This window comes from Kitasatospora sp. NPDC127060, from assembly GCF_042724935.1.
GTDB lineage: Bacteria > Actinomycetota > Actinomycetes > Streptomycetales > Streptomycetaceae > Kitasatospora.
The window spans coordinates 17,898-74,434 of the sequence record NZ_JBHXEG010000005.1 but is presented as its reverse complement, the minus strand read 5'-3'; the positions used below and the strand labels follow the sequence as shown (position 1 = coordinate 74,434).

Genomic DNA, 56,537 nt, shown 5'->3' with positions numbered 1-56,537 from the left:
GCGGACGGTGAAGGACTCCCGGGACCCGTACGCGGGGCGCTGGCGCGACGAAGTCCGCCGGTTGCGGCGCGGCACCTCCGACGAACCCGCCGCCCAGCTGTCCGACGCCACCGCCGCCGGGCTGGTCGTCGCCCTCGCCTTCCCCGAACGCATCGCCCGGGCGAGGGTGGAGCGGCCCGCCCCAGGGGAGCGCAGCCCGTACCTGATGTCCTCCGGCACGGCCGCCGAACTGACGCCGGACACCCGGCTCGGCGCCCTGCCCTGGCTCGCCGTCGCGGTCGCCGACCGCCCGGCGGGGTCGCACTCGGCGCGGATCCTTGCCGCTGCCGCGCTGGATGAGTCCACCGCCCGGCTCGCGGGAGCACCCCTTCTCGCCGCCCGCGAGGAAGTCCACTGGGACACCCGCCGCGACGAGGTCACCGCCCGCCGGGTGGAGTCCCTCGGCGCCATCGAACTCGCCGAGAAGCCCCTCAACCGCCCCGACCCGGCACTGGTCCGGGGCGCGCTGCTGGAGGGCCTCGCCCGCGAAGGCGTCAGTACGTTGCTGACGTTCCCCTCGGGCCTGCGCGAACGGCTCGCGTTCCTCCACGGCGCGATCGGCGAGCCTTGGCCCGACGTCAGCGACGAAGCGTTGCTGGAGCGCGCCGAGGAGTGGCTGGAGCCCGAGTTGTCCCGCGCCCGCCGCCGCGCCGACCTGGCGAGGATCGACACCACGTCGGCGCTGCAACGCCTGCTGCCGTGGGCCACCGGCGAGGCGGGCAGACTGGACGAACTCGCCCCCGAACGCATCACCGTGCCGTCCGGCTCGAAGATACGAGTCGACTACGCGAGTGAACGCCCGGTGCTGGCGGTGAAGTTGCAGGAACTCTTCGGCTGGACGGCGGCCCCCGCGCTGGCCGGCGGCCGCGTCCCGCTCACCATCCACCTACTGTCGCCCGCAGGCCGCCCCGCCGCCGTCACCGGCGACCTGGAGAGCTTCTGGCGCGACGGCTACCGAGCCGTGCGTGCCGAGTTGAGAGGTCGCTACCCGCGCCACCCCTGGCCCGAGGACCCGACGACGGCAGAGCCGACCCGTCGCCTCAACTCCCGGAAATAGCTACTCCGGAAAGTCACCGGCCTGGACGGACGAGAGGAAGGACGTCCAGGCCGAGGCCGGGAAGACGAGCACCGGGCCGTGCGGGTCCTTGGAGTCACGCACGGGGACGAGGCCGGGGAATCCGGGGCCACCTCGATGCAGCTGCCGCCGTTGTCGCCGCTGTAGCTGCTCTTTCGCCACACGGCCTTGGCGAGCTCGTTGCTCATCATCCCTGAACCCCTCCAGCACCTCGGCGATCAGCCGAAGCGAGTCACTCTCTGACAGGCACTCACCACGGAGCTGCTCGAAACGGTGGTGATGCCTGGCCGCCCTGACAGGATCCTCGATGAGATCCCCACGATCGAGGGCCTCCGAGTAGACCAAGTTCTGCCCATCCGGCAGCTTCAGCAACACCACAGTCGTGTTGATGGTGAACCGCCGATTCGAGAACCGCGCCACCTGAATGACGGTGTTCGGGAGCTGCGCCACCCTCAACAGGTGTTCCATCTGGACTCTCATCACGTCAGGCCCGCCGATGACCGTACGGATGGCGCTCTCATCGAGTACGACGATCAGCAGTGGCCCATCGGGTGCCAGAAAGCGGCTCTGTCGACCGAGTCGGGTTTCGAGCAACCCTTCGATCTCCTCCGGATTGCCGGCCGCATCGCCACTGGAGAAGAGTGCTCGCGCGTATTGCCGACACTGCGACAGACCTGCCACCACGCCCCGGCGGCATCGGCAAGTTCGTCTGGGCCCTCGTCACCGCCGGCGAACTCCTCCTCACCACCCCCACCCCCGACCCCGCCTCAAACCCGCCCTCACCCACTGCCGCACCCGGGCAGCCGCCCTCACTCCCCGCCCCTGAGCAACAGGTTTCGGGGGGGCGAAACTCGCGTGACCCCGCCCGAGGGCACCGGCGACACTGACGCCATGACCGGTTCCGCAGTACCTCGACTACTCCGGCCGCGCGCCCTGAGACCCGGCGATCTCGTCGTCATCGCATCGCTGTCCGGTCCACTGCCGGCCGCTTACGCGCCAAACGTGGAACTGACAGTGACGGCGCTTCAGCGGATGGGCTTCCGCGTGCGGCGGGCCCCGCTGCTCGAAGCAGGACGCCGCCACTGGTGGAGCGCGGCCACGCCCGCGGAGATCGCCGGGGAGCTCAATGCTCTTCTGCGTGATCCCGAGGTGCGCGCGATCGTCGCGAGTGACGGCGGCCAGACGGCGATCGGCTACCTCGACCTGATCGACATCGAGGCGATCAGGGCCGACCCCAAGCCGATCCTCGGCTACAGCGACATCTCACTGCTGCATCTGGTGCTCTACGCGCGCACGGGCCTGGTCGGGTTCCACGCCGACATGGCCGTCCCCGGTTTCGGCGGACACTGGCAGGCCGCGCCCGTGGCCCGCCGGACCGAACTCGAACAGCTCTACTCCGCGTTGCTGACCGGCACCGAGGCGATCGGTGCGCTGCCCACCACCCCGTCCTGGGTGTGCTGGCGCCCCGGTCGTGCCGAGGGCCCGCTGATCGGCGGGGTGATCAATCGCATCGTGCTGGCGCAGGCGACGCCCTTCGGGCTGCCGCTCGAACGGTTCGACGGTGCGGTGCTGTTCTGGGAGGAGATGGGCGGCCAGGCGTCGCACGTGTGGAGCTATCTGCAGGTGCTGCGGCACTGCGGCATCCTCGACCGGATCTCCGGCATGGTCGTGGGCGTGCCCCGCGAGATCGGCGGACTGGACCCCGGAGCGTCCCCCACCCTCCCCGAGATCGTCCTCGACGTCCTCGGGGACCGTGACATCCCGGTCCTGGGCAACGTCGAGTTCGGCCACGCCGGCCCGAACCTGCCGATGCCGGTCGGCATCCGCGTCGCCCTCGACGCGCAGCAGCGGACACTGTCGCTGCTCGAACCGGCGGCAGGGCCGCCCCGTGTCACCGCAGCTCCGCGCACACCGCCTCAACTCCGTTGATGCGGATGCCCGTTCGGTCGGCCTTCCGGGGTCGGGCAGCGGCAGCCCGACCGTCACCACCGCGAGGATCACAACCACTCGGCGCACAGGAAGTCGACCTCACCGACTTGCTGTGCGGCACCAGCCCGGCTACCGCTTCTGGTGGGACTGCTTGGTCTTGACGGCGCCGGCTAGCGGATGCCCGGCTGTGACTGCGATCCCCTCCTATGACCGCGGTGCGCTGTGCCAGCGCCACGTGGTGAGACGAGGGTGCCCCGGCAGTTCGGCGCGGCCGGTGGCCCACAACAGGGTGAGCCAGGGGTCCGCGCCGCCGGGAGCCCCGGGAAACAGACGGGCGAGCACCCGCGAGCAGAGAGCGGAGGGCGGGGTCCAGGCAAGCCCGAAGCCCTCCGCCACATCGTGCATGTGTACCAGCGTCTCTACCACCCCCATCGCCGCAAAGCCTTCAGGATCCGACACCCCGGCGGCGTGGTGGGCTCGGACCCGGGGCGGCGTCGTACGCACCATGGCGACCAGCAGCGCGCCGCACGCCTCCAGCACCTGCACCAGGCCGGCCGGACCCGCATCACGCTCCGCGAAGAGGAAGTACGCGGGTCCGTCCGGCCTCTTCCGGTGCAACGCGAATGGCACATGGGTGTCCAGCGGCGGGCTCTGCGGTCCCAGCTGCACGGCGTAGTACAACAGGTCGTTGGCGAGATGCTCGACGGTCTCCCAGCAGTCCCAGTCCAGCGAACCGGCCTTACCGACCCACCCCTCCGCGGGTGCGTCCGTAAGCATGCCCACCGCGAGCCGCACGGCAAGGTCGACGTCGTCCGCGGTGACGGGAGACAACACTGATCCCGTTTCGACTGATTGAGGCATGGCAGCACCGTACCGCGAGGAAAGAGGGCGACCCCTTCCGGCTTCCGAGGATCCAGGACCGGCTCGACGGGTCGACCCGCAGCCGCCCGGCGGCAGCCCCCCGAAAACCGGATGTCGGCGTGGCGATGAGTTTTCCGGCCCCGACCGGTCTACATCTCGACCGGAACACCCGGAACGACCGGAACACGACCGGACGACCGACTCATCGGGAGCACAGACATGGGCCTCATCCAGATCGAACTGTTCGCGACCCTCGACCTCGTCGGGCAGGCGCCCGGCGGCCCCGACGAGGACCCTGAGGGGTTCCCGTTCGGCGGCTGGCAGGCGCCCCTGCTGAACGAGGTCACGGGGGCGCAGATCCTCGCCGCGTACGAGGGCACGGACGCGCTGCTGCTCGGCCGGCGCACCTACGACCTCTTCGCCTCCTACTGGCCGCAGCAGAAGGAGGGCGAGATCGCCGAGCTCTTCAACCGCGTCCCGAAGTACGTGGCCTCCCACGGCACGCCCGACCTCCCGTGGGCCGGCTCCACCCGGCTCGGCCCGGACCTCGCCGGTGCGGTGCGCGAGCTGCGCGAGCGGCACGAGCAGGTGAGGGTCGTGGGGAGCCTGAACCTGGTGCAGTCGCTGCTGCGGGAGAAGCTCTTCGACCGGCTCGACCTCTGGGTGCACCCGATCGTGCTCGGCGTCGGGAAGAAGGTCTTCGACGACGGCGCGGTGCCCTCGAACCTCACGCTCCTCGCGCCGCCGGTGGCCGATCCGCAGGGCACCGTGTACCTGCGGTACGGGCTCGCCGAGGGCACGCCCAGGACGGGCGACATGAGCCTGCCCGACCGCGGTCTCGGGTCCGACGGGGCCCGGTGATCCGATGACCACCGTCCACGCCAACGGGGTCGCCCTCGGCGTCGAGTCGTTCGGTGCCGACGACGCGCCGCCCGTCCTGCTCGTGGGCGGGCCGACGATGCTCTCCTGGCCCGACGCGCTGTGCGAGCGCCTCGCCGCCGGCGGGCGCCGGGTGGTGCGCTACGACCTGCGCGACAGCGGGGAGTCGACGACGAAGGACCCGGAGGCGCCCGACTACACCCTGCGCGACCTCGCCGCCGACGCGGCGGCCCTGGTCGACGCGCTCGGTGGGAGGCCCGCGCACCTGGCGGGGATCGGCGTCGGCGGGATGGTCGCCCAGGTGGCCGTGCTCGACCGTCCGGGCGCGTTCTCGGCCCTCACCCTGGTCGGCACCCGCCCGGTCGCCCCCGGCCCGCCCGACGACGACCTCCCCGGCCACGACCGGGCGACGACGGACCGGCTGTTCGCGCGCCCGATGCCCGACTGGGGCGACCGCGGAGCGGTCATGGAGTTCGCCGCGGTCGGCGCCGAGATCCGCGGCGACGACCCGGCCGCCGCGCGCGCACTGGCCGCGCGCATCTGGGACCGTACGCCCGGTATCGCGCCGCCGGTCCAGCTGGCCAACCAGCTGGGCCTGGTGTTCTCCCGGTTGGACTGCCGGCCCCGCTGGCGCGAGCGCCTGCCCGGGATCGACGTCCCCACGCTCGTCGTCCACGGCCGCCACGACCGGTTCTTCCCGGTCGGCAACGCCGAGGCCATCGCGCGCGAGGTCCCCGGGGCGCGGCTGTTGGTCCTCGACGGGGCCGCCACCACGATCCCCGCCGCGGCGGTCGGCGAGGTCGCCGGGGCGATGCTCTCCCTCGGGCCGGGGGCCGGGGCCCGGTAGGCGCGCGCGGCGAGGCGCCATGGTGCTGCACGGGAAGTCGGGCAGGCCGCCTTCCCGTGCAGCACCACGTACGCACCGCCCCGGGGCGGTGCGCGTCAGACCACGGCGAGCCGGTCCACCAGCAGCCCCACTCGCTGCTCGGCGTACTCCGGCGGGAGCCGTCCCGCCCGGGTCAGGGTGGCCAGTCCGTGCAGGGAGGCCCAGAACACCTCGGTGAACACCCCCGGGTGGACGCCCTCCCCGGCGACCTCGCCGAGGCTTTCCAGCAGGGCGGCGAAGGCGTCCTTCAGCGGCTCGGGGGTGGACTCCTGCGCGAAGGCCAGGCCGCCGTCGAGCTGGAACAGGGCGTCGTAGACCGCCGGATTGCGGGCGGCGAAGTCGAGGTAGGCGCGGGCGAGGGCGGTGACCCGGGCGCGCGGGCCGTCCGCGGCGGAGGTCGCGGCCCGCAGTGCCGCGGCCATCTCGGTGGCGCCTTCGAGGGCGACGGCGCCGATGATCTCGCGCTTGCCGCGGAAGTGGCTGTAGAGGACGGGCTGGCTGTACTCGATGCGCTCGGCGAGCCGGCGGGTGGTGACCGCGTCCCAGCCCTGCTGCTCGGCGAGTTCGCGGGCCGTCGCCACGATGAGGCGTTCCCGCTCGGCCCGTTCGCGCTGCTTTCGTTCCTGTACCGACATGACTCGATTCTAGCACTGCTAGACATTCAAGCGGCAGCAGGACTAGCATTGCCTCATCGGCTAGCAGCGCTAGATTCTCGGAGGGTCATCATGCTCGACGCACTCAAGGTCGTCACCGTCGTGGTCGTCGGAGTGATGGTGGGGGTGGAGTTCTCCGTCGCCTTCATCATCAACCGGATCTTCAACGCCCTCCCCGAGGACAGCGGCCAACTCGGCCGCGCCCACGGGGGCCGGATGCTCGGCGCCCTGATGCCGTTCTGGTACATCGGCTCGCTCGTCCTCGCCGCGGTCTGGGCCGTCGCCGACTGGCACCGGCACGGCGCCGGCCTCGTCCTCACCGCCGCCGGGCTGCTGATCGTCAGCGTGCTCATGTCGGTCCTGCTGCTCGTCCCGATCAACAACCGGAGCAAGACCTGGACCCCGGAGAACCGGCCCGAGGACTGGAAGGAGCAGTCCGACCGCTGGGACCGCTACCACTACGCCCGCGTCGCCGTCATCATCGCCGCCTTCGCCCTGCTCGCCGCCGCCCTCGTCTGAGCCCGCGGGCCGACAGCGCACTCGTGGCCACCCCCTTCGACCCGGCCCTCGGCGGTTCTCCGCCACCTCCCCCGGTGAAGGGGGGGCCGGCGCCCTCCGGGAGGATGTGACACCGCATCGCCCCACCAAGTCCGGACGCACGACCAGGAGTTCCGACATGAGATCCGACATGAGATCCGACCCGGGTCTCGACCCGACTTTCGCCAACCACCGGGTGGTCATCACCGCGGCCGGCCGCGACTTCGGGCGCACCCTGGCCATCCGGCTCGCGGACCTCGGCGCCGAGGTCTACCTCTCCGCCCGCACCTCCGCCGCCGCCGAGCGGGTCCGGGACGAGATCCGTGGCCGGGGGAACCAGCGCGTCCACGCCTTCGCCTGCGACCTGACGGACCCCGCCTCGATCCGCGCCTTCGCGGCCGAAGTCGGCCGGCACACCGACCACATCGACGTACTGATCAACAACGGCTCCCGCTACCTCGCCGGCCCGGACCTCCTGTCCGCCGCCGACCACGACGTCGTCGACACCATCGCCTCCGGCGCCACCGGCACCGTCCTGACCGTGAAGAACTTCCTCCCCCTCCTGCTCAACTCGGACAAGCCGGACGTGGTGACCATGGTCTCCGCCTGCGGAACCGCCGGGCACCACCGGTCCGAGGCGCACGACGCCTTCTACGCGGCCAAGAGCGCCCAGGCGGGGTTCGTCGACATCCTCTCCAAGCGCCTGCGGCCGCAGGGAGTTCGGGTGATCTCCCTCTACCCGCCCGACTTCGACAACCCCGACCCGCTCACCGAGGAGTGGGAGACCACACCGCGCGGGGCCGAGGACGCCCTCACCGCGCAGTCGCTCGTGGACTGCGTCCTCTTCGCCGTCGGCCAGTCCCGAGACTGCTTCATCAAGTCGTTCCACTTCGAACAGGTCTGAGAGCCCATGCCCTACGTCATCCGCCGGATCGACAGCAGCGAGCACCGGCAGCTCCGGGCGATCAGGCTGGCGGCGCTGCGCGACGCCCCCGCCGCCTTCAGCTCCTCCTACGCCGACACCGCCGCCCTCCCCGACGACGCCTGGCGCCGGCAGGCCGCCGTCGAGGCCTCCGCCGAGGAGTCCGCCACCTTCGTCGCCACCTTCGTCGCCACCGATGCGACCGACGCGACCGACACGACCGGGGACTGGATCGGCATCGCCGGCGTCGGGCCCCTCCCGGACGTCCCGGACCACGTCCACGTCCACTCGGTCTACGTGGCCCCGCAGCACCGCGGGCCCGCCGGCCCCGCCGCCGACCTGATGCGGGCGGTCATCCGCCACGCCCAGGAGCACACCGCCGTACGGTGGTTGACCCTCGGCGTGCGCGAGGACAACCAGCGGGCGTTCGCCTTCTACCGGCGGCTCGGCTTCGAACCCACCGGCAAGGTGGTGCCCTTCGGCCCCAATCCGGCCGAGCAGCTCATCATCCTGGGCTACCCGGACTTCCGGACCGCTCCGGCGTCCGCCTGAGCGAGCCGGCCGGCTCCACCCCGGAGGCTCAGGCCCCGAGTTGCCGCCGCCACTCCGACGGGCTGGCCCCGCGGGCCCGTTTGAACGCCACGCTGAACGCGAACGCGTCCGCGTACCCCACCTCGTGGGCCACAGCGGCGACGGTCGCCTCGGTGTCCCGCAGCAGGTCCGCCGCCAGGACCATCCGCCAGCCGGTCAGGTACGTGAGCGGGGGCTCGCCGACCGCGGCGGTGAAGCGTGCGGCGAAGCCGGCTCGGGACCGGCCGACCCGGGCGGCCAGTTCGGCGACCGTCCAGCGGTGCGCCGGGTCCTCGTGCAGCAGGCGCAGCGCGTCGCCGACCGCCGGGGCCGCCAACGCACTGCACCAGGAGGGGAGTTCGGCCTGTGGTCGGGCGCACCAGGCGCGCAGGGCCAGCACCAGGACGAGGTCCAGCAGCCGGTTGAGCACGGCGTCCTGCCCGGGCTCCTCCTGGGCAACCTCGGCGGCGAGCAGGTCCAGCGCCGCCCGGGTGCGGGGCCCGGCGGGCGCCACGGCCAGCGGCGGGAGCATGCCCAGCAGCCGCTCGCCCACGTCACCGCGAAGCTCGTACTCGCCGCGGAGCAGGGTGGTGGCACCGGGCAACCCGTCACCGAAGGTCCGGGGGGCCAGGCTCTGCTGGACCGGTCCCGGCCCGTGGACGAAGTGCTTGGTGCCGCCACGGATCACCACCTGCGGCGGGGTGTCCGGGGCGTCGGCGATGGTGTACCGGCCGGTGCCGCTGACCAGCGCGATGTCCCCGGCCGCCAATCGCACCGGGGCGACCTCCGGCACGTCGTCGAGCCGGACCGACGCCTGCCCGCCGAGGGCGGCCACGACCGTGAGCGGAGGGGCGTCGGCGAAGGTCATCGACCACGGTGGCCGCTGGATCAACTGCCGGATCCGCGCGTTCCTGGCACGGGCCCGGTGCAGCAGATCGCTCAGGACATCCACAACGGCCCAGGCTAGACGATCACAAAGGGATTGGCGACGTTCGCCCATGGATCGTCCGCCCGCACCGGAGTTGTCTGGAGGACATGACGAACATCCTCATCCTCGGCGGCACCGGCACCACCGGCCGCCGCATCGCCCGCCGCCTGACGGCCCAGGGCCGGCCGGTCCGTACGGCCTCCCGCACCGGTGGCGACGTCCGCTTCGACCTGGCCGACCCCGCGACCTGGGCGCCCGCGCTCGACGGCGTCACCGCTGCCTACCTCCTGGAGCCCGAGCCGAGGCCCGGCCGGGACCCGCGGGCCCGCATCCCGCAACTGGTCACCGAGGCGGTCGCGGCCGGCGTACGACGGCTGGTGCTGCTCTCCGCCCACGGCGTCGACGAGGCCGACGACGTCCACCCGCTCAAGGCCGCCGAACGGGCCGTGCGCGAGAGCGGCGTCGACTGGACCGTCCTGCAACCCGGCTGGTTCGCCCAGAACTTCACCGAGTCCTTCTGGCTCTCCGGCGTCCTCTCCGGCACCCTCGCCATGCCCACCGGCGACGGGCGCACGCCCTTCATCGACGCCGAGGACATCGCCGAGGTCGCCGCCGCGGCACTCACCGACGAGCGCCACAGCGGCCGGACGTACCAACTGACCGGCCCACGGGCGCTCAGCCTCGGCGAGGCGACCGACCTGATCACCGCCGCCACCGGCCGGCCGGTCCGCCACCTCGACGTCGCCCCGGACGCCTTCACGGCCGGCCTGGTCGCCGACGGCACGCCCCCGGACGTCGCCGCCTTCCTCACCGGCCTGCTGCTGAACATCCGCGACGGCCGGGTCGCGGGCGTCACCGACGGCGTGGAACGGGCCCTCGGCCGGCCCGCCCGCTCCTTCGAGTCCTTCGTCACCGAGGCCGCCGCCGCAGGCCACTGGAACTGAGCGGTACCGCCAACCCCGGCCGCACAGGAAGTCGACTCCGCCGACTTCCTGTGCGGCCGCCCGGTCGGTCGCGCCGTCAGTGCGTCTGCGAGGGCGGCGTGGGGGTGCCCATCGACTGCCCCGGGCGCAGGATCGGGATGCCGGTCTGGACCGGGCCGCAGACCATGACCTTGGCCTCGCCGCGCGGGTAGCAGTCGCCCGAACCCGGCTGCGGCTCGGTCCGGCAGGCGGTGCAGGGCACCGGGGCGGTGTCGTGCGGGTCCTGCCCGGCCGGGGCAGCAGGGGCCTTGGGCTTCGCAGCCGGGGCGGCCGGTGCAGCCGGGGCGTTCGTGGCCTTTCCGGCCTTCGCAGCCGGCTTCGGGGGCGCGGCCGGAGCGCTGGTCTCCGGCTCGTCCGCCTCCGGGGAGGCCGGCGCCTGCACCGGCTCCGGCGTCACAGTCGCAGTCGACGCCAGACTCGGCGTCGCAGTCGGCGTCGCAGTGGCCGTAGCCGTCGGGCTCACCGCCGCACCGGGCGTAACCACCGCAGCCGGCCCCGCCACCCCACCACCGCCACCGCCACCGCCCGACAGAGCCCACACCGACCCGCCGACCACCAGCACCGCCGCCAGCGCCGCCGGACCCACCACCCGGGCCCGCAGGAACCCCCGCTGCTCCGTCGCACCCGCTTCCGGCGCCACCGCTCCACCCATCGCCACTCCCCCGGCTCCACTCGCACCGCGCCCCTGCGCGACGGACTGCCAGATCGTAGCGGCGGGCCCGGACACTCCTCGTGCCCGGGCCCGCCCGAAGATCACCGCGTCAGTGATCACCGCGTCAGTGCGCGGCGGCCTCCCAGTTCGCCCCGACGCCCACGGAGACGTCCAGCGGGGCGCGCAGCGGGTAGGCGCCGGCCATCTGCTCGCGGACGATCGCCTCGACCGGCTCGCGCTCGCCCGGGGCCAGCTCCAGCACGATTTCGTCGTGCACCTGGAGCAGCATCCGGGAGCCCAGCCCGGCGTCGCGCAGCGCGTCGTCCACCCGAAGCATGGCGATCTTGACGATGTCGGCGGCCGAGCCCTGGATCGGGGCGTTGAGGGCCATCCGCTCGGCCATCTCGCGGCGCTGGCGGTTGTCGCTGTTGAGGTCCGGCAGGTAGCGGCGGCGGCCGAGCAGGGTCTCGGTGTAGCCGGTGGCGCGGGCCTCCTCGACGACCCGGTGCAGGTAGTCCCGCACGCCGCCGAAGCGCTCGAAGTAGGTGTCCATCAGGCCCTGGGCCTCGGCGGGCTTGATGTTGAGCTGCTGCGAGAGCCCGTACGCCGAAAGCCCGTACGCGAGGCCGTAGGACATCGCCTTGATCTTGCGCCGCATCTCCGCGTCCACCGAGCCGCCGGGGACCTCGAAGACCTGGGAGGCGACGGTGGTGTGGAGGTCCTCGCCGGAGGCGAAGGCCTCGATCAGGGCCTCGTCCTCGGACAGGTGCGCCATGATCCGCAGTTCGATCTGCGAGTAGTCGGCGGTGAGCAGCGACTCGTAGCCGGTGCCGACGACGAAGGCGCGGCGGATGGCCCGGCCCTCCTCCGTCCGGACCGGGATGTTCTGCAGGTTCGGGTCCTGGGAGGAGAGCCGGCCGGTGGCGGCGACCATCTGGTTGAAGGTGGTGTGGATCCGGCCCTGCGGCGAGACCGTCTTGAGCAGGCCCTCGACGGTGGTGCGCAGCTTGGCCTGGTCGCGGTGGCGCAGCAGGATGACCGGCAGCTCGTTGTCGGTCTGGGTGGCGAGCCAGGTGAGGGCGTCGGCGTCGGTGGTGTAGCCGGTCTTGATCTTCTTGGTCTTGGGCAGGGCGAGTTCGCCGAAGAGGATCTCCTGCAGCTGCTTGGGCGAGCCGAGGTTGAACTCGCGCCCGGCGGCGGCGTGGGCCTCCTCGACGCAGCGCTGGATCTCGGCGGCGAACTGGGCTTCGAGCCGGGTGAGCCAGTCGCGGTCGGCGGCGATGCCGTAGCGCTCCATCCGGGCGAGCAGCGCGGCGATGGGCAGTTCCATGTCGTGCAGCAGTCCGGCGGCGCCGACCTCGGCGAGGCGGGTGTCGAAGAGCGCGGCGAGGTCGAGGACGGCGCGGGCCTGGAGCATCAGCGCCTGGGCGTGCGCGGTCGGGTCCTCCTCGGGGGCGTCGAAGGCGAGTTGGCCGCTCTCGGACGCCGGGGCGGGGGTGAGGGAGCGGGCCAGGTACTCCTCGGCGAGCACCTCCAGGGTGAAGGTGCGGCGGCCGGGCTTCTCCAGGTAGGCGGCGAGCGCGGTGTCGGCGGCGACGCCGGCGATGGTCCAGCCGCGCTCGGCGAAGGCGCGCATGACCTGCTTGGCGATGTGCAGGGCCTTGGGGGCGGCCGGGTCGGCGAGCCAGCCGGCGAAGGCCCGCTCGTCCTCCTCGGCGAGCTGCGCCGGGTCGAACCAGGCAGCCGACTCGCCTACGGCGAGGGCGACTTCGGTGACCTCGCCGGCGCCGAGGGCCCACTGGTAGACGGCGGCCAGCGCGACCGGCGCCTTGCCGTCGGAGGCGTGCTCGCGCAGCCAGGCGGCCAGCGTGCCCGGATCGGTGAGCAGTTCGCCGTCGACCTCGACGCCGGGGGCGAGTTCGGCGGCCTCCTCCTCGCCGGCGGACGGGTCGACCCCGAACACCCGGTCGCGGAAGTTGGCGTTGCGGAACTCCAGCGACTCCATCAGGGTGCCGACGGCGGCCCTGTCGAAGGGCTGCCGGGCCAGGTCGGGGACGCCCAGGGGGAGTTCGACGTCGCGGACCAGCTCGGTGAGTACCCGGTTGCGCTTGACCGAGTCGAGGTTGTCGCGCAGCTTCTCGCCGATCTTGCCCTTCACCTCGTCGGCGCGGGCGACGAGTTCGTCGAAGGAGCCGAACTGGTTGACCCACTTGGCGGCGGTCTTCTCGCCGACGCCGGGGATACCGGGCAGGTTGTCGGACGGGTCCCCGCGCAGGGCCGCGAGGTCGGGGTACTGGCGGGGGGTGACGCCGTACTTCTCGGTGACCTTCTCCGGGGTGAAGCGGGTGAGTTCGGAGACGCCCTTGGTCGGGTAGAGCACGGTGACGTGGTCGGTGACCAGCTGGAGCGAGTCGCGGTCGCCGGTGACGATGTCGACGTCGTAGCCGGCCGCCTCGGCGGCGGTGGCCAGGGTGGCGATGATGTCGTCGGCCTCGAAGCCCTCGACCGTCATCCGCGGGATGTTCATGGCGTCGAGCAGTTCGCCGATCAGGCCGATCTGGCTCTTGAACTCGTCCGGCGTCTTGGCCCGGTTGGCCTTGTAGTCGGGGAACTCGGCGGAGCGGAAGGTCTGCCGGGAGAGGTCGAAGGCGACGGCGAGGTGGGTGGGCTGTTCGTCCCGGACGGTGTTGGCGAGCATCGACGCGAAGCCGTAGACCGCGTTGGTGGGCTGGCCGGTGGAGGTGTTGAAGTTCTCCACGGGCAGGGCGTAGAAGGCCCGGTAGGCCATCGAGTGCCCGTCGAGCAGCATCAGCCGGGGCCGCGAGCCGGCCCCGCCGCCACCCGTCGCGCCCTTGTCCGTACTCTGCGTAGCCACGTCAACGTCCGTTCCTGCCGATTCCACTACCGGCCCCCGATCCTATGGCCCGGCACCGACAAAAGGGGCGCCGCGCCGGTCCGGCCGGGCCCACTACCAGCGAGTAGGACGGTCGTACGATCTCAGACAGCACGACCACGCGAACCCCGAACGGCAGGAGCTCCCCCATGACCGACGCGGCCCCCGGCAACGCCACCGAGAGCGCTCCCGGCAACGCCTCCGTCCTCAAGGTCCCGCAGGACGTGCTGGACCACTTCGCCAGGCTCGGGGTCGACCCGGAGACCTTCTCCGGCGGCCACCTCGGCGAGAAGCTCGGCATCCGGATCGTCGAGGCCTCCGGCGACCGCGTGGTCGGCACCATGCCGGTCGACGGCAACCAGCAGCCGTACGGCCTGCTGCACGGCGGCGCGTCGGCCGCGCTGGCCGAGACGCTCGGCTCGATCGGCGCGATGCTGCACGCCGGTCCGGGCCGGTACGCGGTGGGCGTGGACCTCAACGCCACCCACCACCGCTCGGCCACCTCCGGCCTGGTCACCGGGGTGGCGACGGCGGTGTTCAAGGGCCGCACGGCCGCCACGTACGAGATCGCGATCACCGACGACACCGGCAAGCGGGTCACCAGCTGCCGGCTCACCTGCATGCTGCGCGACCTGTAGGGCGTGCCGTCGAACTCCCTGGTCGGATCCCAACAGTCCTGCGCCCGCGAACAGTTGCGGTCCGGACGACATCAAATCCCTTTCCCGCCCCCTTGTTTGACCTTCCGCCGCCCTGGGCAGGCGTTGGTCTGGACAAGGGGGCGTCGGCATGCCCGGCCGTTGCTCGGCGGTGCGCCCGGCACTCTTCCCCTGCCTGTAACACTGCGTAACAGGTAGGAAATCCAAGCAAGCGGCGGTTCCGCGGCCCGTAGCGCCCGGGACCCCCCTCGCCGCGCCCCCATCGTCCGAAATGCGGACGTTCACGGTCGAAAGCAGCACACCGGACGGCAGTGTCCGATTATCGACCGTGCCAGCTGCAACCCGCATTTCTGGCCCTTACATCTCTCTACCAGCAAGTAAACGCCCAGGAGTTCAGGATCGGTCGAGCCAAAACTTCCACATGCTGAGACAATTGCTCCGTGTGCTCATAACAAGAGAATCACAGCCTGCTCGCAGCACTGCCCGAGCCGCCCAACGACGCCTAGAGTCACGGCCAGTCACCGCGCCACCGGATTGGGCCAGGCCCTCCGCGCACCCCGGCTCCCGCCACTCAGGCGCGGGCGCCTCCTGAACCGAAGGGGACCCTCGTGCGTCATCGTTCAGCCGTTGTCGTGAGCATTGCCGTGATCGGCGCCCTCAGCCTCACCGCCTGCGGCTCCCGCGGCGGGAAGTCCGGCGACAACGCCGGCGGCAAGGACAGCAACGCCTCCACCACCGTCGTCATCGGCGTCGACGCCCCGCTCACCGGCGACCTCTCCGCCCTCGGCCTCGGCATCCGCAACTCCGTCGACCTCGCCGTCAAGAACGCCAACGCCAACAACGAGGTCCCCGGCGTCAAGTTCGAGGTCAAGGCCCTGGACGACACCGCCAAGCCCGCCCCCGGCCAGCAGAACGCCACCCAGCTGGTCAGCGACGCCAAGGTGCTCGGCGTCGTCGGCCCGCTCAACTCCAGCGTGGCGCAGTCGATGCAGCAGATCTTCGACGACGCCAACCTGACCGAGATCTCCCCCGCCAACACCGGCGTCGCCCTCAGCCAGGGCGAGAAGTGGGCCAGCGGCGACAAGAAGCGCCCCTTCAAGTCCTACTTCCGCACCGCCACCACCGACGCCGTCCAGGGCCCCTTCGCCGCCCAGTTCCTCTACAACGACGCCAAGAAGACCAAGGTCTTCCTGATCGACGACCAGAAGACCTACGGCGCCGGCCTCGCCTCCACCTTCAAGGGCGAGTTCACCAAGCTCGGCGGCACCCTGGCCGGCGAGGAGCACGTCAACCCGGACGACCGCGACTTCTCCGCCATCGTCACCAAGGTCAAGGCCTCCGGCGCCGACGCCGTCTACTACGGCGGCGAGTACCCGGCCGCCGGCCCGCTCTCCCTCCAGCTCAAGGACGCCGGCGTCAACATCCCGCTGATGGGCGGCGACGGCATCCAGAGCGCCGACTTCATCAAGCTCAACCCCAAGAGCCAGGGCGACTTCGCCACCGCCGTCGGCCTCCCCGTCGAGTCCCTGGACACCGCCAAGAAGTTCATCGCCGACTACAAGACCGCCGGCTACAAGGACGCCTACGAGACCTACGGCGGCTACTCCTACGACAGCGCCTGGGCCATCATCCAGGCCGTCAAGAACGTCGTGAAGGACAACAACGGCAAGCTCCCGAGCGGCAGCAACCTCCGCGCCACCGTCCGCGACGCGGTCCAGAAGGTCTCCTTCGACGGGGTCACCGGCAAGGTCTCCTTCGACGAGTTCGGCGACACCACCAACAAGCAGCTCACGGTCTACACCGTCAAGGACGCCAAGTGGGCCGTGGAGAAGTCCGGCACCTTCAACGGCTGAACCGACCGCAGCAGCTGACGGACTGACGGCCCGGAGCCCGCAACGGGCGATCCCGCAGCCGCCGTTCCGACCCACCGCAGCACCCGCGCGGGGGCGCCACGAGTGCCCCCGCGCGCGCCCACATCCACCACCCACGCGGACACCCCCGAACGCACTACGGAGGCCCAGCGGTGCACGACCTACCGCAGCAGCTGGCCAACGGCCTGATCCTCGGAGCCCTCTACGGACTCGTCGCGATCGGCTACACGATGGTCTACGGCATCGTCCAGCTCATCAACTTCGCCCACGGCGAGATCGTCATGGTCGGCGGCTTCGGCGCCCTGACCGCCTACCTCGCCCTCCCCGGCGGCACCACCCTGTGGCTGGCCCTACCCCTCATGCTGATCGCCGGCATCCTGGTCTCCACCCTCACCGCCGTCGCCGCCGAGCGCTTCGCCTACCGGCCGCTGCGCAACGCCCCCCGGCTCGCCCCGCTGATCACCGCGATCGGGCTGTCCATCTTCCTGCAGCAGCTCGTCTTCTCCTTCTACCCCGACGCCAAGAAGGCCCGGGTCTTCCCCAAGATCCCCGGCGACCCCTTCAGCCTCGGCTCCGTCAGCATCCAGCGCAGCGACCTCTTCCTGATCATCGCCGCCCCGCTGTGCATGCTCGCCCTCGGCTGGTTCGTCACCCGGACCCGCTCCGGCCGCGCCATGCAGGCCACCAGCCAGGACCCGGACACCGCCAAGCTGATGGGCATCGACACCGACCGCATCATCGTCCTGGCCTTCGCCATCGGCGCCGCGTTCGCCGCCGTCGCCGCCATCGCCTACGGACTGCGCACCGGCCAGATCGACTTCCGGATGGGCTTCATCCTCGGTCTCAAGGCCTTCACCGCCGCCGTCCTCGGCGGCATCGGCAACATCTACGGCGCCATGCTCGGCGGCCTCGCCCTCGGCCTCGCCGAAACCATCGCCACCGCCTACATCCAGCACCTGCCCGGCATGCACCTCTTCGGGGGCGGCGCCTGGAAGGACGTCTGGGCCTTCGTACTCCTCATCCTCGTGCTCCTCCTCCGGCCGCAGGGCCTGCTCGGCGAGCGCGTCGCGGACAGGGCGTGACCACCATGACCACCACCAGCACCGAGACCACCCCGGTCATCCCCCTGCCCGCCGTCGCCGCCACCGCCCTCACCGGCCTCGGCGCGCTCCTCACCGCCGGCTCCGCCGCCATGTCCTGGACCTGGACCAGCGACTTCCCCGGCGACCTCACCTACTTCGGCTCCCCGGCCGGCCTCCAGTGGCTGGCGATCGTCGCCGGCGTCGTCACCCTCGTCCTGCTGCTCGCCGGCCGCGGCGTCCCCGGCCTGCGCTGGGCCGCCCCCAGCCGCAGCGACAACGCCGTCCTGTACGCCGCCACCGGCGCCCTGGCCGTCGCCGCCTACTCCGTCGCCGCCATCTCGGTCGAACTCGGCGGACTGGCCAACCTCGAACCCGGCGGCTGGGTCCTCGCCGCCGGCGGCCTGCTCGGCGTCCTCGGCGCCCTCGGCCTCCCGCTCGACCGGCGCACCGCCGTCCCGCTGCGGATCCTCGACAAGCGACTGTTCCTGCTCGTCCCGGCCGCCCCCCTCGGCTGGCTCGGCGCCCACGCCATCCCCGAGGACAAGCCCGTCGCCCCGGTGATGACCGCCCTGGCCGGCGCCCTCGCCATCGCCGCCGGCGCCGTCCTGCTGCTCCAGCTCGGCCACCTCGCCAACACCTGGCTGCGCCTCGGGAAGATCGACCGCCCGCTGCCCGCGGCGCGCGAACTCCCCTCCTGGGTCGAGGTCCTGCTCATCGTGCTGGCCTTCGGGATCGGCCTGTTCGCGATCACCTTCGGCATCGACACCGAGTACGGCGAGCTCTTCGTCGGCTACCTGCTGCTGGCCGGCCCGACCATCGGCGCCCTCGCCAAGTCCGGGCTGCTGGGCCGGCTGCGCGCCCTGACCATCAAGTACCGCCCGGTCACCACCGGCGCCGCCTTCGCCGCCGCCGCGAGCTTCCCGTTCACCCAGAACAGCGACCAGTACACCTCCGTCGCCACCAACATCCTGATCTTCGCCACCGTCGCCCTCGGCCTGAACATCGTCGTCGGCCTGGCCGGCCTGCTCGACCTCGGGTACGTCGCCTTCCTCGGCGTCGGCGCCTACGCGGCCGCCCTGGTCTCCGGCTCCCCCGCCTCGCCGATCCACGTCCAGTTCCCGTTCTGGGCCGCGATGCTCACCGGCGCCGCCGTCTCCATGGTCTTCGGCGTCCTGATCGGCGCCCCCACCCTGCGGCTGCGCGGCGACTACCTCGCCATCGTCACCCTCGGCTTCGGCGAGATCTTCCGCATCACCATGCTCAACCTCAACGGCACCACCGGCCCCAAGATCACCAACGGCTCCAACGGCATCCCGCGCATCCCCGACCTGGAGATCCTCGGCTTCGACCTCGGCAAGCCGCACACCATCGGCGGCATCGAACTCGGCCGCTTCTCCAACTACTACCTGCTGATGCTGCTGGTCACCGCCGTGGTCGTGCTGATCTTCGCCCGGGTCGGCAACTCCCGCATCGGCCGCGCCTGGGTCGCCATCCGCGAGGACGAGACCGCCGCCGAGGCCATGGGCATCAACGGCTTCCGGCTCAAGCTGCTCGCCTTCGCCCTCGGTGCCTGCCTGGCCGGCCTGGCCGGCACCGTCCAGGCGCACGTCAGCTACACCGTCACCCCCGACCAGTACACCTTCGCCGAGGCCCTGCCGCCCAACTCCGCCTTCCTGCTCGCCGCCGTCATCCTCGGCGGCATGGGCACCATCAGCGGCCCGCTGGCCGGCGCCACCCTGCTCTTCCTCATCCCGAAGAAGCTCGAATTCCTCTCCGACTACCAGCTCCTCGCCTTCGGCGCCGCCCTCATCATCCTGATGCGCGTCCGCCCCGAAGGCCTCATCCCGAACCGCCGCCGGCAGCTGGAGTTCCACGAAGCCGCCATCCCGGCCCAGTCCACCGGCGAGCCGGGCGCACTCACCAAGGCAGGGGCGTGACCGACCAGATGACCACCGCAACGCCACTGCTCGACGTCACCGGCGTCACCATGCGCTTCGGCGGCCTCACCGCCGTCAACGACGTCTCCCTCACCGTCGGCGAGGGCGAGATCATCGGCCTCATCGGCCCCAACGGCGCCGGCAAGACCACCTTCTTCAACTGCCTCACCGGCCTGTACGTCCCCACCGAGGGCACCGTCCGCTACCGCGGCACCCAACTGCCGCCCAAGCCCCACCTGGTCACCCAGGCCGGCATCGCCCGCACCTTCCAGAACATCCGGCTCTTCGCCAACATGACCGTCCTGGAGAACGTCCTCGTCGGCCGGCACAGCCGCACCAAGGAGGGCATCTTCACCGCCATCCTCCGCGGCCCCCGCTACCACCGGGCCGAAGCCGAGAGCCGCGAGAAGGCCATGGAACTCCTCGCCTTCACCGGCCTCGCCGACAAGGCCGACCACCTCGCCCGCAACCTCCCCTACGGCGAACAGCGCAAGCTGGAGATCGCCCGCGCCCTCGCCTCCGACCCCGGCCTGCTGCTGCTCGACGAGCCCACCGCCGGCATGAACCCCCAGGAGACCCGCGCCGCCGAGGAACTCGTCTTCGCCATCCGCGACCAGGGCATCGCCATCCTCGTCATCGAGCACGACATGCGGTTCATCTTCAACCTCTGCGACCGCACCGCCGTCCTCGTCCAGGGCCAGAAGATCGTCGAGGGCGACCGCGAGACCGTCCAGAACGACGAACGCGTCATCACCGCCTACCTCGGCGCCCCGCTCGAAACCCCCGCAGCACCGGAGGACCCCAAGTGACCGCGCTCCTCGAAGTCCAGGACCTCCGCGTCGCCTACGGCAAGATCGAGGCCGTCAAGGGCATCAGCTTCACCGTCAACCAGGGCGAGGTCACCACCCTCATCGGCACCAACGGCGCCGGCAAGACCACCACCCTGCGCACCCTCTCCGGCCTGCTCAAGCCCACCGCCGGCCGGATCACCTTCGACGGCCAGGACCTCTCCGCCGTCCCCGCCCACAAGATCGTCGCCCTCGGCCTCGCCCACTCCCCCGAAGGCCGGCACATCTTCCCCCGCATGACCATCGAGGAGAACCTCCTCCTCGGGGCCTTCCTGCGCAGCGACACCGCCGGCATCGCCGCCGACGTCGAGCGCGCCTACAGCCTCTTCCCCATCCTCGGCGAACGCCGCAAGCAGGCGGCGGGCACCCTCTCCGGCGGCGAGCAGCAGATGCTCGCGATGGGGCGGGCGCTGATGTCCCAGCCCAAACTGCTGATGCTGGACGAGCCCTCGATGGGTCTCTCCCCGCTGATGATGCAGAAGATCATGTCCACCATCGTCGAGCTCAAGGCCTCCGGCACGACCATCCTGCTGGTCGAGCAGAACGCCCAGGCCGCCCTGTCACTGTCCGACCAGGGCTACGTCATGGAGACCGGGCGCATCGTCCTCTCCGGCACCGGCGCCGACCTCCTCCACGACGAGTCCGTCCGCAAGGCCTACCTCGGCGAGGACTGACCCCCACGCGAGAGGGGCCCGGCAGATCCGATCTGCCGGGCCCCTCTCGTCTTCGCTACTCCGCCTTGTCGGGCTCCTCGGCCTTCTTGCGGTCCTGGGCCTCGCCCTCCTCGATGACCGCCTCGGCCACCGCCGCCATCGTCATCCGGCGGTCCATCGAGGTCTTCTGGATCCACCGGAAGGCCGCCGGCTCGTTCAGCCCGAACTTGGTCTGCAGCACACTCTTGGCGCGGTCCACCAGCTTCCGGGTCTCCAGCCGCTGGGTGAGATCCCCGATCTCCTTCTCCAGCTCCCGCATCTCGGTGTACCGCGACACCGCCATCTCGATCGCCGGCACCAGGTCCGCCTTCGAGAACGGCTTCACGATGTACGCCATCGCCCCCGCGTCCCGCGCCCGGTCCACCAGCTCCCGCTGCGAGAACGCCGTCAGCATCAGCACCGGCGCCAGGTGCCGCTCATGGATCTGCTCAGCGGCGGACAGCCCGTCCAGCACCGGCATCTTCACATCGAAGATCGCCAGATCCGGCTTCAGCTCCTCAACGAGCTGAACCGCCGTCGCCCCGTCCCCGGCTTCGCCGACGACGGTGTACCCCTCCTCCTCCAGCATCTCCTTCAGGTCGAGGCGGATCAGCGCCTCGTCCTCGGCGATCACAATCCGGGTGATCTGGGGCGATTCGGTCTCAAGCGGCTGTGCCTGCTCGTCGGCGGTGCTCACGGGGCTCCTAGTTCCGGCGGGGTCCTGCAGTAATCGAGGGTACCTAGCAGCGGCCGACCACACACAGCCGGTATGCTCTGTCGGGACTGGCCCCGCCGGGTTGGTGGAACGGCATACACGGATGTCTCAAACACATCTGCCCGAAAGGGCTTGCGGGTTCGAATCCCGCACCCGGCACCCTTCTCCCCTCCGACGCCCTCGTCAACCCGCTTTGTCCAACGGTTCCAACTCGACCGTGAGCCGCATGCCGAGCGCCCCGGCGAACCGCTCCAGGACCACGATCGTGGGCATCGTGCCGCCCGCCTCGAACCGTGCCACGGCAGGCTGCTGCATGCCGGTCGCCGCCGCCAGCTGGGCCTGGGTCATGCCGAGCGCCTCTCGCCGCAGCCGGACCTTCTCCCCGAGTTCGAACCGGATCCGCGCGGCCTCGTACGCCGCACCAGCACCCGGACGGTTCAGGATCTCCTCGCGCATGGCGCGCCAGGACGTGCGCTCGCTCATCTCGCCCACTCCTCGTCCTCGTCAACGGTGTGCTGCTCGACCACGCAGCGACGCAGCGCCCGCCTCGCGCGGTCGACCTCCCCGGCCTCCCGCATGCGCGTCTTGCGGAACACCGTCAGCAGGATGATCCTCCTGCCGGACGCGATCCAGTAACTGATGCGCATGTCCAGTTCGTTCAGGTGGAAGCGCAGTTCCCGGAGCTTGCCGTCCAGTTGCCGGGTGTGCGGTTCCCCGAGCAGCGGGCCCCGGACGGCGAGCAGGTCGACGTAGAACGCGACCGTCTCCCGGTCGTCCTGGCCCAGCCCGAGGATCCAGTCGCGGACCTCCGGTTCGAGCTCCACTTCTCCCCATGTCATAACACGGATGGTATGGAACCGCCAGGGCGGCGGTCCGCGGATCCGACGGCCGACGGGCGGCATCCCTTCGGACGAGGGACGCCGCCCGCGAACGGCCGTTCGCCCCCCGGTCAGACGTCCAGGGTCCCCACGTGGTGGACCCGCACCAGGTTGGTGGAGCCGGCCAGGCCGGGGGGCGAGCCGGCCGTGATGATCACGGTGTCGCCCTTCTGGCAACGGCCCAGCGAGAGGAGTGCCGCGTCGACCTGTTCGACCATCTGGTCCGTGGTCGGGGCGAACGGGCCGAGGAAGGTCTCCACGCCCCAGGTGAGGGCGAGTTGGCTGCGCACGGCCGGTTCGTAGGTGAAGGCGAGCACCGGGATGGGTGAGCGGTAGCGGGTGAGCCGCCGGGCGGTGTCGCCGGACTGGGTGAAGGCGATTAGGTACTTGGCGTGCAGGAAGTCGCCGATCTCGGCGGCCGCGCGGGCGACGGCGCCGCCCTGGGTCCGCGGCTTGCTGCCGGTGGTCAGCGGGGGCAGTCCGGCGGCCAGGATGTCGTTCTCGGCGGCTTCGATGATCCGGCCCATGGTCTTCACCGTCTCGACCGGGAACTTGCCCACCGAGGTCTCCCCGGAGAGCATCACCGCGTCCGTCCCGTCGAGCACCGCGTTGGCGACGTCGGAGGCCTCGGCGCGGGTCGGCCGGGAGGCGTTGATCATCGAGTCGAGCATCTGGGTAGCGACGATGACCGGCTTGGCGTTGCGCCGGGCCAGTTTGATGGCGCGCTTCTGGACGAGCGGGACCTGTTCGAGGGGCATCTCCACGCCCAGGTCTCCGCGGGCCACCATGATGCCGTCGAAGGCGTCCACGATGGAGTCCAGGTTCTCGACGGCCTGCGGCTTCTCGATCTTGGCGATGACCGGGACGTACCGCCCCTCCTCGGCCATCACCCGGTGCACGTCCTCGATGTCGCGCCCGCTGCGGACGAAGGAGAGCGCGATCAGGTCGGCCCCGGTGCGCAGCGCCCACCGCAGGTCGGCGACGTCCTTGTCGCTGAGTGCGGGGACGGAGACGGCGACGCCGGGGAGGTTGAGGCCCTTGTGGTCGGAGACGAGTCCGCCTTCGATGACGAGGCACCGCACCCGCGGTCCGTCGACGGCGACGACCTCCAGGGTGACGCGGCCGTCGTCGACGAGGATGCGTTCGCCGCGGCCGACGTCGCCGGCGAGGCCGGCGTAGGTGGTGCCGCAGATGTCCTTGTCCCCCACGACGCCGTTGTCGGTGGAGATGGTGAACTCGTCGCCGCGTTCGAGAAGTACGGGGCCGTGGGCGAAGGTGTCGAGCCGGATCTTCGGGCCTTGAAGGTCGGCGAGGACGCCGACGCTCCGGCCGGTTTCGTCGGCGGCCTTGCGGACGCGACGGTAGCGTTCCTCGTGTTCGGCGTGGGTGCCGTGGCTGAGGTTGAATCGGGCGACGTCCATCCCGGCGTCGACCAGCGTCTTGATCTGGTCGTACGAGTCGGTGGCAGGCCCGAGGGTGCAGACGATTTTTGCTCGGCGCATACTGCTGAGGGTAGGCATTACCGGCGCGTAACCTCGACGTGGGTCCGGTCTGCGGGATGACCGTTGTGCCAAGGCGAGTTGAACAATCTGACACAGGCTCGGACCGATGTGCGAGGGCCGCTTCGGAGCCCGCGCGGGAGCCCACACCGGAGCCCGCACCGGAGCCCGCACCGGAGCCGTCCGGGAGCCCCGCGAGGGCCGTCCGGGGCACCGTGGACGCCCGGCCGGTGCGATTCCGTGAAGCGGTGTTCACCCCCGGTTCACCGCACCTTCCGGCCGCGCTCCCTCCCCGGCGGGACGCTCGTCACCCCCGGGTGTCGCACCCGGGGGTGACGCAGCGACGAGGGGGGAGGCGCTCGCGATGAGACGACGCGCCCTGGGAGTGCTCGCGGCCCTGGCCCTGTTGGGCGGGGTGACGTACGCGCTGGTCCCGGACGACGAGCCGGGCCGGAAGACGGTCACGGTCACCGGGCTGATCGGCTCGGAGAAGCGGGCGTTCTTCGAAAGCCCCGATGTGAAGGAGGAGTTGGCGAAGCAGGGCCTGGAGGTGCACGCCGACTCCACCGGTTCCTGGACGATGAGCGAGCAGGCCAAGAGCAGCTCGGGCCTGGACTTCGCGTTCCCGGCGAGCACCGCGCCGGCCCGTGAGATCCAGCGCAACTGGGGGCAGCAGGACTCCCCGCTGGTGCCGTTCTACTCGCCACTGGTGATCGTCACCCACGGGGACGTGGCGAACATCCTCAAGAAGAACGGCCTGGCCACGCCGGACGATTCGGGCGTCTGGACGTTCAAGATGGACGAGTACGTCAACGACCTGAAGCTGAACCGCAAGTGGCAGGAGCTGAAGGGCACCGAGGACCACAGCGAGCTGGCCGGTCCGCTGTTCGTCACCACCACCGACCCGGAGAGCTCGTCCTCGGGCGCCCTGTACGTCGCCCTGTTGTCGTACATCCTGAACAACCACTCGGTGGTCTCCGACGACCCTGGCGTCGACGCCGCCCGGCAGGTGCTGCACACGGCGACCGCCCTGCAGGGCGGCCAGAAGAGCAGCAGCGACGAGCCGTTCCGGGACTTCCAGGCGGGCGTCGGCAATCCGCTGATCTTCGGCTACGAGTCGCAGGTCGCCGCGATGGCGGTGCAGGGCCAGTCGACCGGGGACATGGTGGTGATGTACCCGGACACCACGGCGTACTCCGACCACACCCTCGTCGCCCGTACCGACAACGGCCGGAAGCTCGCCGGGCTGCTCCAGAACGACGAGGCGCTGCGCAGCCTGGAGGTCCGGTTCGGCTTCCGCCCGCAGGCCCGCAGCGAGGCCTTCGCCGGGCAGGTCAAGGGCATCAAGCAGCCGGTCTTCGCCCAGGACCTGAACGCGGCGAAGGTGAAGCAGGCGACGGTGCCGTCCCTGGACAACCTGCTCAAACTGACCGCCGCGGCCAAGGGGGCCCAGAAGTGAACGTCCCTACGAAGCGCCGCGGTTGGGCCGCGGCCGGGTTGGCGGCCGTCCTCGCGGCGGCCTCCGCCTGCACCTCCTCGCCGGCCCCCGCGCCGCGCCCGAACCCGACCGGGGCGATCGCCAGCACGCCCACCCCGGGGGTGCTGCGGGTCCTGGCCGGCAGTGAACTCCAGGACCTCCAGCCGGTGCTGGACGACGCCCGGAAGGCCACCGGGGTGACGGTGCAGCTCGCCTTCAGCGGCACCCTGGACGGCGCGGACACCGTCTCCACCGGCCGGGCGGACGGCAAGTACGACGCGATCTGGTTCCCGTCCAACCAGTACCTGCGGCTCGACCAGGCCGGCAAGTCCAAGGTGCTGTCGGAGACCCCGGTGATGGTCTCCCCGGTGGCGGTCGGGGTGCGCTCGTCCGTCCTCAACGACCTCGGGTGGGGCGACGGTTCGAAGGTCACCTGGGCGCAGATCGGCGACGCGGCCGCGGCCGGGAAGCTGTCCTACGGGATGTCCGACCCGTCGCGCTCCAACTCGGGCTTCTCCGCCCTGGTCGCGGTGGCCTCGGCGTTCTCCGGCGCGGGGGCGGCGCTGACCGAGGCGGACGCGCAGAAGGCGACGCCGCAGCTGAAGCAGTTCTTCACCGGCCAGAAGCTGACCTCCGGCTCCTCCGGCTGGCTGGCGCAGGCCTACACCCGGGCGGAGCCGGGCAAGGTCGGCGCCCTGGTGAACTACGAGTCGGTACTGCTGTCCCTGAACAAGACCCTTCCGCCGGACCAGCGGCTGACGGTGGTGCGCCCGCTGGACGGCGTGGTGTCGGCGGACTACCCGCTGTCGCTGCTGTCCTCGGCGCAGCCGAGCGAGCGCGACTCCTTCCAGCGGCTGGCCGGCTACCTGCTGAAGGAGGACGTGCAGAAGCGCATCTCCGAGCTGACGCTGCGCCGCCCGGTGACGGCCGGGGTGGCCCCGGCCGCGGGCCTGCCCACCGACCGCCGCCGCGAGCTGCCGTTCCCCGGCACCAGGGCGGTGGCGGACGGCCTGCTGTCCTCGTACCAGAACGAACTGCGCCGCCCGTCCAGGACGGTGTACGTGCTGGACACCTCGGGCTCGATGGACGGCAGCCGGCTGGACTCGCTGAAGGCGGCGCTGGGCCGGCTGACCGGCACCGACGACACCCGCGGACTGCGCCGGTTCCGGGACCGCGAGGAGGTCACGCTGATCTCGTTCGCCTCGAAGGTGAAGTGGACGAAGACCCATGTCGTCCCGGCCTCGGGCAGCCGGCCGGGGCCGGAGACCGAGCTGGCGTCGATCGACTCCGACGTCCAGTCCCTGCGGGCCGAGGGCGGCACGGCGCTGTACGACTCGCTGGAGCAGGCGTACCGGGTGATCGAGGACCAGCAGAAGGCGACCGGCGACGACCGCTTCACCTCGATCGTGCTGATGACCGACGGGGAGAGCAACGAGGGCGCCGGCGACGCCGACTTCAAGCGCTTCCACGACGGGCTGCCGGCGGCGGAGAAGTCCATCCCGGTGTTCCCGATCAAGTTCGGCGAGGCGGCGGTGAGCCAGCTGCAGGGCATCGCGGACGCCAGCGGCGGCAAGCTGTTCGACGGCGGCGGCTCGCTGGACGGCGTGTTCGAGGAGATCCGTGGCTACCAGTGACGGGTACGGCGGGCGGCTACTGCGCTACCTGGAGTCGACCCGCAACCTGGTCGGTTGCGGCGGCGGCGCCATCGGGCTGGGGCTGCACTTCGCCGGGCTGGGCGGGTCCTGGTGGCCGGCGGTGGTGGCGGGGCTGTACGGCGTCGGCGCCCTGCTGACGCCCGGCACGACAGACTCGCCCGACACGACCGACTCGCCCGGCACGACCGACTCGACGGACTCGACGGACTCGCCCGACTCGACGGATCCGACACCGCCGCCGGTGCCGCCCTGGCCGGCGGAGCCGTCGCCGCCACCCCGGCCCAACCCCGAGCTGGACCGGCTCGCCGCCTACCTGGACTCCGTCCCGCTGCCGGCCTCCGCCGGGGTGGACGCCCTGCTGGCGGCGCTGCGAAAAGCCGGGCCCGGTCCCACGGCGGACCCGGTCGTCCGGCACGGCCTGCCGGTCACGGTCGACGGCTACCTGCGGGCGCGCACCTGGCTGCCCTGGGCGGACCAGGGCACGCCGGACCCCGCGGCCGAGCTGGGCCGGCGGGTGAAGCAGTTGTCCGCCGGACTCGACTGCGCGTCGGACTCGACGTGAACCCGGCGGGACGGCCGGAAATCGACCGTCCCGCCCCCATACCACCCCCTTTCTCCCCCGCCCCGGTCACGAACGAGTCGCCAAGATCTCACCTGCTGGAAACGTCGGAGGGCTATCCAGCGGCCCGGCCCGCACGGCAAACTTCTACGCGCGTCCTTCTACGCGCGTCACCGCATCCGCGGACGCGCCACGCACCTCATAAGCACACAAATTGACGGCCCATCCGCCGTCATTCCCCACTCGGGAGAGTCGTCCATGCCGCTGAACCGCCGTGACTTCGTCACCCGGTCCGCCGCCACCGCCGCCGGTGCCGCCCTGGCCGGCGGAGCCGTCGTCGCCGCCGCCCCCGCCGCCGCGGCCGCCGAGCCGGACACGGCGGCCGCCAAGGGCAACAAGCACAAGCCCCGCCGCCAGGCCTTCACCGTCATGGGCACCACCGACCTGCACGGCCGGGTGCTCAACTGGGACTACTTCACCGACGCCGAGTACGTCGACAAGGCCCACAACGCGGTCGGCCTCGCCAAGATCTCCACCCTGGCCAACCAGGTCCGCGAGGACAAGGGCTGGGACCGCTGCCTGCTGATCGACTCCGGCGACATCATCCAGGGCACCCAGCTGACCTACTTCTACGCCCGGATCGAGCCGATCGCCACCGACGGCGACAACGTGCCGGACCACCCGATGGCCGTCGCCATGAACCTCATGGGCTACGACGCCGCCGCGCTCGGCAACCACGAGTTCAACTACGGCATCCCCACCGTGAAGGCCTTCGAGGACCAGCTGGAGTTCCCGCTGCTGGGCGCCAACGCGCTGCACGCGAAGAACGAGAAGCCGGCCTTCAAGCCGTACGTGATCAAGGAGGTGTGGCTGGACGAGGACACCCCGCTCAAGGTCGGCATCCTCGGCCTCACCAACCCGGGCATCGCGATCTGGGACAAGGCCAACGTCGCCGGCCAGATGGTCTTCCCGGGCATCGTCGAGACCGCCGCCAAGTACGTGCCCCGGATGAAGGCCGCGGGCGCGGACGTCATCGTGGTCTCCGCCCACTCCGGCATCGACGAGGCCACCACCTACGGTGACCAGCTGCCCTGGCCCGAGGACGCCTCCGGCGAGATGGCCGAGACCGTTCCGGACATCGACGCGGTGCTGGTGGGCCACACCCACAAGGAGGTCGCGCAGCGCCTCATCGTCAACAAGAAGACCGGCAAGACGGTCGTGCTCTCCGAGCCGCTGTGCTGGGGCCAGCGCCTGAGCTGCTTCGACTTCGAGGTCGAGTTCGCCGACGGCCACTGGAAGGTCGCCTCGGTCTCCTCCCGGGTGCTGAACTCCAACACCGTGCCGGAGAACCCGGAGATCAGCGACGCCATCGTCGAGCAGCACAAGAAGGTCGTGGCGTACGTCAACCAGAACATCGGCACCAGCAAGATCGAGCTGTCGATCGCCGACGCCCGGTTCAAGGCCACCCCGATCGTCGACCTGATCGGCAAGGTCCAGGCCGACGCCGTGAAGGCCGCCCTGGCGGGCGGGCAGTACGCCAACCTCCCGGTCCTGGCCCAGGCCGCCCCGTTCAACCGCACCGCGCTGATCCCGGCCGGCCAGGTCAAGCTGCGCGACGCGGCCGGCCTGTACATCTACGAGAACACCCTGGAGGCCCGCATCCTGACGGGCGCCCAGCTCAAGGACTACCTGGAGTTCTCGGCCAAGTACTACAACCAGCTCGCCGTGGGCGCCCCGGTCAACAAGGACACCCTGACCAACGCCGAGGACACCCCGGACTACAACTACGACTCGGTGTACGGCCTGAGCTACGACATCGACGTCTCCCAGCCCAAGGGGAGCCGGATCGTCAACCTCGGCTTCCAGGGCAAGCCGATCGACCCGAACGCCCAGTTCGTCCTCGCGGTCAACAACTACCGCGCCAACGGCGGCGGCAACTTCCCGCACGTCGCCACCGCCAAGGTCGTCTGGACGAACTCCGACGAGATCCGCAACACCATGATCTCCTGGGTCAAGGCCAAGGGCGTCATCGACCCCGCCGACTTCTTCACCGACTCCTGGCGCCTGGTCCGCGCCGGCCAGCCCCTGTTCTAGCCGCTGGCCTCCGAGGCGCCGCCGGATACCTGACCCGGCGGCGCCTCGCCGTGTCCGAAGCGGATGGCAGGACGGCCCGCATGGTCGACAGGGCCCACCGATCGCTCTCCTCCGCGCGCACCCTCGCCCCGCCGTCGGGCTGGAAGGTCGAGGCGACCGGCGACGCGGTCCTGGTGATCGCCCCTCCCCCCGCCACCCGCCACCCGCCACCCGCCACCCGCCACCCGCCAGCGCAATCTCCTGCTCGTCCGCAGGCAGTTCGAGGCATACCTCCCCATCGGCCTGATGCCCAGCGAGAACACCGTCCGACAGCGGCTACCGCCAGCAGTGGAACGGCAGGTTCGGCGACCGCGTGCCGATCCCGGCCCCCTTCGACTTCGAGCTCGTCACCGACACCCTCGCCCGCTATTCGGCCTGATCCGCTCCCTCCGCGAGACGATCGGACATCCAGCCGAGACTTGAGGATATTCAGCCGCTCGCCCAGCCCCCCTACCGTTGAACACATCGAGAACGGCCCCACGAGGGGCCGGTGTTGACCGGATGAGGGAGAGTTCGATGCGGGCGATCGTGCAGAAGGAGTTCGGCGGCCCCGAGGTCCTGCAGCTGGCCGAGGTGGAGCGCCCGAAGCCGCTCAGCGGCGAGGTGCTGGTGCGGGTGAAGGCCGCCGGGGTGAACCCGGTGGACGTGGCGGTGCGGGCCGGGGCGTTCCCGCTGCTGGGCGAGCCGCCGTTCACGGTGGGCTGGGACGTGTCCGGGGTGGTCGAGGAGGCCGGCCCGGGGGCCCGGTACCGGGTGGGCGAGGAGGTGTACGGGATGCCGTTCTTCCCCCGCGCGGCCGGCGGCTACGCCGAGTACGTGGCCGCACCGTCCCGCCAACTGGCCCGCAAGCCCGCCACCTTGGACCACACCCAGGCCGCCGCGCTGCCGCTGGCCGCGCTGACCGCCTGGCAGGGCCTGGTGGACCTGGCGAAGGTCGGCGAGGGCGACCGGGTGCTGGTCCACCGCGCGGCGGGCGGCGTCGGCCACCTCGCGGTGCAGATCGCCAAGGCCCGTGGGGCGTACGTGATCGCGCTGGCGAGCGAGCCCAAGCACGCCTTCCTCAAGGAGATCGGCGCCGACGAGCTGATCGACTACCGGACCACGGACTACACCGAGGCCGTCCGGGACGTCGACGTCGTCTTCGACTCCTCCTCCGAGGGCACCCGCGCCCTGGAGGTGCTGAAGCCGGGCGGCACCCTGGTCAGCATCATGGAGCACTGGAACCAGGAGCTGGCCGCCGAGATCGAGGCCGCCGGGCGCCGCTTCGCCGGCGTCTCGGTCGAGCCCGACTACGCCGGGCTGGAGGCGATCGCCGCCCTGGTGGACGAGGGCCTGATCCGCCCGTACGTCGCCGAGGTGTTCCCGCTCGCCGAGGCCGGCCGGGCGCACGAGCTGGTCGGCTCCGGTACCGTCCAGGGCAAGGTCGTACTGACCGTTGACTGACCGGAGCCGACTGCACGGGGGCGGGGGCGGACCATGGACATCCTGACCGAGGCGCTGGGTTCGATGCGGACGGCACATCCGTCCTCCGTACGCACCGAGGGCCGGGCACCGTGGGCCCTCCGCCTGCCCCCGGTGCTCGGCGCCGGGTTCCACGTGGTGCTGTACGGCACCTGCTGGCTGCTCCCGCTGGGGCCGGGGGAGCACGAGCCGGTGCCGCTCAGTCCCGGCGACATCGTCTTCCTGCGCGACGGCGGCGGCCACGTACTGGCCGACCACCCGGACACCCCGCCGGTGGACTCCCACGCCTGCCGGGTCGACAACGGCTCGCCGATCGGTACCCTGTCGGTCGGCGGCGACGGCGCCCGCACCAGCCTGCTGTGCGGCAACTACCACCTGGACCAGGGCCGCCCGCACCCGATGGTCCGCCAGCTGCCGCCCCTGATCCACCTGCCGACCCGGCACGGCCGCCACCCCGAACTGGCCGCCGCCGTCCAGCTGTTGGGCGCGGAGCTGGAGAATCCTCGGATCGGCTCGGTCGGGATCGTCCCGACACTGATCGACTCGCTGCTGCTGTACATCCTGCGGGCCTGGTTCGAGGACCAGCCCGCCGCGGCCGCCGCGGGCTGGGCGGCGGCGCTGCGGGACACCGCCGTCGCCCCCGCCCTGACCGCCATCCACGAGGCCCCGGCCACCCCGTGGACGGTGGAGTCCCTGGCGGACCGGGCCGGCCTGTCCCGGGCCGCCTTCGCCCGCCGCTTCACCTCGATGGTGGGCGAGCCGCCGATGGCGTACCTGACCCGCTGGCGGATGACCACCGCCGCCCGGCTGCTGCGCGAGTCGGAGGCACCGCTGACGACGGTGGCCGCGCGGACCGGGTACGGCTCGGAGTACGCCTTCGCCAAGGCGTTCAAGCGGGAGTTCGGCCTGGCCCCCGGCGGCTACCGCCGGGAGGCCCGCACCGCCTGACCCCGCGGAACGGATCCGCACTCGGACCCGAGCACGACCCGAGCACGACCCGAGCACGAACCCGGGAACAGCCCCTAGAACGGGAACGGCGCCCGCCCGTGCTGCACCGAGATCCACTTCAGCGTGGTGAAGGCGTCCACCGTGGACTCCCCGTTGAGCCGCCCGACCCCGGAGCTCTTCTCCCCGCCGAACGGCACCCCGGGCTCGTCCGCGATGGTCCCGCCGTTGACGTGGATCATGCCGGTCTCGATCCGCTGGGCGACCCGCACCCCGCGCTCGATGTCCGCGGTGTGCACCGCGCCGCTGAGCCCGAACGGCGTGTGGTTGGCCAGCCGGACGGCCTCCTCCTCACCGTCGAAGGGCACCAACAGGGCGACCGGGCCGAAGAGTTCGCGCTGCAGGATGGGCGCGTCCTCGGCCAGCCCGGTGAGCACGGTGGGCGCCATCAGGCTGCCGGTCGTGGCGCCGCGCAGCAGCACGGTGGCGCCGCCGGCGATCGCCTGGTCGACCTGGGCGTTGATGGCGTCGGCCTGGACGGCGTTGATCAGCGGGCCGAGGTGGGTGGCCGGGTCCCGGGGGTCGCCGACGGTCAGCGAGGCGACCTTGGCAACGAACTTCTCGGTGAACTCGGCGAGCACGCTGCGGTCGACCAGCACCCGGTTGGCGGCCATGCAGACCTGGCCCTGGTGGACGAAGCGGCTGAACACCGCCGCGTCCACCGCGTAGTCGACGTCGGCGTCGTCCAGCACGATCAGCGCGCTGTTGCCGCCGAGTTCCAGCACGGACCGCTTGAAGTGCGCGGCGGCCACGGTGGCGACGTGTCGGCCGATCTGGTCGGAGCCGGTGAAGGAGATCACCTTGGGCACCGGGTGCTCCAGGAAGCTGTCGCCGATCTCCGCGATGTCGGTGATGACGACGTTCAGCAGGCCGGGCGGCAGGCCCGCGTCCTCGAAGAGCTTGGCGATCAGGCTGCCGCCGACGATCGGGGTCTCCTGGTGCGGCTTGAGCACCACGCCGTTGCCGAGCGCGAGCGCCGGGGCGATCGCCTTCAGGGCCAGGAACAGCGGGAAGTTGAACGGGCTGATCACGCCGACCACGCCGACCGGCAGCCGGTGCAGGCGGTTCTCCTTGCCGGGCGCGGTCGAGGGCAGCAGCCGCCCCTCGGAGGCCACCGACAGGTGCACGCACTCCCGCAACATGTCCTTGACCAGGCCCAGTTCGAAGCCGGCCTTGAGCGCGGTGCCGCCGAGTTCGGCCATGATGGCCCGGACGATCTCGCCCTCGCGCTCCTCGACCAGCCGCAGCGCGCGCTCGAACACCAGCCGTCGCTGGTACGGGTTGGTGGCGGCCCAGGAGCGCTGGGCGCGTTCGGCGGCGCGGTAGGCCCGGTCGACCTCGGCGACGGTGGCCACGGTGATGGTGGCCAGCTTGTCGCCGGTGTAGGGGTCGACGTCGACGATGTCCCAGGAGCCGCTGCCGCTGCACCATTCACCGTCGATGTACTGCAGCGCCAACTCGGAGAAGTACGACATCTGATCCCTCTCGTGCCCGACCTGATGGGAGCTCATCGTACTGATGTGTCAGAGCTCTTGGCGTACCGAGCGCAGAAGATCGCGGGTCTGTTCGAGTCCGAGGCTCTCGGCGATCAGCCCGTCCATCGCCTGCCGGTACGAGGCGACCTCGGCGGGCTTGTCCACGTAGAGCGCGGTGGTGAACAGCTCCAGGTAGACGACGTCGGCGAGTTCGGCCTCGGCGAAGCCCAGCACGCTGAACGCGCCGCTCTCGGCGCCGAGCGCGGCGCCGCCGAGCGGCCGTACCTGCAGCCGTACGTTGGGAAGTTCGGAGAGTTCGAGCAGCCGGTCGAGCTGGCCGCGCATCAGCTCGGGCCCGCCCCAGGGGCGGCGCAGCGCGGCCTCGTCGAGGACGGCGAGCAGCTGCGGCGGGTGGTCGGCGGTGAGCAGGTCCTGGCGGGTGCGCCGCACCTCCACCCGGCGTTCGATCTCGCTGTCCTCGACGACGTGGCCGCCGGCGGTGATCACGGCGCGGGCGTAGTCGGCGGTCTGCAGCAGCCCGTGGACGAACTGGACCTCGTAGCTGCGGATCTCGGCGGCGGCCTCCTCCAGCCCGAGGTAGTTCTGGAACCAGGCGGGCAGCACGTCGCCGTAGTCGTGCCACCAGGAGGTGGCGTTGGCCTCCCGGACGAGGCCGAGGACGTTGGCCCGCTCCTGCTCGGCGTCGACGCCGTACAGGGTGAGCAGGTCGGCGACGTCGCGTTCCTTGAAGCCGACCCGGCCGAGTTCCATCCGGCTGATCTTGGACTCGGAGGCGCGGATCGAGTACCCGGCCTCCTCGCGGCTGACACCTCTGGCCTCACGGAGCTTGCGCAGCTGGCTGCCGAGCAGCAGGCGCCGTACGGTGGCACCCCCGCCTGCCTGAGTCGTGCCCATCGAAGTCACCCTCCGCACTCGCGCAGCCCCCCGGCCGTCGGCCGCAGTCTGCCACCTGGCACCGACGAACAACAGCCCGTCCCGGGACGATTCCGGCCGGGGGGCGAAGCCTGGGAGAACGCTGTGAGCGGACCTTCGGCGCACGGACGGAACCGCAGGTAGGAGCGCCGGTAAGAGGCAGGTGAGGGCCCTGGCCGCAGGGACCTGAGGGGCGGGTGGGGCGCCAGGTGAGAACCACCTGGGAACGCCGCCGGGACACCCCTCGAGACGCCGTCCGGAAACGCGACGGCGCCCGCCCTCCAACTGGTCGGGGAAGAGGGCAGGCGCCAGGAGACCGCGTTGGCCCGGCGACGCTGGCGGGGGCAGCGGGTTGAGCTCCCGGCGATGCGGCGCCGGGGGTTCGGGGGGGCCGGTCGGACCGTCAGGGCCCGTCAGACCACCAGGGGGCGGTCCGTGGGCCGGATCGGGGCGGGAAGCGGGGTCTTGCCGCCCAGGTACGTGTCCACCGCGGCGGCGGCCGAACGGCCTTCCGCGATGGCCCAGACGATCAGCGACTGGCCTCGGCCGGCGTCTCCGCAGACGTACACGCCATCGACATTGGTGGCGAACCGGCCGTCGCGGGCAATGTTACCGCGCGCGTCGAGGTCCACTCCCAGCTGCTCGACCAGCCCGTTCCGCACGTCCGTCCCGGTGAAGCCCATGGCCAGGGTGACCAGCTGGGCCGGGAGGGCGCGCTCGGTGCCCGGGACGGGCTCGAACCGGCCGTCCTTGAACTCGACCTCGACCAGGTGCAGTTCCTGGACGTTGCCGTCCTCGTCGCCGGTGAAGTGGGTGGTGTTCACGGAGTAGATCCGCTCGCCGCCCTCCTCGTGCGCGGAGGTGACCTTGTAGGTCATCGGCATGGTGGGCCAGGGCTGGTGCCCGGGCCGCTCCTCGCCGGGGCGAGGCATGATCTCCAGCTGGGTGACGGAGAGGGCGCCCTGGCGGTGGGCGGTGCCGACGCAGTCCGCGCCGGTGTCGCCGCCGCCGATGACGACCACGTGCTTGCCCTTGGCGCTGACCGGGGAGTCGACGAGGTCGCCCTCCTGCACCTTGTTGGCCAGCGGCAGGTACTCCATGGCCTGGTGGACGCCCTTGAGCTCGCGCCCGGGCACCGGCAGGTCGCGGGCCGTGGTGGCGCCGGCGGCGACCACGACGGCGTCGAAGCGCTCGCGCAGCTGCTGGCCGGTGATGTCCTCGCCGACGTGCACGCCGGTGCGGAACCGGGTGCCCTCGGCCCGCATCTGCTCGATGCGGCGGTTGATGTGGCGCTTCTCCATCTTGAACTCGGGGATGCCGTAGCGCAGCAGTCCGCCGATGCGGTCGGCGCGCTCGTACACCACCACGGTGTGCCCGGCCCGGGTGAGCTGCTGGGCGACGGCCAGGCCGGCCGGGCCGGAGCCGACCACGGCGACGGTCTTGCCGGAGAGCCGCTCCGGGACCTGCGGGGTGACCCCGCCGCGGTCCCAGGCCTTGTCGATGATGGTGACCTCGACGTTCTTGATGGTCACCGCGTCCTGGTTGATCCCCAGGACGCACGCGGACTCGCACGGGGCCGGGCACAGCCGGCCGGTGAACTCCGGGAAGTTGTTGGTCGCGTGCAGCCGCTCGATCGCGCCGGTGAAGTCGTCCCGGTAGGCGAGGTCGTTCCACTCGGGGATGAGGTTCCCGAGCGGGCAGCCGTTGTGGCAGAACGGGATGCCGCAGTCCATGCAGCGGCCGGCCTGCTTGGTGATGATCGGCAGGAGGCTGCGCTCGACGTAGACCTCGTTCCAGTCCCTGATCCGGACGTCGACCGGGCGGCGCTCCGCCAGCTGCTTGGGCGTGGTCAGGAAGCCCTTGGGGTCAGCCATTAGCCGCCTCCATCATCTTGCGAGTGGTCTCGGCCTCGGAGAGGCCATCGCGCTCAGCGGCGTCCTTGGCGGCGAGCACTGCCTTGTAGTCGGTCGGCATGATCTTGGAGAAGCGGGAGACCCCGCCGCCCCAGTCGGCCAGGAGCTCGGCGGCCACCGTGGAGCCGGTCTCCTCGTAGTGCTGCTGCACGGTCTCGCGCAGCCAGTCGCGGTCCGCGGCGGTGGGGGCCTCGATGCCCACCAGGCCGTCGTTGACGTTCGCGGGGCGCAGGTCCAGGACGTACGCGATGCCGCCGGACATGCCGGCCGCGAGGTTGCGTCCGGTCTCGCCGAGGATGACGACCCGGCCGCCGGTCATGTACTCCAGGCCGTGGTCGCCGACGCCCTCGACGACGAGGGTGGCGCCGGAGTTGCGGACGGCGAAGCGCTCACCGGCCTTGCCGCGCAGGTGGATCCGGCCGGAGGTGGCGCCGTAGCCGATGGTGTTGCCGGCGATCACGTGGTTCTGGGCGTCGTTGCCGATGGCCGCCGCCTCGCGGGCCGGGCGGACGACGATCACGCCGCCGGAAAGCCCCTTGCCCACGTAGTCGTTGGCGTCGCCCTCCAGGCGCAGGGTGACCCCCTTGGGCACGAAGGCCCCGAAGGACTGCCCGGCCGAGCCGGTGAAGGTGACGTCGATGGTCCCCTCCGGCAGGCCCTCGCCGCGGTACCGCTTGGTCACCTCGTGGCCGAGCATGGTGCCGACCGTACGGTTGACGTTGCGGATCGGCAGCTGGATCCGGACGGTCTCGCCGCGCTCCAGGGCGTCCTCGGCCAGCGTGATCAGCTGGTTGTCGAGGGCCTTGTCCAGCGCGTGGTCCTGGTCGGTGGTGCGGTGCCGGGCGGCGCCCTCGGGCAGCTCCGGCACGTGGAACAGCGGGGCCAGGTCGAGCCCGGCGGCCTTCCAGTGGTCGATCGCGGTCTGGGCGTTGATGTGCTCGGCGCGGCCGACGGCCTCCTCGATCGAGCGGAAGCCCAGCGAGGCCAGGATCTCCCGGACCTCCTCGGCGATGAACTCGAAGAAGTTGACCACGAATTCGGGCTTGCCGGAGAAGCGCTCGCGCAGCACCGGGTTCTGGGTGGCGACGCCGACCGGGCAGGTGTCCAGGTGGCAGACCCGCATCATGATGCAGCCGGAGACCACCAGCGGGGCCGTCGCGAAGCCGAACTCCTCGGCGCCGAGCAGCGCGGCGATGACCACGTCGCGGCCGGTCTTCAGCTGGCCGTCGGTCTGGACCACGATCCGGTCCCGCAGCCCGTTGAGCAGCAGGGTCTGCTGGGTCTCGGCGAGCCCCAACTCCCAGGGCCCACCGGCGTGCTTGAGCGAGGTCAGCGGCGAGGCACCGGTACCGCCGTCGTGCCCGGAGACCAGCACCACGTCGGCGTGCGCCTTGGAGACACCCGCCGCGACCGTGCCCACGCCCACCTCGGACACCAGCTTCACGTGGATGCGGGCGGCCGGGTTGGCGTTCTTGAGGTCGTGGATCAGCTGGGCGAGGTCCTCGATCGAGTAGATGTCGTGGTGCGGCGGCGGAGAGATCAGGCCGACGCCCGGGGTGGAGTGCCGGGTCCGGGCGACCCACGGGTAGACCTTGTGGCCGGGCAGCTGGCCGCCCTCGCCGGGCTTGGCGCCCTGGGCCATCTTGATCTGGATGTCGTCGGCGTTGACCAGGTACTCGGAGGTCACGCCGAACCGGCCGGAGGCGACCTGCTTGATCGCCGAGCGGCGCTCGGGGTCGTACAGGCGCTCCGGGTCCTCGCCGCCCTCACCGGTGTTGGACTTGCCGCCGAGGCGGTTCATCGCGATGGCGAGGGTCTCGTGCGCCTCCATCGAGATGGAGCCGTACGACATGGCACCCGTCGAGAAGCGCTTGACGATCTCGGAGACCGGCTCGACCTCCTCCACCGGGATCGGCTCCCGGCCGAGGCCGTCCAGCTGGAACAGGCCGCGCAGCGTCATCAGCCGCTCGGACTGCTCGTTCACCCGGTCCGTGTACTGCTTGAAGATGTCGTACCGGCGGTTGCGGGTGGAGTGCTGGAGCCGGAAGACCGTGTCCGGGTCGAACAGGTGGGGCTCGCCCTCGCGGCGCCACTGGTACTCGCCGCCGATGTCCAGCGCGCGGTGCGCGGCCGGGATGCCGGAGGCCGGGTACGCCTTGGCGTGCCGGGCGGCGGTTTCGCGGGCGATCTCCTCCAGCCCGATCCCGCCGAGCTTGGTGGTGGTGCCGGCGAAGTAGCCGTCGACCAGGTCCTGCGAGAGGCCGATGGCCTCGAAGACCTGGGCGCCGCGGTAGGAGGCGACGGTGGAGATGCCCATCTTGGACATCACCTTGAGCACGCCCTTGCCGAGCGCCTTGATCAGGTTCTTGATCGCCTTCTCGGGCTCGACGCCCTGGATGAAGACATTCTGGGCGACCAGGTCCTCCACCGACTCCATCGCCAGGTACGGGTTGACCGCCCCGGCGCCGTAGCCGATCAGCAGCGCGACGTGGTGAACCTCGCGCACGTCGCCGGCCTCGACCAGCAGCGACACCTGGGTGCGCTGCTTGGTGCGGATCAGGTGGTGGTGGATGGCCGAGGTGAGCAGCAGCGAGGGGATCGGCGCGTGCTCGGCGTCGGAGTGCCGGTCGGACAGCACGATGATCCGCGCGCCGTCGGCGATCGCGGCGTCCGCCTCGGCGGCGATCTCGGCGAGCCGCGCGGCCAGCCCCTCGCCGCCGCTCGCGACCTTGTACAGGCCGGACAGCGTGACGGCCTTCAGCCCGGGCTGGTCGCCGTCGGCGTTGACGTGGACCAGCTTGGCCAGTTCGTCGTTGTCGATCACCGGGAAGGTGATCCCGACCGAGCGGCATGAGGCGGACTCGGCGACCAGCAGGTTGCCCTCGGGGCCGAGGTTGGACAGCAGCGAGGTGACGAGCTCCTCGCGGATGGCGTCCAGCGGCGGGTTGGTGACCTGCGCGAAGAGCTGCACGAAGTAGTCGAAGAGCAGCCGCGGCTTCTCGCTCAGCGCCGCGATCGGCGAGTCGGTGCCCATCGAGCCGAGCGCCTCGCCGCCGGTCCTGGCCATCGGCGCCAGGATGACGCGCAGCTCCTCCTCGGTGTAGCCGAAGGTCTGCTGGCGGCGGGTGACGGAGGCGTGGGTGTGGGCGATGTGCTCGCGCTCGGGCAGCTTGGCGAGCTGGATCTGCCCGGCGGCGACCCACTCCCCGTAGGGGTGCTCGGCGGCGAGGGCGGACTTGATCTCCTCGTCCTCGACGATCCGGCCCTGGACGGTGTCCACCAGGAACATCCGGCCGGGCTGGAGACGGCCCTTCCGGACGACCTTCTCCTGGTCGATGTCGAGCACGCCGACCTCGGAGGAGAGGACGACCAGGCCGTCCTCGGTGATCCAGTAGCGGGCCGGGCGCAGGCCGTTGCGGTCGAGCACGGCCCCGATCTGGGTGCCGTCGGTGAAGGTGACGCAGGCCGGGCCGTCCCAGGGCTCCATCAGGTTGGAGTGGTACTGGTAGAACGCCCGCCGGGCCGGGTCCATGGTGGCGTGGTTCTCCCAGGCCTCCGGGATCATCATCAGCACCGAGTGCGGCAGCGAGCGGCCGCCGAGGTGGAGCAGCTCCAGGACCTCGTCGAAGGAGGCCGAGTCGGAGTGGTCCGGCGTGCAGATCGGGAAGATCCGGCTGAGGTCGCCGGGGATCAGGTCGGTCGCCAGCTGCGACTCCCGGGCCCGCATCCAGTTCCGGTTGCCCTTGACGGTGTTGATCTCACCGTTGTGCGCGACGAAGCGGTACGGGTGGGCGAGCGGCCAGCTCGGGAAGGTGTTGGTGGAGAACCGCGAGTGCACCAGGCCGACGGCGGACGTGTAGCTGCGGTCCGACAGGTCGGGGAAGAACGGCTCCAGCTGCCCGGTGGTCAGCATGCCCTTGTAGACGATGGTGCGGGCGGACAGCGACGGGAAGTAGACGCCGGCCTCGCGCTCGGCCCGCTTGCGGACCACGAAGGCGACCCGGTCCAGCTCGATCCCGGCCAGCCCTTCCCGGCTCAGGCTCTGTCCGACAGGCGCTGATGCGAGAAACACCTGCCGGAACCGCGGCATCACGCTGCGGGCGGTGGAGCCCAGCAGGTCCGGGGTGACGGGCACGTCGCGCCAGCCCAGGACGGTCAGGTCCTCCTCCGCCGCGATCGCCTCGATCCGGGCGACGGCGGCGGCAGCGTCGGCGTCCTCGTCCGGCAGGAAGGCGATGCCCACCGCGTAGGCCCCGGCGGCCGGGAGCTCGAAGTCGACCTTGCCGCGCAGGAAGGCGTCCGGGACCTGGGTGAGGATGCCCGCGCCGTCACCGGAGTCCGGCTCGGCGCCGGTGGCGCCGCGGTGCTCCAGGTTGCGCAGGACGGTCAGCGCCTGCTCGACGATCGTGTGGTCGGCGATGCCGGTCAGCGTGGCGACGAAACCGACGCCACAGGCGTCGTGCTCGTTTCGCGGGTCGTACAGGCCCTGAGCAGCAGGTCGCGCATCCGGCACGAGCGCGTACGGCTGGCGGGCGGCGCCGGCCTGAGGCTCGTTGGCGGAGTGCATGGATGCAGACAGCATCGGCTCTCCCGTCGTCGTCTTTCGGCAAGTTGGTGCAAGTAGGGACGACGTTGGCCCTGATGCGATGGTGCGGTTTCGTGCAAGTTACATGATGCCCAGGATCCCGAGAAGCGGAATATCCCGTCCACATGGCGGACGGACACGCAGGTCAGGGGGTTGGGAGAGAGGGCGTGCCACAGTGCACGCTCAGACGATTGTGCCCAACGACCCTCGGCCTGAAACAGAGGCGAAACCGGATCGCCACACAAGCCGATCATGGACGCCTGGGATTCCATCCCGAGAACCCCGCCATCGGATGCGAATCCGCGGCTCCGAGGCCCGGATGATGAGACGATGCCGGGCAACCCGCGACGTCCATGTGTGAAACGTCACGCATTGCCCGGCATAGTCATGCAGCGCCATCGGCCCGGAACAAGGGCGTGTCCGGCCCTAGCCCACGTGCCCGCCGATCAGCCATCCCAGCAGGTACGTCACCCCGGCCGCGGCCCCGCCCAGCACCAGCTGCCGCAGCCCGCTGAACCACCAGCTGCGCTCCGTCACCCGGGCCACCACCGCGCCGCAGCCGAACAGCCCGACCGCCGCCAGCAGCAGCGCGGGCAGCAGCGAGGTCGCCCCCAGCAGGTACGGCAGCAGCGGCAGCAGCGCGCCGAGCGCGAAGCACAGGAAGGACGAGCCGGCCGCGACCAGCGGCGAGGGCAGGTCCGTGGGGTCGATCCCCAGCTCCTCCCGGGCGTGGATCTCCAGGGCCAGCTCCGGATCGCGGGACAGCTGCCGGGCCACCTCGTGGGCCAGTTCCGGCTCCACCCCGCGCGAGACGTACAGCTGCGCCAGCTCGGCCAGCTCGCCCTGCGGGTTGCGGCTCAGCTCCAGCCGCTCGGCCTCGATCTCGGCCTGCACCAGCTCCCGCTGCGAGGCCACCGAGGTGTACTCCCCCGCCGCCATCGAACAGGCCCCGGCCGCCAGGCCCGCCAGCCCGGTCAGGATCACGGTGCCGTTGGACGCCGCGCCGCCGACCACCCCGGTCATCAGCGCGAAGTTGGACACCAGGCCGTCCACCGCGCCGAACACCGCGGGCCGCAGCCAGCCGCCGTTGACGTCCCGGTGGTGGTCGGCCGCGGGTATCCGCGGGTGCTGGGCGGGCTCGGCTTCCAGGGTGCTCGCAGTCACGGTCGTTCCCCTCCGTCTTTCGTTCGTCGCCCTGACCGTAGCCGCCTTGACCTGGGCATTTCCAGCAAAGTAAGGCTTCCCGAACGATGCTGAGGCTGCCCTTCGCAGCTCTCGCGAAGGGCAGCCTCAGTCAGCGAACGTGCCTGCTCAGATCGGGTTCTTGGCGTCCTTGCCGGTGTTCTCCGCCACCGCGGCCGACTCCGGCGCCGCGTCGCCGTCCACGATCCGGGACGCCTTCTCGCCGTCCACCGTCTCGCTCGGCTTCTCGGCCCCGGCCTTCTCCCCGTCCGCGGCCCAGTCCGCGCCCCCGACCACCCCGACGTACGTCTCCGGGTCGATGCTCGCCGGGTCCTCGCGGCCCGGCCGCTTCTTCCCCACGACCACCAGGTACACCACGGCACCGATGAACACCACGATCGACGTCCAGTCGTTCAGCCGCAGGCCGAAGTAGACGTGCGCCTCGTCGATCCGCAGCCACTCGGTCCAGAACCGGCCCACCGTGTACGCGGCCACGTACAGCGCGAAGGCCCGGCCGTGCCCCAGCTTCCAGCGCCGGTCCGCCCAGATCACCAGCAGCGCGACACCGACGTCCCAGATCGACTCGTACAGGAAGGTCGGGTGGAAGACCCCGCTCACGACCTGGCCGTCGGGCATCGTCTTGTGGATCTCCAGGCCCCACGGCAGCGTGGTGGCCCGCCCGTACAGCTCCTGGTTGAAGTAGTTGCCCCAGCGGCCCATCGCCTGCGCGAGCACGATGCCCGGCGCGATGGCGTCCGCGTACGCGGGCAGCGGCACGCCCCGGCGGCGGCAGCCGATCCAGGCGCCGACCGCGCCCAGCGCGACCGCGCCCCAGATCCCGAGGCCGCCCTCCCAGATCTTGAAGGCGTTCCAGGGGTTCTTCCCCTCGCCGAAGTACAGCTGGTGGTCGGTGACCACGTGGTAGAGCCGGCCGCCGACCAGGCCGAAGGGCACGGCCCAGACGGCGATGTCACCGACGGTGTGCTTGGCACCGCCCCGGGCGACCCAGCGCTTGCTGCCGAGCCAGACGGCCGCGACGACCCCGAGGATGATGCAGAAGGCGTAGGCGCGCAGCGGGATCGGTCCGAGGTACAGGACGCCCCGCGACGGGCTGGGAATGTAGGCGATATCCATGGCGGTTCCGACGCTACAGGGTCCGACGTCCCCATCGGGCACCCCCGGGGTCACAGAAACCGAACAAGAACGCCGCCGTCCCCTCCCGACCGGGAGGGGACGGCGGCGTTGGACCCGTCTCAGCCGGCAGTCGGCGAAGGGTTGTTGGCCTCCGAAGCGGCGGCGGTGGGCGCCGGGCTCTGCCCGTTCGAACCCGCCGTACCCAACTGCTTGCCCTGGTTGGCGGCGTCCACCCACTTCACCAGGTTCGCCGGGGTGATCTCCTCGTCGCCGTTCTTCGGGTAGATCGGCTTGCCGTTGAGCAGCACCGTCGGCGTCGACTTGTAGCTGGACTTGTCGAAGTCCTGCTGCACCGCGGACACCCACCCGCCGTACTTGTTGTCGTTGACGCACGCCTGGAACTCCGGCGTGTCCAGCCCGTTCACCTGCTTCGCCAGGTTCAGCAGCACGGCCTTGTTGCCGAAGGCGTCGTTCGTCTCGTCCGGCTGGTTCCGGTACAGCACGTCGTGGAAGTCCCGGAAGTGCCCGGCGTCCTGGGCGCAGGCCAGGGCGTTGGCCCCGTTCTTCGACCCCTTGCCCGGCACCGCCCGGTCGATGAACGACACCACATGGGCGTTCGTGTAGATCTTCCCGGCGTCCTCCAGCTGATCGACGGTCGACGAGAACTCCCGCTCGAAGATCCCGCAGGCCGGGCACCGCGGGTCCTCGTACACCGTGAGCACCGACGGCGCGTTGCTCGCACCGACCGGCACCACCAGGTTCTTGTCACCGATCGTCCCGGCCGGGGCGGCGGTCGGGGTCTCCGGCTTGGAGCGCTGGTTCTGCACCACCACGCCGGTGACCACGGCGGCGGCGATCACCGCGAGCACGGCCCCGCCGGCGATCAGCTTCTTCCTGCGCCGGGAGGTCGCCTCCTCGGACGCCCGCTGCTCCAGCATCCGCTCACGGGCGGTGCGCTTGCCTTCTCGGTTCTTCTCGCTCATTGCCTTGACATCCACGGTCGGGGGGCCTTCGTCAGGTGCGGGAAAGGGGATGTGGCGGTCAGCTCGCCAGCCAGCCGTCCGCCGAGAGCCGGGTGCGCGGCCGCCACAGCAGCCACCCGGCCAGCAACAGGAACCCGGTGTCGCGCAGGATCTCCTGCAGGTACTCGGTCTGCGAGGCGTCGACGTGCCCGCCACCGCCGAAGCAGCCGCAGTCGATCGAGATGCCCCGCGCCCAGGCCGAGCCGATCCCGGCGATGAAGGTGAGCAACAGCAGCGCCGACACCCCGGCGACCAGCCGGACACCGAGACCGATCACCAACAGCAGGGCGAGCGCCAGCTCCAGGAACGGCAGCCCGTAGCCGATCGGCTTGACCAGGCCCTCGGGCAGGATCTCGTACGCCCGGACCGCCTGCGCGGCCTCCGCCGGATCGGCGATCTTCGCCAGCCCGGCCCACCCCCAGACCACCGCCAGACCGAGCCGCGCGGCAGTACCGACCCATTCGCTCCAGACCGGCACCCGCCGCGGCGCGGGCGCGGCGCCAGCGGACTGCACTGCCGGCCCGGCCATCAGGGAACCCCCCTCGGGAAACTCATTCACTTCCTGACGAACCGTAGGGGATGACCCCCGGTTCCTCCGGATTCACGAATTAAGCCGGACGAGTGACGTTCCGTCCGATTCCCTCGAACACCCCTCCGTCACCGGCACCCCGGCACCCGGCCCGGATCGAACACCTCCGGCCGCCCCTCCCGCGGCCCCCGGGTCGCCCGCTCCGCCGCATCCCACCGCGCCGCCTCCGCACAGGCCACCGCATCCCGCTCCGCCCGCTCGGCCCCCCGCTTGGCCAACGCCTGCCCCACCTCCGTATGCGCCCCGACCGCCGCCCCCAGGGCCAGCGCAGCCGCCGCCGCCCGCAGCAGCACGGCCCGATGCAGACCAGCCACCGGCTCACCCCTTCGCTAGCTCGGCAACCCCCGTACACGTGGTTCGTGCACTCGTCCCTCCACTCAACGCCGGTCAACCCCGCCTGATGCGTGTCGCCGCCGCTGTTCACCCGTTCGGGGCCGCCCCCACGCTGACGCCCCCACTCACCCCCCGCACCCCACCCACCCCTACACCCCACCTGCACCCCTCCCCACCCCCTCCCACCCGACCAGGCGAGAGGGACGCGCTGCGGAAGGGGGCGGTGGAGGGGGTGGGTGCGGAGAGGGGCGTGACGGGTGATTTTCAGACCGCCAACGGCGCCCGGCCCCCCACCACGAGGGTCGGCGGTCCGAAAATCACCCAGCCCCCGGAGCGCCCACCCCCGGAACCGCCCCCGCCACCACCCACCCTCCCGAAAGCCCCCCCAACAACAGCCCCCCGCAGCGCCCCCCCCAACAACCCAACGGCCCGCCACCCCCCGAGGGGCAACGGGCCGTCAGCCATCCACCTAGACGTCAGCGCCTACGAACCCCAGCCGCCAACTCCCCCGCCAGCCCTCGCACCGCATCCAACGCAGCCCCCTCGTCATCCCCCTCGGAGAGGATCCGCTTCACGAAGGCCGACCCCACGATCACCCCGTCCGCGAACCGGGCGACCTCCGCCGCCTGCTCCGCATCGGAGACCCCGAGCCCGACACACACCGGCAGGTCCGTCGTGGCCCGGGTCCGAGCCACCAGGTCCTCGGCCAGCGACCCGACCGCCGACCGGGTCCCGGTCACCCCCATCACCGCGGCCGCGTACACGAACCCGCTCCCCGCCGCCGTGACCTCCGCCAGCCGCGCGTCCTTGCTGCTCGGCGCGACCACGAACACGGTGTCCAGCCCGTGCGCGTCCGCCGCCTTGCGCCACTCCGCGGACTCCTCCACCGGCAGGTCCGGCAGGATGCACCCCGCCCCGCCCGCCGCCGCCAGGTCGGCCGCGAAGCGGGCCACCCCGTACCGGTCGACCGGGTTCCAGTAGGTCATCACCAGCACCGCCGTCCCGGGGTTGGCGGCGGCGACCTCCTGGACGGTCCGCAGCACGTCCTTGATCCGCACCCCGCCCCGCAGCGCGATGTCGTCCGCGGTCTGGATCACGGCCCCGTCGAGGACCGGGTCGGAGTGCGGCAGCCCGATCTCGACGACGTCGCACCCGCCCTCGATCAGCGCGTTGACCGCCCGGATCCCGCCGTCCACCGAGGGGAACCCGGCCGGCAGGTAGCCGATCAACGCCGCCCGCCCCTCGGCCTTGGCACCCGCCAGCACGGCACTCAGCTTCGAAGCCATGATCACTTACCCCCCTCGGCCGCGCCGCCGGCCGGCGAATCGTAGAGCCCGAAGTACTGGGCCGCGGTGTGCATGTCCTTGTCGCCGCGCCCGGAGAGCGAGACCAGGATGGTCGCCTCCGGCCCGAGCTCGCGGCCCAGCTCCAGCGCCCCGGCGAGCGCGTGGGCGCTCTCGATCGCCGGGATGATCCCCTCGGTGCGCGACAGCAGCCGCAGCGCCTGCATGGCCGCGTCGTCGGTCACCGGCCGGTACTCGGCCCGCCCGCTGTCCTTCAGCCAGGCGTGCTCCGGCCCGACCCCCGGGTAGTCCAGCCCCGCCGAGATCGAGTGCGACTCGATGGTCTGCCCGTCCTCGTCCTGGAGGACGTACGTCCGGGACCCGTGCAGCACCCCGGGGTCCCCCTTGGTCAGCGTGGCCGCGTGCCGGGGGGTCTCGACCCCCTCCCCCGCCGCCTCGCAGCCGATCAGCCGCACACCGGCGTCCGGGATGAACTCGTGGAAGATGCCCATCGCGTTGGAACCGCCGCCCACGCACGCCACGACGGCGTCCGGCAGCCGCCCGGTCCGGTCGAGCACCTGCTGGCGGGCTTCGACGCCGATCACCCGGTGGAAGTCCCGGACCATCATCGGGAAGGGGTGCGGCCCGGCGACCGTCCCGAACAGGTAGTGGGTGGAGTCGACGTTGGCGACCCAGTCGCGGAAGGCCTCGTTGATCGCGTCCTTGAGCGTCCGCGACCCGGACTTGACCGCGATGACCTCGGCCCCGAGCATCCGCATCCGGGCGACGTTGAGCGCCTGGCGCTCGGTGTCGACCTCGCCCATGTAGATGGTGCAGTCGAAGCCGAACAGGGCGCAGGCGGTGGCGGTGGCCACTCCGTGCTGCCCGGCGCCGGTCTCGGCGATGATCCGGGTCTTGCCCATCCGCCGGGTGAGCAGCGCCTGGCCCAGCACGTTGTTGATCTTGTGCGAGCCGGTGTGGTTGAGGTCCTCGCGCTTGAGCAGGATCCGCGCCCCGCCCGCCTCGGCGGAGAAGCGGTGCACGTCGGTCAGCGGGCTCGGGCGCCCGGTGTAGTCCTTGAGCAGCCCGTCGAGCTCGGCGGTGAAGGCCGGGTCGGCCTTGGCCTTCTCGTACTCCTCGGCGACCTGTTCGACCGCGGCGACCAGCGCCTCGGGGATGAAGCGGCCGCCGTACGCGCCGAAGTAGCCGCGCGCGTCCGGCACCTGGGCGCCGGGCAGGTAGTCCTTCTCGGACATGGTGGTTTCCCTTGGACGGAGATGGATGACAGTGACGTCCGATCGGCCGGATCCCGGATCCAGCCGCTCTGGTCGGCTGGATTCGGATTCAGCCGTGGGTCACGCGCCATCGCCGCCCCGGGACCTGCCCGGGCTCGCAGCCGATCACGTACCGCACCCGACGCCCCAGCACCCGGCGTGCGGGCGCGCGGCAGCCGCGCGGGCGGCAGCCGGGGGCGAGTCGGGTGGCGATCTTCATCGGGGCGGTGTCAGTCCTTGTGCCGGAGGGCGGGGTGGGCCCCGGCCGCGACCAGGTCGGCGACGGCGGCCCGCGGGTCCTTGCCGGTCACCAGCGACTCGCCGACCAGCACCGCGTCGGCGCCCAGGTTGGCGTAGTTGATCACATCGAGCGGGCCGCGCACACCGGATTCGGCGATCTTGACGATGCTGTCCGGGATGGCGTGGGCGACGTTCCCGAAGGTGTTGCGGTCCACTTCGAGGGTCTTCAGGTTGCGGGCGTTGACGCCGATGATCCGCGCCCCGGCGTCCACCGCGCGCTTGATCTCCTCCTCGTCGTGCACCTCGACCAGCGGGGTGAGGCCGATCGACTCGGCGCGCTCGATCAGCGACACCAGGGCCGGCTGGTCGAGGGCGGCGACGATCAGCAGCGCGAGGTCGGCGCCGTGGGCGCGGGCCTCCCACAGCTGGTAGGCGGTGACGATGAAGTCCTTGCGCAGCAGCGGGGTGTCCACCTCGGCGCGGACGGCGTCCAGGTCGGCGAGCGATCCGCCGAAGCGGCGCTGCTCGGTCAGCACGCTGATCGCGGCGGCACCGCCGGCCGCGTAGTCGCGGGCCAGGGCCGCCGGGTCGGCGATCGAGGCCAGCGCGCCCTTGGACGGGCTGGAGCGCTTCACCTCACAGATCACCCGGACCCCGTCGCCCTTGAGGGCGGCGACGCCGTCCTTGGCCTCCGGGGCCTTGGCCGCGAGCGCCTTGAGTTCGTCAAGGGAGACCCGGGCCTGCCGCTCGGCGAGGTCCTCACGGACCCCTTCGATGATCGAGTCGAGCACACTCACTCAGGAGCCCCCATCAGTCCTGCTGGTTCGCCAGCGCGAGCCGAGCGGGCGGGGGCCCGTCGGCCCTTCGATGGTATCGGCACCCGGGTGGGCCCGGCGCATCCGCCCGGTCCGCGTCTCGCGGAACGGGACGCCGTACGACGGCTCTCAACTGCGGTTTCACCGGCTCTCCACCGGCGGGGCGGCCCGAACTCCGCACCGACCGGGGCCGCTCAGACCAGCGGCGGCGCCAGCCCGGCCCCCACCGGCAGGTTGCGCACCACCGCGAACACCAGCACCAGCAGGGCGATCAGCGCCCAGCGGCGGCCCCCCACCGACACCCGGACCGGCGGCCCGCCGGTCAGCGCGGCCCAGGCCCAGCGCAGCCACAGCAGCGCCAGGACGCCGAGCAGCAGGACGGCCACCGCGTTGTCGTGCAGCGCGCCGGTCAGGTCCCCGTGGGCCAGCGCGTGGACGCAGCGCAGGCCCCCGCAGCCGGGGCACCACCAACCGGTGGCGGTCAGGAAGGGGCAGTCGGGGTAGTGCCCGGGGGCGTTCGGGTCCACCACCGCGACGTACCCGGCGGGGGCGACCACCGCCGCCAGCGCGGCCAGCGGCGGGCCCATCCGGCGCTGCACGGGCGGTGGGGCGGAGGCGGTGGGGGCGGCGTTCACGCCCCGATTGTGCCGGTGCCGGGCCCGGACAGCACGAAACGGCGGGCGTGGCGCGCCCGCCGTTCGGTTGTACGAATCCGCGCCGGTCAGGCGGCGACGGCCTCGCGGGCCTCGATGGCCGCCTTGCGCGCCGCGGACTGCTCGGCGGCCGACTTGTAGACGTTGGTGCTCGCCTGCTTGCCCATGCCGGCCATCGACATGGCCTTGCCGACGATGCCACCCACCAGGACGACCGCCAGGCCGGCCCAGACCAGCAGCGGGGACGGCAGGATCATCGCGACGCCCGCGATGCCGAAGCCGACGAAGGAGATGACGACACCGGTCCAGGCGGCGGGGTTGTGGCCGTGTGCTGCTGCTGACATCGATGGTGCTCCTAGGCTCTCGGGGCCCGGCCGGGCCTGCGGGGCCGCCGGCGGGTTGACGGTTCCCATTGTGCCGGGCCACACACGGACGCCCCAAAGCGGGTGGCGGGTCTATCGCGTCACACCCGCCGGTCGGCACCCCCCGAGGCCGTCAGACGGCCGTCGGGTCCTCGCCCCGGTCCAGGGCCTTCCACAGGTCACCGGGGGTGTCGGCGGTCGCCGGGGCCTTGCGGGTCGGCGCCTCGTAGCGGCTGCCCATGGCCGGCCAGCCACGGCCGTAGCGCAGGGTGACCAGCCCGGCGACGGCGAGCAGCAGCCCGCCGGCCAGGGCGACCCAGGGCCAGGCGGTGTGTGAGACCTCGGTGGCGGTCGAGCCGGCCAGCGCCAGCTTGCCGGAGGCGGCGGAGTCCAGGGCGGCGGTGTCGGAGGCCCCGGCCACCGAGGCGGCGGCCGCGCCCAGCCCGGCCAGCAGGGTCAGCGCGCCGACCGCGAGCCGGCCGGTGCCGCGCACCGCGAACACCGCGACGGCCGCGGCCAGGCCCACCAGGGCCAGCCCGCCGGGCAGTTCGGAGATCTTGCCGCCGGTGACGGACACGTCCAGGGTGCCGGCCCGGCCCTCGGCCCAGACCCGTCCGACCGCGGTCAGCACCAGCACCGCGCCCAGCACGGTCAGCAGCAGCATCACGCCGAGGGTGCGGCGGCCTGCCTTGGGCGTCGCGGGAGCGTCAGGGGCGGGGGTCTGGTCTGCAGCGGTCACCGGTCCACTATCCCCCGGGCCACGCCCTACGCCGTACCCGGGGTGGGGAACCCGTCCGTCCGCAGCACCACCGTGCGCCCGCCCAGCGGCAGGAACAGGTCGTTGCCGAAGGGCACCCGCTCGGCCTCCCGGTAGACCCCGCCGGGGGACGGCGCGGTGTGCACGGTGCAGGCGCCGGCCGCCGGGTCGACCACCACGTACAGCGGCACGCCGCTCTCCGCGCAGGCCCGCGCCCAGGCGTGGTCGCGGCCCGGGTGCGACACCTCCAGCACCGCCTCGACGTCGGCGGCGGCGTACCGGCCCCGGGGGCGGTGGACGGCGCCCGGGGCGAGCACCGCGAGGTCCGGGGCGAGCGGCCCGTGCGCGGCCGGGAAGTCGATCATGACCTGGGACAACACCCGCCCCCGGCGCCCGAGTTCGTCCCTGAGCTGCACGGCGGCGGCGAACACGACCCCCCAGCGCAGCTCGTCGTACGGCACCTCGGGCATCCCGGCCGCCTCCTCACGCCTCAGGACAGTTCCGGCCTCCGCAGCGTATTGGCGGTGGCGACGGCCCGCAGCACGGCGGCCGCCTTGTTGCGGCACTCGGTGTCCTCGCCGTGCGGGTCGGAGTCGGCGACCACGCCGGCGCCCGCCTGCACGTACGCGGTGCCGTCCCGCAGCACCGCGGTGCGGATCGCGATCGCGGTGTCCGAGGCCCCGGCGAAGTCCAGGTAGCCGACGCAACCGCCGTACAGGCCGCGCCGGGTGGGCTCCAGCTCCTCGATGATCCGCATCGCCCGCGGCTTGGGCGCGCCGGACAGAGTGCCCGCCGGGAAGCAGGCGGTCAGCACGTCGAAGGCGCTCCGCCCGGGGGCCACCCTGCCGGTCACCGTCGAGACGATGTGCATCACGTGGCTGTAGCGCTCGATCTGCATGAAGTCGACCACCTCGACGCTGCCCGGCTCGCAGACCCGCCCGAGGTCGTTGCGGCCCAGGTCGACCAGCATCAGGTGCTCGGCCCGCTCCTTGGGGTCGGCGAGCAGCTCGGCGGCCAGCGCCGCGTCCTCGTGCGGTGTGGCGCCGCGGTGCCGGGTGCCGGCGATCGGGTGCAGCATCGCCTCGCCGTCGGTGACCTTGACCAGTGCCTCCGGGCTGGAGCCGACCACGTCGAAGCCGCCCTCGGCGCCGCCGTCCGGGCCGGGGAAGCGGAACAGGTACATGTACGGGCTGGGGTTGGTGGTGCGCAGCACCCGGTAGACGTCCAGCGCGGAGGCCGGGCAGGGCGCCTCGAAGCGCTGCGAGGGCACCACCTGGAAGGCCTCGCCGGCCCGGATCCGCTCCTTGATCTCCTCCACCGCGGCCCGGTACGGCGCCCCGCCGAACGGCGAGTGCACCTCGCCGGGTCCGACCGGGGTGAACGTCGCCAGGCCCGGGTCGACCGGCTTGAGCAGGCCGGCCTCCATCGCGTCCAGCCGGGCCACCGCGTCCGCGTACGCCTCGTCCACGCCGCTGGCCAGGTCGTTGTGGTTGACGGCGTTGGCGATCAGCAGCACCGTGCCGTCGGAGTGGTCGAGCACGGCGAGGTCCGTGGCCAGCAGCATGGTCAGCTCGGGCAGCCCGAGGTCGTCCGGGTTGAGGTCGGGCAGCTTCTCCAGCCGGCGGACGATGTCGTAGCCCAGGTAGCCGACCAGGCCGCCGGTCAGCGGCGGCAGGCCGTCGTCGGCGTGCCGCGGGGTGTGCAGCGCCTCCAGGGCGGCGCGCAGCACCTCCAGCGGGTCGCCGCCGGTCGGGATGCCCACCGGCGGGGTGCCCAGCCAGCGGGCCTGGCCGTCCGGGCCGGCGGTCAGCGCGGCGGCGCTGCGCACGCCCACGAAGGAGTAGCGCGACCAGCTGCCCTGCTCGGCGGACTCCAGCAGGAAGGTGCCGGGCCGCTCCTCGGCGAGGCTGCGGTACAGGCCGATCGGGGTGAGGCCGTCCGCGAGGAGCCTGCGGGTGACGGGGATGACCCGGGTGTCGACGGCGAGCTTGCGGAAGGCTTCGAGGTCCATGCGGGGCGGCACCTTCTGGGGTGGTGGACGGGGTGTCAGGAGGTGGGGTCAGGAAGTGGGGTCAGGAGGTCTGGAGCAGCACGTCGGCGTCGAAACAGGTCCGGTCGCCGGTGTGGCAGGCCGCACCGGTCTGGTCGACCTTCACCAGCAGGGTGTCGCCGTCGCAGTCGAGTGCCACCGACTTGACCGCCTGCGCGTGGCCGGAGGTGTCGCCCTTCACCCAGTACTCGTTGCGGCTGCGGCTCCAGTAGGTGCAGCGGCCGGTGGTGAGCGTGCGGTGCAGCGCCTCGTCGTCCATCCAGCCCAGCATGAGCACCTCACCGGTGTCGTACTGCTGCGCGATGGCCGGGAGCAGGCCGTCCTCGGTGCGCTTGAGACGGGCGGCGATCGCCGCGTCGAGGGAGGTGGTACCGGGGGCGGCGGGTGTGGTGGACATGGGGCCATTGTGTCAGCCCGTCCGGGGGGCGAACGGCCCGCGGGCCGTTCGCAGGCGTCCCGTTCGGGCCCACTTCCGCCAACCGCCTGCCGGGCACGGCCCCGGTGGGCCATCCTCGGGCCATGACCTCCGAGCAGCAGCCGCCCGACGCCGCCGCCACCCGTCCGCCCCGGAGCCTGGTGATCACCGTCGCCGCCGTCCTGGCCGTACTGCTCGCGGTGGTGGCCACCGTGCTGCTCTGGCCGGAGGACGACCGGGAGCCCGCCGCGGCCCCACCCCCGCCCACTCCCAGCGCCACCCCCACCCCGAGCCCGACCCCCACGCCCACTCCCAGCAAGCCGCAACCCCCGTACGCCTTCTTCCCGGTCGGCACCTGCTTCGACCACCCCCAGCTCAGCCCCGTCATCACCAAGGCCGAACAGCGCCCCTGCACCGGCGACCACGACGGCGAGGTCATCGCCGACCTCAAACTCCCCGACAACCTCACCGGCGAGATCCCCATCGCCCTCGCCATGCGCGACGGCTGCAAGGACGCCGAAACCACCGCCAAGTCCCACCAACCCGCCGGCAGGACCTACTACCCCCGCCAGTTCGGCCCCGCCATGGCCAACTACCAGCAGGGCTGGCGGGACTACACCTGCACCCTCACCGCCAGCAACAAACAGGGCGGCCCCAAACTCACCGGCCAGCTCCACCCCTGACCCACCCACCGGCCCCCGCTGCACGGGAAGTCGAGCGACCCGACTTCCCGTGCAGCGACGAGGTGCCGTGGAACGACGCCCAACCGCCCTACGGGGTGAGCCGGTTGGGGCCGCGGAAGAGGAAGGTGGCCTCGCGGATCGAGGGCAGCCCGAGCAGGACCATCAGGATCCGGCCGAGGCCCATGCCGAGGCCGCCGTGCGGGGGGCAGCCGTAGCGGAAGGTGTTGAGGTAGTCCCGCATCGGCTCCGGGCTCATGCCCTTCTCGGCGGCCTGCTCCAGCAGTACGTCGTAGCGGTGTTCGCGCTGGGCGCCGGTGGTGACCTCCAGGCCGTTCCAGAGCAGGTCGAAGCTCAGGGTGACGCTCGGGTCGTCGGCGGGCCGCATGTGGTAGAAGGGCCGGATGCCGACCGGGTAGTGGGTGATGAAGGCGAACTCGTGCCCGGTGACCTTCTTGAGGTGGGCGGAGATGGCCCGTTCGCCCTCCGGGTCGAGGTCGTCCTTGACTCCCTCCGGGTCCCAGCCGCCCTCGCGCAGGATCCGTTGCGCCTCGGCCATGGTGATGCGGGGGAAGGGCGTGGTGGGGACGGTGACCTCGACGCCGAAGTGTTCGGCGATCGCCTCGCCGTGGGTGTCGGCGACCTTGGCGATGGCGTGGGCGAGCATCCGCTCCTCGAAGGCCATCACGTCCTCGACGCCGTCGATCCAGGCCAACTCCACGTCGACGCCGGTGAATTCGGTGGCGTGCCGGGAGGTGAAGGACGGTTCGGCACGGAACACGGGGCCGATCTCGAAGACCTTGTCGACGCCGGCCGCGATCGCCATCTGCTTGTAGAACTGGGGTGATTGCGCCAGGTAGGCGCTGCGGCCGAAGTAGCCGACCTCGAAGACCTCGGCGCCGGACTCCGAGGCGGTGCCCATGAGTTTGGGGGTGTGCATCTCGGTGGCGCCCTGCCCGTGGGCGTACTCGCGCATGCCCTGTTCCAGGGTGGTCTGCACGGCGAACACCAGTTGGGCGGCGGGGCGGCGGCGCACGTCCAGGAAGCGCCAGTCGAGGCGCTGTTCCAGGCCGGTGTGCTCGTCGATCGGCAGCGGCGTGGCGGCCGGGTTGAGGACCTCGACGGCCTCGGGGACGATCTCCAGACCGCCGAGTTTGACCTGGGCCGCGTCCACGACGCGCCCGGTGATCCGTACGGCGGACTCGGGGGTGAGGGCTTCGAGGCGGGCCTCCAACGGCCCGCCGTCCCGCTTGTGGGTCACCTGCACCAGGCCGGTGGCGTCCCGGACGAGGACGAACTGCATGGTGCGCTGCAGGCGGAGGGTGTTCACCCACCCGCAGACGGAGACGGTACGACCGACGTGTTCTCGCAGCTCGGAGACACGGACGCGGCTGTGGATCATTGAGGTCCTCCGGAGGACATCGTCATGATCCCTTGGGAGTGCGGGCGAGAAGGGTGACTCGCGGTACCACCGCACTTTCGCCGCCACACAGTGGCGGCCTCGTTCGGGCCCGATGACGGGGGCCGGCCGGCGGGGCATTGGACCACCGGACGGGGGTCGTTCCTCCCCGCGCTCAGGAGGGTCTTCACCTCGGGGCGCGAGGCCGCCTTCCCAGCTTCCGGCGGCTCTCTCTGCTCACGTGATCCCTGGCTACTCGTCTCCGTCGACGCGTTGCCCAGCAGGATACGGAGCCCGTGACGGCCGCGCAATCGGGAATCCCCACGGGCGAGGGCAACCATTCGACCGCACCCCTAGGCTGGCGGCATGTCGAATCACGCGCTCGCCGAACGCCACCGCCTCGCCCAGCTGCTCACCGACGCCGGGCCGGACGCGCCCACGCTGTGCGCCGGGTGGAGCACCCGGGACCTGGCCGCCCACCTGGTGATCCGGGAGCGCCGGGCCGACGCTGCGGCGGGGATCCGGGTCGGCGCCCTGGCCGGCCACACCCAGCGGGTGCAGGACGGCTACGCCCAGCGGCCGTACGAGGAGCTGGTGCGACTGTTCCGGGCCGGGCCGCCGGTGTTGTCGCTGTTCGCGCTGCCCGGCGCGGACGAGGTGGCGAACACCGTGGAGTACTTCGTGCACGCCGAGGACGTCGCCCGGGCCGGCGAGGACTGGACGGCCCGGCCGGTGCCACCCGGCCGGGCCGAGGCGCTGTGGCGGCGGCTGCCGATGATCGCCCGCTTCGAGGCGGGCCGCCGCTCCCCCGTACGCCTCGACCTGAACCGCCCGGACGGGCAGTCGCTGACGGTCGGCCCGGCCGGCGCCCCGACGGTCCGGATCACCGGCGAACCGGGTGAGCTGGTCCTGTTCGTCTACGGCCGCGGCGCCCGCACCGACCTCACCGTGGACGGCGACCCGGACGCCGTCGAGGCCCTGCGCCACGTCCTGCCGCTGCCTTAGGACAGAACAGGAGGGCACTGGACGGGTACGCCGACGTGCGCGCGCCACTGTCGCACCGGTACGGCGGCGGGGGGCGCCCGGACCCGAAGACCCGAAAACACGCCCCCCCAGGGCAAACAAAACCAACCCAGCGAGGGCAACCCCCCAAAGTACATCACACCGC

At 71.8% G+C, this 56,537-nt stretch carries 50 protein-coding genes, 1 tRNA gene and 2 pseudogenes (1 of these 53 only partly in view); 23 read left to right on the top strand and 30 right to left on the bottom strand.

Annotated features, from left to right (window positions below):
* A protein-coding gene (hrpB, locus tag ACFWIS_RS05040) for an ATP-dependent helicase HrpB (RefSeq protein WP_380451813.1) crosses the window boundary here: on the top strand, positions 1-1,096 show its final stretch. The gene continues 1,415 nt to the left of window position 1, outside the view; only the last 1,096 of its 2,511 coding nucleotides appear in the window; its start codon lies off the left edge, out of view; it ends in the stop codon at positions 1,094-1,096.
* On the opposite strand, the pseudogene ACFWIS_RS05035 reads toward hrpB, so the two are convergent.
* Positions 1,097-1,302: pseudogene (locus tag ACFWIS_RS05035) on the bottom strand (DUF397 domain-containing protein).
* A gap of 34 nt (positions 1,303-1,336) precedes the next feature.
* A pseudogene (locus tag ACFWIS_RS05030) lies at positions 1,337-1,795 on the bottom strand (DUF5753 domain-containing protein); the annotation flags it as partial.
* A gap of 210 nt (positions 1,796-2,005) precedes the next feature.
* Here ACFWIS_RS05030 and ACFWIS_RS05025 point away from each other — a divergent pair.
* Positions 2,006-3,043: an LD-carboxypeptidase gene (locus tag ACFWIS_RS05025; protein WP_380451815.1), complete on the top strand. Its 1,038-nt coding sequence runs from the start codon at positions 2,006-2,008 to the stop codon at positions 3,041-3,043.
* A gap of 204 nt (positions 3,044-3,247) precedes the next feature.
* Here ACFWIS_RS05025 and ACFWIS_RS05020 read toward each other — a convergent pair whose 3' ends face one another.
* Positions 3,248-3,904, bottom strand: a complete 657-nt coding sequence (locus ACFWIS_RS05020) for a hypothetical protein (protein ID WP_380451817.1) — start codon at positions 3,902-3,904, stop codon at positions 3,248-3,250.
* A 219-nt stretch (positions 3,905-4,123) separates the two neighbouring features.
* On the opposite strand from ACFWIS_RS05020, the gene ACFWIS_RS05015 reads away from it, so the two are divergent.
* Both ACFWIS_RS05015 and ACFWIS_RS05010 read left to right on the top strand, forming a co-directional pair.
* Complete coding sequence (locus ACFWIS_RS05015) at positions 4,124-4,765, top strand: dihydrofolate reductase family protein (protein ID WP_380451819.1); 642 nt, start codon at positions 4,124-4,126, stop codon at positions 4,763-4,765.
* 4 nt (positions 4,766-4,769) lie between these two features.
* Positions 4,770-5,630: an alpha/beta fold hydrolase gene (locus tag ACFWIS_RS05010; protein WP_380451820.1), complete on the top strand. Its 861-nt coding sequence runs from the start codon at positions 4,770-4,772 to the stop codon at positions 5,628-5,630.
* 95 nt (positions 5,631-5,725) lie between these two features.
* On the opposite strand, the gene ACFWIS_RS05005 is transcribed toward ACFWIS_RS05010, so the two are convergent.
* On the bottom strand, positions 5,726-6,304 hold the full coding sequence (locus ACFWIS_RS05005; protein WP_380451822.1) for a TetR/AcrR family transcriptional regulator: 579 nt from the start codon (positions 6,302-6,304) through the stop codon (positions 5,726-5,728).
* Positions 6,305-6,394: 90 nt separating this feature from the next.
* Between ACFWIS_RS05005 and ACFWIS_RS05000 the strand changes: the two genes are divergently transcribed.
* From ACFWIS_RS05000 to ACFWIS_RS04990, 3 genes are all read left to right on the top strand, one after another.
* Positions 6,395-6,841, top strand: a complete 447-nt coding sequence (locus ACFWIS_RS05000; RefSeq protein ID WP_380451824.1) for an anthrone oxygenase family protein — start codon at positions 6,395-6,397, stop codon at positions 6,839-6,841.
* Between the two features lie 169 nt (positions 6,842-7,010).
* Positions 7,011-7,763: an SDR family oxidoreductase gene (locus ACFWIS_RS04995; protein ID WP_380451826.1), complete on the top strand. Its 753-nt coding sequence runs from the start codon at positions 7,011-7,013 to the stop codon at positions 7,761-7,763.
* 6 nt (positions 7,764-7,769) lie between these two features.
* Positions 7,770-8,333 (top strand): GNAT family N-acetyltransferase, encoded by a 564-nt coding sequence (locus tag ACFWIS_RS04990; protein WP_380451828.1) that lies wholly within the window; start codon positions 7,770-7,772, stop codon positions 8,331-8,333.
* A 28-nt stretch (positions 8,334-8,361) separates the two neighbouring features.
* Here the strand turns inward: ACFWIS_RS04990 and ACFWIS_RS04985 are convergent, their stop codons facing one another.
* Positions 8,362-9,303 carry an AraC family transcriptional regulator gene (locus ACFWIS_RS04985; RefSeq protein WP_380451830.1) on the bottom strand — a complete coding sequence of 314 codons (942 nt, stop codon included), beginning with the start codon at positions 9,301-9,303 and terminating at the stop codon, positions 8,362-8,364.
* Between the two features lie 83 nt (positions 9,304-9,386).
* Between ACFWIS_RS04985 and ACFWIS_RS04980 the strand changes: the two genes are divergently transcribed.
* Positions 9,387-10,223 (top strand): NAD(P)H-binding protein, encoded by an 837-nt coding sequence (locus tag ACFWIS_RS04980; protein WP_380451831.1) that lies wholly within the window; start codon positions 9,387-9,389, stop codon positions 10,221-10,223.
* Positions 10,224-10,299: 76 nt separating this feature from the next.
* Here the strand turns inward: ACFWIS_RS04980 and ACFWIS_RS04975 are convergent, their stop codons facing one another.
* On the bottom strand, positions 10,300-10,659 hold the full coding sequence (locus ACFWIS_RS04975) for a hypothetical protein (RefSeq protein WP_380451833.1): 360 nt from the start codon (positions 10,657-10,659) through the stop codon (positions 10,300-10,302).
* 379 nt (positions 10,660-11,038) lie between these two features.
* Complete coding sequence (gene polA, locus ACFWIS_RS04970) at positions 11,039-13,723, bottom strand: DNA polymerase I (protein ID WP_380451887.1); 2,685 nt, start codon at positions 13,721-13,723, stop codon at positions 11,039-11,041.
* A 233-nt stretch (positions 13,724-13,956) separates the two neighbouring features.
* Between polA and ACFWIS_RS04965 the strand changes: the two genes are divergently transcribed.
* The 6 genes from ACFWIS_RS04965 to ACFWIS_RS04940 all read left to right on the top strand — a co-directional run bounded on the left by ACFWIS_RS04965 (position 13,957) and on the right by ACFWIS_RS04940 (position 20,875).
* Entirely contained in the window at positions 13,957-14,445 is a 489-nt protein-coding gene (locus ACFWIS_RS04965) for a PaaI family thioesterase (RefSeq protein WP_380451835.1), read from the top strand.
* Positions 14,446-15,071: 626 nt separating this feature from the next.
* Positions 15,072-16,316, top strand: coding sequence for a branched-chain amino acid ABC transporter substrate-binding protein (locus tag ACFWIS_RS04960; RefSeq protein ID WP_380451837.1), 1,245 nt, complete (start codon positions 15,072-15,074; stop codon positions 16,314-16,316).
* Positions 16,317-16,486: 170 nt separating this feature from the next.
* Complete coding sequence (locus tag ACFWIS_RS04955; RefSeq protein WP_380451839.1) at positions 16,487-17,416, top strand: branched-chain amino acid ABC transporter permease; 930 nt, start codon at positions 16,487-16,489, stop codon at positions 17,414-17,416.
* The gene (locus ACFWIS_RS04950; RefSeq protein WP_380451841.1) at positions 17,413-19,353 is read left to right on the top strand and encodes a branched-chain amino acid ABC transporter permease; all 1,941 of its coding nucleotides are present in this window, start codon (positions 17,413-17,415) and stop codon (positions 19,351-19,353) included. Before ACFWIS_RS04955 ends, ACFWIS_RS04950 begins: the two co-directional genes overlap by 4 nt.
* An 8-nt stretch (positions 19,354-19,361) precedes the next feature.
* Entirely contained in the window at positions 19,362-20,162 is an 801-nt protein-coding gene (locus tag ACFWIS_RS04945) for an ABC transporter ATP-binding protein (RefSeq protein WP_380451889.1), read from the top strand.
* Complete coding sequence (locus ACFWIS_RS04940; RefSeq protein ID WP_380451843.1) at positions 20,159-20,875, top strand: ABC transporter ATP-binding protein; 717 nt, start codon at positions 20,159-20,161, stop codon at positions 20,873-20,875. Before ACFWIS_RS04945 ends, ACFWIS_RS04940 begins: the two co-directional genes overlap by 4 nt.
* A gap of 55 nt (positions 20,876-20,930) precedes the next feature.
* On the opposite strand, the gene ACFWIS_RS04935 is transcribed toward ACFWIS_RS04940, so the two are convergent.
* Entirely contained in the window at positions 20,931-21,590 is a 660-nt protein-coding gene (locus ACFWIS_RS04935) for an ANTAR domain-containing response regulator (RefSeq protein WP_380451845.1), read from the bottom strand.
* Between the two features lie 94 nt (positions 21,591-21,684).
* Between ACFWIS_RS04935 and ACFWIS_RS04930 the strand changes: the two genes are divergently transcribed.
* Positions 21,685-21,767 (top strand) — tRNA-Leu (locus ACFWIS_RS04930).
* 24 nt (positions 21,768-21,791) lie between these two features.
* Here ACFWIS_RS04930 and ACFWIS_RS04925 read toward each other — a convergent pair.
* The 3 genes from ACFWIS_RS04925 to pyk form a co-directional block, all read right to left on the bottom strand.
* Positions 21,792-22,091: a multiprotein-bridging factor 1 family protein gene (locus ACFWIS_RS04925; protein WP_380451847.1), complete on the bottom strand. Its 300-nt coding sequence runs from the start codon at positions 22,089-22,091 to the stop codon at positions 21,792-21,794.
* Positions 22,088-22,447, bottom strand: coding sequence for a type II toxin-antitoxin system RelE/ParE family toxin (locus ACFWIS_RS04920; RefSeq protein ID WP_380451849.1), 360 nt, complete (start codon positions 22,445-22,447; stop codon positions 22,088-22,090). The genes ACFWIS_RS04925 and ACFWIS_RS04920 overlap by 4 nt, the downstream gene beginning before the upstream one ends.
* 110 nt (positions 22,448-22,557) lie before the next feature.
* On the bottom strand, positions 22,558-23,988 hold the full coding sequence (gene pyk / locus ACFWIS_RS04915; protein ID WP_380451851.1) for a pyruvate kinase: 1,431 nt from the start codon (positions 23,986-23,988) through the stop codon (positions 22,558-22,560).
* Positions 23,989-24,349: 361 nt separating this feature from the next.
* On the opposite strand from pyk, the gene ACFWIS_RS04910 reads away from it, so the two are divergent.
* The 6 genes from ACFWIS_RS04910 to ACFWIS_RS04885 all read left to right on the top strand — a co-directional run bounded on the left by ACFWIS_RS04910 (position 24,350) and on the right by ACFWIS_RS04885 (position 32,218).
* Positions 24,350-25,444 (top strand): hypothetical protein, encoded by a 1,095-nt coding sequence (locus ACFWIS_RS04910; RefSeq protein WP_380451853.1) that lies wholly within the window; start codon positions 24,350-24,352, stop codon positions 25,442-25,444.
* On the top strand, positions 25,441-27,096 hold the full coding sequence (locus tag ACFWIS_RS04905) for a VWA domain-containing protein (RefSeq protein ID WP_380451855.1): 1,656 nt from the start codon (positions 25,441-25,443) through the stop codon (positions 27,094-27,096). The genes ACFWIS_RS04910 and ACFWIS_RS04905 overlap by 4 nt, the downstream gene beginning before the upstream one ends.
* On the top strand, positions 27,083-27,679 hold the full coding sequence (locus tag ACFWIS_RS04900; RefSeq protein ID WP_380451857.1) for a hypothetical protein: 597 nt from the start codon (positions 27,083-27,085) through the stop codon (positions 27,677-27,679). The genes ACFWIS_RS04905 and ACFWIS_RS04900 overlap by 14 nt, the downstream gene beginning before the upstream one ends.
* A gap of 255 nt (positions 27,680-27,934) precedes the next feature.
* Positions 27,935-29,770: a bifunctional metallophosphatase/5'-nucleotidase gene (locus tag ACFWIS_RS04895; RefSeq protein ID WP_380451859.1), complete on the top strand. Its 1,836-nt coding sequence runs from the start codon at positions 27,935-27,937 to the stop codon at positions 29,768-29,770.
* Positions 29,771-30,325: 555 nt separating this feature from the next.
* A complete protein-coding gene (locus ACFWIS_RS04890; protein ID WP_380451861.1) occupies positions 30,326-31,252 on the top strand; it encodes an NADP-dependent oxidoreductase in 927 nt (308 codons plus the stop codon).
* 33 nt (positions 31,253-31,285) lie between these two features.
* Positions 31,286-32,218 carry an AraC family transcriptional regulator gene (locus ACFWIS_RS04885; RefSeq protein WP_380451863.1) on the top strand — a complete coding sequence of 311 codons (933 nt, stop codon included), beginning with the start codon at positions 31,286-31,288 and terminating at the stop codon, positions 32,216-32,218.
* Positions 32,219-32,292: 74 nt separating this feature from the next.
* Here ACFWIS_RS04885 and ACFWIS_RS04880 read toward each other — a convergent pair whose 3' ends face one another.
* The 18 genes from ACFWIS_RS04880 to hisI all read right to left on the bottom strand — a co-directional run bounded on the left by ACFWIS_RS04880 (position 32,293) and on the right by hisI (position 53,272).
* The gene (locus ACFWIS_RS04880) at positions 32,293-33,750 is read right to left on the bottom strand and encodes an aldehyde dehydrogenase family protein (RefSeq protein WP_380451865.1); all 1,458 of its coding nucleotides are present in this window, start codon (positions 33,748-33,750) and stop codon (positions 32,293-32,295) included.
* A gap of 48 nt (positions 33,751-33,798) precedes the next feature.
* Positions 33,799-34,665, bottom strand: a complete 867-nt coding sequence (locus ACFWIS_RS04875) for a helix-turn-helix domain-containing protein (RefSeq protein WP_380451866.1) — start codon at positions 34,663-34,665, stop codon at positions 33,799-33,801.
* Positions 34,666-35,096: 431 nt separating this feature from the next.
* Positions 35,097-36,557, bottom strand: coding sequence for a glutamate synthase subunit beta (locus ACFWIS_RS04870; protein WP_380451868.1), 1,461 nt, complete (start codon positions 36,555-36,557; stop codon positions 35,097-35,099).
* The gene (gene gltB, locus ACFWIS_RS04865; RefSeq protein WP_380451891.1) at positions 36,550-41,163 is read right to left on the bottom strand and encodes a glutamate synthase large subunit; all 4,614 of its coding nucleotides are present in this window, start codon (positions 41,161-41,163) and stop codon (positions 36,550-36,552) included. The genes ACFWIS_RS04870 and gltB overlap by 8 nt, the downstream gene beginning before the upstream one ends.
* A 444-nt stretch (positions 41,164-41,607) precedes the next feature.
* The gene (locus ACFWIS_RS04860; protein ID WP_380451893.1) at positions 41,608-42,330 is read right to left on the bottom strand and encodes a VIT1/CCC1 transporter family protein; all 723 of its coding nucleotides are present in this window, start codon (positions 42,328-42,330) and stop codon (positions 41,608-41,610) included.
* Between the two features lie 162 nt (positions 42,331-42,492).
* Positions 42,493-43,497, bottom strand: a complete 1,005-nt coding sequence (lgt, locus tag ACFWIS_RS04855; protein WP_380451870.1) for a prolipoprotein diacylglyceryl transferase — start codon at positions 43,495-43,497, stop codon at positions 42,493-42,495.
* Positions 43,498-43,616: 119 nt separating this feature from the next.
* On the bottom strand, positions 43,617-44,480 hold the full coding sequence (locus tag ACFWIS_RS04850; RefSeq protein WP_380451872.1) for a DsbA family protein: 864 nt from the start codon (positions 44,478-44,480) through the stop codon (positions 43,617-43,619).
* Between the two features lie 58 nt (positions 44,481-44,538).
* Positions 44,539-45,048, bottom strand: a complete 510-nt coding sequence (locus ACFWIS_RS04845; protein ID WP_380451874.1) for a MauE/DoxX family redox-associated membrane protein — start codon at positions 45,046-45,048, stop codon at positions 44,539-44,541.
* 869 nt (positions 45,049-45,917) lie between these two features.
* On the bottom strand, positions 45,918-46,727 hold the full coding sequence (gene trpA / locus ACFWIS_RS04840; protein WP_380461674.1) for a tryptophan synthase subunit alpha: 810 nt from the start codon (positions 46,725-46,727) through the stop codon (positions 45,918-45,920).
* 2 nt (positions 46,728-46,729) lie between these two features.
* Positions 46,730-47,980, bottom strand: a complete 1,251-nt coding sequence (gene trpB, locus ACFWIS_RS04835) for a tryptophan synthase subunit beta (RefSeq protein WP_380461675.1) — start codon at positions 47,978-47,980, stop codon at positions 46,730-46,732.
* A gap of 88 nt (positions 47,981-48,068) precedes the next feature.
* The gene (trpM, locus tag ACFWIS_RS04830) at positions 48,069-48,218 is read right to left on the bottom strand and encodes a tryptophan biosynthesis modulator TrpM (RefSeq protein ID WP_167395798.1); all 150 of its coding nucleotides are present in this window, start codon (positions 48,216-48,218) and stop codon (positions 48,069-48,071) included.
* A 10-nt stretch (positions 48,219-48,228) separates the two neighbouring features.
* Entirely contained in the window at positions 48,229-49,035 is an 807-nt protein-coding gene (gene trpC, locus ACFWIS_RS04825; RefSeq protein WP_380461676.1) for an indole-3-glycerol phosphate synthase TrpC, read from the bottom strand.
* 212 nt (positions 49,036-49,247) lie between these two features.
* The gene (locus ACFWIS_RS04820; protein WP_380461677.1) at positions 49,248-49,688 is read right to left on the bottom strand and encodes a DUF2752 domain-containing protein; all 441 of its coding nucleotides are present in this window, start codon (positions 49,686-49,688) and stop codon (positions 49,248-49,250) included.
* An 86-nt stretch (positions 49,689-49,774) separates the two neighbouring features.
* Complete coding sequence (locus tag ACFWIS_RS04815) at positions 49,775-50,050, bottom strand: HGxxPAAW family protein (protein ID WP_380461678.1); 276 nt, start codon at positions 50,048-50,050, stop codon at positions 49,775-49,777.
* Between the two features lie 151 nt (positions 50,051-50,201).
* The gene (locus tag ACFWIS_RS04810; RefSeq protein WP_380461679.1) at positions 50,202-50,807 is read right to left on the bottom strand and encodes a TIGR02234 family membrane protein; all 606 of its coding nucleotides are present in this window, start codon (positions 50,805-50,807) and stop codon (positions 50,202-50,204) included.
* A gap of 26 nt (positions 50,808-50,833) precedes the next feature.
* Positions 50,834-51,295 (bottom strand): Uma2 family endonuclease, encoded by a 462-nt coding sequence (locus tag ACFWIS_RS04805; protein WP_380461680.1) that lies wholly within the window; start codon positions 51,293-51,295, stop codon positions 50,834-50,836.
* A 20-nt stretch (positions 51,296-51,315) separates the two neighbouring features.
* Entirely contained in the window at positions 51,316-52,836 is a 1,521-nt protein-coding gene (locus tag ACFWIS_RS04800) for an anthranilate synthase component I (protein ID WP_380461681.1), read from the bottom strand.
* Between the two features lie 61 nt (positions 52,837-52,897).
* Positions 52,898-53,272 carry a phosphoribosyl-AMP cyclohydrolase gene (gene hisI, locus ACFWIS_RS04795; protein WP_380461682.1) on the bottom strand — a complete coding sequence of 125 codons (375 nt, stop codon included), beginning with the start codon at positions 53,270-53,272 and terminating at the stop codon, positions 52,898-52,900.
* Positions 53,273-53,394: 122 nt separating this feature from the next.
* On the opposite strand from hisI, the gene ACFWIS_RS04790 reads away from it, so the two are divergent.
* Complete coding sequence (locus ACFWIS_RS04790) at positions 53,395-53,973, top strand: hypothetical protein (protein WP_380461683.1); 579 nt, start codon at positions 53,395-53,397, stop codon at positions 53,971-53,973.
* Between the two features lie 88 nt (positions 53,974-54,061).
* Here the strand turns inward: ACFWIS_RS04790 and aspS are convergent, their stop codons facing one another.
* Positions 54,062-55,372 carry an aspartate--tRNA(Asn) ligase gene (aspS, locus tag ACFWIS_RS04785; RefSeq protein WP_380461684.1) on the bottom strand — a complete coding sequence of 437 codons (1,311 nt, stop codon included), beginning with the start codon at positions 55,370-55,372 and terminating at the stop codon, positions 54,062-54,064.
* A 363-nt stretch (positions 55,373-55,735) separates the two neighbouring features.
* On the opposite strand from aspS, the gene ACFWIS_RS04780 reads away from it, so the two are divergent.
* The gene (locus ACFWIS_RS04780) at positions 55,736-56,374 is read left to right on the top strand and encodes a TIGR03085 family metal-binding protein (protein WP_380461685.1); all 639 of its coding nucleotides are present in this window, start codon (positions 55,736-55,738) and stop codon (positions 56,372-56,374) included.
* Positions 56,375-56,537: the final 163 nt, after the last annotated feature.

Excerpts from the sequence above, each read along its gene's own strand:
- ACFWIS_RS05025 (WP_380451815.1), top strand. The coding sequence starts at position 2,006 with ATGACCGGTTCCGCAGTACCTCGACTACTCCGGCCGCGCGCCCTGAGA.
- ACFWIS_RS05020 (WP_380451817.1), bottom strand. The coding sequence starts at position 3,904 with ATGCCTCAATCAGTCGAAACGGGATCAGTGTTGTCTCCCGTCACCGCG.
- ACFWIS_RS05015 (WP_380451819.1), top strand. The coding sequence starts at position 4,124 with ATGGGCCTCATCCAGATCGAACTGTTCGCGACCCTCGACCTCGTCGGG.
- ACFWIS_RS05010 (WP_380451820.1), top strand. The coding sequence starts at position 4,770 with ATGACCACCGTCCACGCCAACGGGGTCGCCCTCGGCGTCGAGTCGTTC.
- ACFWIS_RS05005 (WP_380451822.1), bottom strand. The coding sequence starts at position 6,304 with ATGTCGGTACAGGAACGAAAGCAGCGCGAACGGGCCGAGCGGGAACGC.
- ACFWIS_RS05000 (WP_380451824.1), top strand. The coding sequence starts at position 6,395 with ATGCTCGACGCACTCAAGGTCGTCACCGTCGTGGTCGTCGGAGTGATG.
- ACFWIS_RS04995 (WP_380451826.1), top strand. The coding sequence starts at position 7,011 with ATGAGATCCGACCCGGGTCTCGACCCGACTTTCGCCAACCACCGGGTG.
- ACFWIS_RS04990 (WP_380451828.1), top strand. The coding sequence starts at position 7,770 with ATGCCCTACGTCATCCGCCGGATCGACAGCAGCGAGCACCGGCAGCTC.
- ACFWIS_RS04980 (WP_380451831.1), top strand. The coding sequence starts at position 9,387 with ATGACGAACATCCTCATCCTCGGCGGCACCGGCACCACCGGCCGCCGC.
- polA (WP_380451887.1), bottom strand. The coding sequence starts at position 13,723 with ATGCTGCTCGACGGGCACTCGATGGCCTACCGGGCCTTCTACGCCCTG.
- ACFWIS_RS04965 (WP_380451835.1), top strand. The coding sequence starts at position 13,957 with ATGACCGACGCGGCCCCCGGCAACGCCACCGAGAGCGCTCCCGGCAAC.
- ACFWIS_RS04945 (WP_380451889.1), top strand. The coding sequence starts at position 19,362 with ATGACCACCGCAACGCCACTGCTCGACGTCACCGGCGTCACCATGCGC.
- ACFWIS_RS04925 (WP_380451847.1), bottom strand. The coding sequence starts at position 22,091 with ATGAGCGAGCGCACGTCCTGGCGCGCCATGCGCGAGGAGATCCTGAAC.
- ACFWIS_RS04920 (WP_380451849.1), bottom strand. The coding sequence starts at position 22,447 with ATGACATGGGGAGAAGTGGAGCTCGAACCGGAGGTCCGCGACTGGATC.
- pyk (WP_380451851.1), bottom strand. The coding sequence starts at position 23,988 with ATGCGCCGAGCAAAAATCGTCTGCACCCTCGGGCCTGCCACCGACTCG.
- ACFWIS_RS04910 (WP_380451853.1), top strand. The coding sequence starts at position 24,350 with ATGAGACGACGCGCCCTGGGAGTGCTCGCGGCCCTGGCCCTGTTGGGC.
- ACFWIS_RS04895 (WP_380451859.1), top strand. The coding sequence starts at position 27,935 with ATGCCGCTGAACCGCCGTGACTTCGTCACCCGGTCCGCCGCCACCGCC.
- ACFWIS_RS04890 (WP_380451861.1), top strand. The coding sequence starts at position 30,326 with ATGCGGGCGATCGTGCAGAAGGAGTTCGGCGGCCCCGAGGTCCTGCAG.
- ACFWIS_RS04885 (WP_380451863.1), top strand. The coding sequence starts at position 31,286 with ATGGACATCCTGACCGAGGCGCTGGGTTCGATGCGGACGGCACATCCG.
- ACFWIS_RS04880 (WP_380451865.1), bottom strand. The coding sequence starts at position 33,750 with ATGTCGTACTTCTCCGAGTTGGCGCTGCAGTACATCGACGGTGAATGG.
- ACFWIS_RS04875 (WP_380451866.1), bottom strand. The coding sequence starts at position 34,665 with ATGGGCACGACTCAGGCAGGCGGGGGTGCCACCGTACGGCGCCTGCTG.
- ACFWIS_RS04870 (WP_380451868.1), bottom strand. The coding sequence starts at position 36,557 with ATGGCTGACCCCAAGGGCTTCCTGACCACGCCCAAGCAGCTGGCGGAG.
- gltB (WP_380451891.1), bottom strand. The coding sequence starts at position 41,163 with ATGCACTCCGCCAACGAGCCTCAGGCCGGCGCCGCCCGCCAGCCGTAC.
- lgt (WP_380451870.1), bottom strand. The coding sequence starts at position 43,497 with ATGGATATCGCCTACATTCCCAGCCCGTCGCGGGGCGTCCTGTACCTC.
- ACFWIS_RS04850 (WP_380451872.1), bottom strand. The coding sequence starts at position 44,480 with ATGAGCGAGAAGAACCGAGAAGGCAAGCGCACCGCCCGTGAGCGGATG.
- ACFWIS_RS04845 (WP_380451874.1), bottom strand. The coding sequence starts at position 45,048 with ATGGCCGGGCCGGCAGTGCAGTCCGCTGGCGCCGCGCCCGCGCCGCGG.
- trpA (WP_380461674.1), bottom strand. The coding sequence starts at position 46,727 with ATGGCTTCGAAGCTGAGTGCCGTGCTGGCGGGTGCCAAGGCCGAGGGG.
- trpB (WP_380461675.1), bottom strand. The coding sequence starts at position 47,980 with ATGTCCGAGAAGGACTACCTGCCCGGCGCCCAGGTGCCGGACGCGCGC.
- trpM (WP_167395798.1), bottom strand. The coding sequence starts at position 48,218 with ATGAAGATCGCCACCCGACTCGCCCCCGGCTGCCGCCCGCGCGGCTGC.
- ACFWIS_RS04815 (WP_380461678.1), bottom strand. The coding sequence starts at position 50,050 with ATGTCAGCAGCAGCACACGGCCACAACCCCGCCGCCTGGACCGGTGTC.
- ACFWIS_RS04805 (WP_380461680.1), bottom strand. The coding sequence starts at position 51,295 with ATGCCCGAGGTGCCGTACGACGAGCTGCGCTGGGGGGTCGTGTTCGCC.
- ACFWIS_RS04800 (WP_380461681.1), bottom strand. The coding sequence starts at position 52,836 with ATGGACCTCGAAGCCTTCCGCAAGCTCGCCGTCGACACCCGGGTCATC.
- hisI (WP_380461682.1), bottom strand. The coding sequence starts at position 53,272 with ATGTCCACCACACCCGCCGCCCCCGGTACCACCTCCCTCGACGCGGCG.
- ACFWIS_RS04790 (WP_380461683.1), top strand. The coding sequence starts at position 53,395 with ATGACCTCCGAGCAGCAGCCGCCCGACGCCGCCGCCACCCGTCCGCCC.
- aspS (WP_380461684.1), bottom strand. The coding sequence starts at position 55,372 with ATGATCCACAGCCGCGTCCGTGTCTCCGAGCTGCGAGAACACGTCGGT.
- ACFWIS_RS04780 (WP_380461685.1), top strand. The coding sequence starts at position 55,736 with ATGTCGAATCACGCGCTCGCCGAACGCCACCGCCTCGCCCAGCTGCTC.